Annotated in this window: 49 protein-coding genes, 1 pseudogene and 1 riboswitch; of the genes and pseudogenes, 29 read left to right on the top strand and 21 right to left on the bottom strand. The window is 62.2% G+C overall.

The genetic code is table 11. From position 1 onward, the window contains the following. The first annotated feature begins 107 nt into the window (after positions 1-107). Entirely contained in the window at positions 108-2,360 is a 2,253-nt protein-coding gene (locus ACFHWW_RS30815; RefSeq protein ID WP_379943036.1) for an OmpA family protein, read from the top strand. Between the two features lie 105 nt (positions 2,361-2,465). Here the strand turns inward: ACFHWW_RS30815 and mobB are convergent, their stop codons facing one another. The 4 genes and pseudogenes from mobB to moaA form a co-directional block, all read right to left on the bottom strand. Continuing rightward, entirely contained in the window at positions 2,466-2,990 is a 525-nt protein-coding gene (gene mobB / locus ACFHWW_RS30810) for a molybdopterin-guanine dinucleotide biosynthesis protein B (protein ID WP_018095159.1), read from the bottom strand. After that, positions 2,987-3,067, bottom strand: a pseudogene (locus ACFHWW_RS30805) (molybdenum cofactor guanylyltransferase MobA); the annotation flags it as partial. The gene mobB and the pseudogene ACFHWW_RS30805, both read right to left, overlap by 4 nt. Positions 3,068-3,115: 48 nt before the next feature. After that, positions 3,116-4,024 carry a DMT family transporter gene (locus ACFHWW_RS30800; protein ID WP_379943034.1) on the bottom strand — a complete coding sequence of 303 codons (909 nt, stop codon included), beginning with the start codon at positions 4,022-4,024 and terminating at the stop codon, positions 3,116-3,118. Positions 4,025-4,280: 256 nt separating this feature from the next. Beyond that, complete coding sequence (gene moaA, locus ACFHWW_RS30795) at positions 4,281-5,330, bottom strand: GTP 3',8-cyclase MoaA (RefSeq protein ID WP_127711920.1); 1,050 nt, start codon at positions 5,328-5,330, stop codon at positions 4,281-4,283. 158 nt (positions 5,331-5,488) lie between these two features. On the opposite strand from moaA, the gene ACFHWW_RS30790 reads away from it, so the two are divergent. Next, positions 5,489-5,863 carry a gamma-butyrobetaine hydroxylase-like domain-containing protein gene (locus ACFHWW_RS30790; protein ID WP_379943031.1) on the top strand — a complete coding sequence of 125 codons (375 nt, stop codon included), beginning with the start codon at positions 5,489-5,491 and terminating at the stop codon, positions 5,861-5,863. Positions 5,864-5,904: 41 nt separating this feature from the next. On the opposite strand, the gene ACFHWW_RS30785 is transcribed toward ACFHWW_RS30790, so the two are convergent. Beyond that, the gene (locus ACFHWW_RS30785) at positions 5,905-6,396 is read right to left on the bottom strand and encodes a MarR family winged helix-turn-helix transcriptional regulator (RefSeq protein WP_379943029.1); all 492 of its coding nucleotides are present in this window, start codon (positions 6,394-6,396) and stop codon (positions 5,905-5,907) included. Positions 6,397-6,440: 44 nt separating this feature from the next. On the opposite strand from ACFHWW_RS30785, the gene ACFHWW_RS30780 reads away from it, so the two are divergent. Further along, positions 6,441-7,358 carry an alpha/beta fold hydrolase gene (locus ACFHWW_RS30780; RefSeq protein ID WP_379943027.1) on the top strand — a complete coding sequence of 306 codons (918 nt, stop codon included), beginning with the start codon at positions 6,441-6,443 and terminating at the stop codon, positions 7,356-7,358. 95 nt (positions 7,359-7,453) lie between these two features. After that, a complete protein-coding gene (locus tag ACFHWW_RS30775; RefSeq protein WP_379943025.1) occupies positions 7,454-8,062 on the top strand; it encodes a pyridoxamine 5'-phosphate oxidase family protein in 609 nt (202 codons plus the stop codon). A gap of 46 nt (positions 8,063-8,108) precedes the next feature. Here the strand turns inward: ACFHWW_RS30775 and fumC are convergent, their stop codons facing one another. Next, positions 8,109-9,500 (bottom strand): class II fumarate hydratase, encoded by a 1,392-nt coding sequence (gene fumC, locus ACFHWW_RS30770; protein ID WP_164867045.1) that lies wholly within the window; start codon positions 9,498-9,500, stop codon positions 8,109-8,111. 497 nt (positions 9,501-9,997) lie between these two features. On the opposite strand from fumC, the gene ACFHWW_RS30765 reads away from it, so the two are divergent. Further along, positions 9,998-11,893 (top strand): murein L,D-transpeptidase, encoded by a 1,896-nt coding sequence (locus ACFHWW_RS30765; RefSeq protein ID WP_379943023.1) that lies wholly within the window; start codon positions 9,998-10,000, stop codon positions 11,891-11,893. Positions 11,894-11,926: 33 nt separating this feature from the next. Here the strand turns inward: ACFHWW_RS30765 and ACFHWW_RS30760 are convergent, their stop codons facing one another. Further along, on the bottom strand, positions 11,927-12,610 hold the full coding sequence (locus ACFHWW_RS30760) for an HAD family hydrolase (RefSeq protein WP_324761871.1): 684 nt from the start codon (positions 12,608-12,610) through the stop codon (positions 11,927-11,929). Between the two features lie 219 nt (positions 12,611-12,829). On the opposite strand from ACFHWW_RS30760, the gene rpiA reads away from it, so the two are divergent. The 5 genes from rpiA (at position 12,830) to ACFHWW_RS30735 (ending at position 17,908) form a co-directional block, all read left to right on the top strand. Then, entirely contained in the window at positions 12,830-13,525 is a 696-nt protein-coding gene (rpiA, locus tag ACFHWW_RS30755) for a ribose-5-phosphate isomerase RpiA (RefSeq protein WP_018095149.1), read from the top strand. Between the two features lie 111 nt (positions 13,526-13,636). Next, positions 13,637-14,179 (top strand): DUF2059 domain-containing protein, encoded by a 543-nt coding sequence (locus ACFHWW_RS30750; RefSeq protein ID WP_100673090.1) that lies wholly within the window; start codon positions 13,637-13,639, stop codon positions 14,177-14,179. A 200-nt stretch (positions 14,180-14,379) separates the two neighbouring features. Then, positions 14,380-15,771 carry a glutathione-disulfide reductase gene (gor, locus tag ACFHWW_RS30745; protein ID WP_379943020.1) on the top strand — a complete coding sequence of 464 codons (1,392 nt, stop codon included), beginning with the start codon at positions 14,380-14,382 and terminating at the stop codon, positions 15,769-15,771. A gap of 233 nt (positions 15,772-16,004) precedes the next feature. Then, on the top strand, positions 16,005-17,378 hold the full coding sequence (locus ACFHWW_RS30740) for a class II 3-deoxy-7-phosphoheptulonate synthase (RefSeq protein ID WP_100673237.1): 1,374 nt from the start codon (positions 16,005-16,007) through the stop codon (positions 17,376-17,378). Between the two features lie 134 nt (positions 17,379-17,512). After that, positions 17,513-17,908 (top strand): GFA family protein, encoded by a 396-nt coding sequence (locus ACFHWW_RS30735; protein ID WP_379943018.1) that lies wholly within the window; start codon positions 17,513-17,515, stop codon positions 17,906-17,908. A gap of 31 nt (positions 17,909-17,939) precedes the next feature. Here ACFHWW_RS30735 and ACFHWW_RS30730 read toward each other — a convergent pair whose 3' ends face one another. The 4 genes from ACFHWW_RS30730 to ACFHWW_RS30715 all read right to left on the bottom strand — a co-directional run bounded on the left by ACFHWW_RS30730 (position 17,940) and on the right by ACFHWW_RS30715 (position 23,347). Next, positions 17,940-18,878, bottom strand: coding sequence for a hypothetical protein (locus tag ACFHWW_RS30730; protein WP_324761867.1), 939 nt, complete (start codon positions 18,876-18,878; stop codon positions 17,940-17,942). 106 nt (positions 18,879-18,984) lie between these two features. Then, positions 18,985-20,718, bottom strand: a complete 1,734-nt coding sequence (locus tag ACFHWW_RS30725) for a pilus assembly protein TadG-related protein (protein WP_379943016.1) — start codon at positions 20,716-20,718, stop codon at positions 18,985-18,987. A 1-nt stretch (position 20,719) separates the two neighbouring features. Continuing rightward, complete coding sequence (locus tag ACFHWW_RS30720; protein ID WP_100673095.1) at positions 20,720-21,142, bottom strand: TadE family protein; 423 nt, start codon at positions 21,140-21,142, stop codon at positions 20,720-20,722. Between the two features lie 285 nt (positions 21,143-21,427). Further along, positions 21,428-23,347 carry an LTA synthase family protein gene (locus ACFHWW_RS30715; RefSeq protein ID WP_338283612.1) on the bottom strand — a complete coding sequence of 640 codons (1,920 nt, stop codon included), beginning with the start codon at positions 23,345-23,347 and terminating at the stop codon, positions 21,428-21,430. A 268-nt stretch (positions 23,348-23,615) separates the two neighbouring features. On the opposite strand from ACFHWW_RS30715, the gene ACFHWW_RS30710 reads away from it, so the two are divergent. After that, positions 23,616-25,298: an NAD+ synthase gene (locus ACFHWW_RS30710; RefSeq protein WP_100673097.1), complete on the top strand. Its 1,683-nt coding sequence runs from the start codon at positions 23,616-23,618 to the stop codon at positions 25,296-25,298. Position 25,299: 1 nt separating this feature from the next. Then, positions 25,300-26,127: a TolB family protein gene (locus tag ACFHWW_RS30705; RefSeq protein WP_338283614.1), complete on the top strand. Its 828-nt coding sequence runs from the start codon at positions 25,300-25,302 to the stop codon at positions 26,125-26,127. A 9-nt stretch (positions 26,128-26,136) separates the two neighbouring features. Here ACFHWW_RS30705 and ACFHWW_RS30700 read toward each other — a convergent pair whose 3' ends face one another. Continuing rightward, positions 26,137-27,159 (bottom strand): LacI family DNA-binding transcriptional regulator, encoded by a 1,023-nt coding sequence (locus ACFHWW_RS30700; protein ID WP_338283615.1) that lies wholly within the window; start codon positions 27,157-27,159, stop codon positions 26,137-26,139. 97 nt (positions 27,160-27,256) lie between these two features. Here ACFHWW_RS30700 and ACFHWW_RS30695 point away from each other — a divergent pair, with 97 nt between their 5' ends. From ACFHWW_RS30695 to bluB, 3 genes are all read left to right on the top strand, one after another. Continuing rightward, positions 27,257-28,450: a phytanoyl-CoA dioxygenase family protein gene (locus ACFHWW_RS30695; RefSeq protein ID WP_379943013.1), complete on the top strand. Its 1,194-nt coding sequence runs from the start codon at positions 27,257-27,259 to the stop codon at positions 28,448-28,450. A 63-nt stretch (positions 28,451-28,513) separates the two neighbouring features. Then, positions 28,514-29,335: an SDR family oxidoreductase gene (locus ACFHWW_RS30690; RefSeq protein WP_379943012.1), complete on the top strand. Its 822-nt coding sequence runs from the start codon at positions 28,514-28,516 to the stop codon at positions 29,333-29,335. Between the two features lie 40 nt (positions 29,336-29,375). Beyond that, a riboswitch (cobalamin riboswitch) is annotated at positions 29,376-29,587 on the top strand. 44 nt (positions 29,588-29,631) lie between these two features. Further along, on the top strand, positions 29,632-30,315 hold the full coding sequence (gene bluB, locus ACFHWW_RS30685) for a 5,6-dimethylbenzimidazole synthase (protein WP_338283620.1): 684 nt from the start codon (positions 29,632-29,634) through the stop codon (positions 30,313-30,315). An 803-nt stretch (positions 30,316-31,118) separates the two neighbouring features. On the opposite strand, the gene ACFHWW_RS30680 is transcribed toward bluB, so the two are convergent. The 4 genes from ACFHWW_RS30680 to ACFHWW_RS30665 all read right to left on the bottom strand — a co-directional run bounded on the left by ACFHWW_RS30680 (position 31,119) and on the right by ACFHWW_RS30665 (position 36,468). Beyond that, on the bottom strand, positions 31,119-32,246 hold the full coding sequence (locus ACFHWW_RS30680; RefSeq protein ID WP_338282889.1) for a DUF2865 domain-containing protein: 1,128 nt from the start codon (positions 32,244-32,246) through the stop codon (positions 31,119-31,121). 166 nt (positions 32,247-32,412) lie between these two features. Then, on the bottom strand, positions 32,413-33,057 hold the full coding sequence (locus ACFHWW_RS30675) for an acyl-homoserine-lactone synthase (protein ID WP_003534106.1): 645 nt from the start codon (positions 33,055-33,057) through the stop codon (positions 32,413-32,415). Between the two features lie 155 nt (positions 33,058-33,212). Continuing rightward, positions 33,213-33,950: a LuxR C-terminal-related transcriptional regulator gene (locus ACFHWW_RS30670; RefSeq protein ID WP_018095134.1), complete on the bottom strand. Its 738-nt coding sequence runs from the start codon at positions 33,948-33,950 to the stop codon at positions 33,213-33,215. A gap of 205 nt (positions 33,951-34,155) precedes the next feature. Next, complete coding sequence (locus ACFHWW_RS30665; protein ID WP_100673238.1) at positions 34,156-36,468, bottom strand: NADP-dependent malic enzyme; 2,313 nt, start codon at positions 36,466-36,468, stop codon at positions 34,156-34,158. Positions 36,469-36,712: 244 nt separating this feature from the next. Here ACFHWW_RS30665 and ACFHWW_RS30660 point away from each other — a divergent pair, with 244 nt between their 5' ends. Both ACFHWW_RS30660 and ACFHWW_RS30655 read left to right on the top strand, forming a co-directional pair. Further along, complete coding sequence (locus tag ACFHWW_RS30660) at positions 36,713-37,558, top strand: UDP-2,3-diacylglucosamine diphosphatase (protein WP_275597831.1); 846 nt, start codon at positions 36,713-36,715, stop codon at positions 37,556-37,558. 137 nt (positions 37,559-37,695) lie between these two features. Further along, on the top strand, positions 37,696-38,919 hold the full coding sequence (locus ACFHWW_RS30655; protein ID WP_379943010.1) for an MFS transporter: 1,224 nt from the start codon (positions 37,696-37,698) through the stop codon (positions 38,917-38,919). Here ACFHWW_RS30655 and dgcA read toward each other — a convergent pair. After that, on the bottom strand, positions 38,871-39,854 hold the full coding sequence (gene dgcA / locus ACFHWW_RS30650) for an N-acetyl-D-Glu racemase DgcA (RefSeq protein ID WP_379943008.1): 984 nt from the start codon (positions 39,852-39,854) through the stop codon (positions 38,871-38,873). The genes ACFHWW_RS30655 and dgcA overlap by 49 nt on opposite strands. A gap of 185 nt (positions 39,855-40,039) precedes the next feature. On the opposite strand from dgcA, the gene ACFHWW_RS30645 reads away from it, so the two are divergent. From ACFHWW_RS30645 to ACFHWW_RS30630, 4 genes are all read left to right on the top strand, one after another. Continuing rightward, positions 40,040-41,179 (top strand): MlaE family lipid ABC transporter permease subunit, encoded by a 1,140-nt coding sequence (locus ACFHWW_RS30645; protein WP_379943006.1) that lies wholly within the window; start codon positions 40,040-40,042, stop codon positions 41,177-41,179. 11 nt (positions 41,180-41,190) lie between these two features. Continuing rightward, a complete protein-coding gene (locus ACFHWW_RS30640; RefSeq protein ID WP_100673109.1) occupies positions 41,191-42,000 on the top strand; it encodes an ABC transporter ATP-binding protein in 810 nt (269 codons plus the stop codon). A 90-nt stretch (positions 42,001-42,090) separates the two neighbouring features. Then, entirely contained in the window at positions 42,091-43,461 is a 1,371-nt protein-coding gene (locus ACFHWW_RS30635; RefSeq protein ID WP_164867046.1) for an MlaD family protein, read from the top strand. An 81-nt stretch (positions 43,462-43,542) separates the two neighbouring features. After that, positions 43,543-44,157: an ABC-type transport auxiliary lipoprotein family protein gene (locus ACFHWW_RS30630; RefSeq protein ID WP_100673111.1), complete on the top strand. Its 615-nt coding sequence runs from the start codon at positions 43,543-43,545 to the stop codon at positions 44,155-44,157. A 68-nt stretch (positions 44,158-44,225) separates the two neighbouring features. Here the strand turns inward: ACFHWW_RS30630 and ACFHWW_RS30625 are convergent, their stop codons facing one another. Together ACFHWW_RS30625 and hemF are read right to left on the bottom strand one after the other, a co-directional pair. Then, positions 44,226-44,504, bottom strand: a complete 279-nt coding sequence (locus ACFHWW_RS30625) for a BON domain-containing protein (protein WP_100673112.1) — start codon at positions 44,502-44,504, stop codon at positions 44,226-44,228. A gap of 84 nt (positions 44,505-44,588) precedes the next feature. Beyond that, a complete protein-coding gene (hemF, locus tag ACFHWW_RS30620) occupies positions 44,589-45,500 on the bottom strand; it encodes an oxygen-dependent coproporphyrinogen oxidase (RefSeq protein WP_275597833.1) in 912 nt (303 codons plus the stop codon). A gap of 202 nt (positions 45,501-45,702) precedes the next feature. Here hemF and ACFHWW_RS30615 point away from each other — a divergent pair, with 202 nt between their 5' ends. After that, entirely contained in the window at positions 45,703-45,963 is a 261-nt protein-coding gene (locus tag ACFHWW_RS30615; RefSeq protein ID WP_003534130.1) for a hypothetical protein, read from the top strand. Positions 45,964-46,103: 140 nt separating this feature from the next. Next, a complete protein-coding gene (locus ACFHWW_RS30610; protein WP_379943002.1) occupies positions 46,104-47,333 on the top strand; it encodes an MFS transporter in 1,230 nt (409 codons plus the stop codon). Here the strand turns inward: ACFHWW_RS30610 and soxR are convergent. Next, positions 47,293-47,778: a redox-sensitive transcriptional activator SoxR gene (soxR, locus tag ACFHWW_RS30605; protein ID WP_100673114.1), complete on the bottom strand. Its 486-nt coding sequence runs from the start codon at positions 47,776-47,778 to the stop codon at positions 47,293-47,295. The two genes, ACFHWW_RS30610 and soxR, sit on opposite strands and share 41 nt — an antisense overlap. Positions 47,779-47,856: 78 nt before the next feature. Between soxR and ACFHWW_RS30600 the strand changes: the two genes are divergently transcribed. Then, complete coding sequence (locus tag ACFHWW_RS30600) at positions 47,857-48,429, top strand: NADPH-dependent FMN reductase (protein WP_010969495.1); 573 nt, start codon at positions 47,857-47,859, stop codon at positions 48,427-48,429. Positions 48,430-48,483: 54 nt separating this feature from the next. Here the strand turns inward: ACFHWW_RS30600 and ACFHWW_RS30595 are convergent, their stop codons facing one another. Further along, complete coding sequence (locus tag ACFHWW_RS30595) at positions 48,484-48,945, bottom strand: tRNA (cytidine(34)-2'-O)-methyltransferase (protein WP_379942999.1); 462 nt, start codon at positions 48,943-48,945, stop codon at positions 48,484-48,486. Positions 48,946-49,424: 479 nt separating this feature from the next. Here ACFHWW_RS30595 and ACFHWW_RS30590 point away from each other — a divergent pair, with 479 nt between their 5' ends. From ACFHWW_RS30590 to ACFHWW_RS30570, 5 genes are all read left to right on the top strand, one after another. Further along, complete coding sequence (locus ACFHWW_RS30590) at positions 49,425-51,278, top strand: ABC transporter ATP-binding protein (RefSeq protein WP_379942997.1); 1,854 nt, start codon at positions 49,425-49,427, stop codon at positions 51,276-51,278. Between the two features lie 117 nt (positions 51,279-51,395). Then, entirely contained in the window at positions 51,396-53,261 is a 1,866-nt protein-coding gene (locus tag ACFHWW_RS30585; protein ID WP_379943086.1) for an ABC transporter ATP-binding protein, read from the top strand. A gap of 314 nt (positions 53,262-53,575) precedes the next feature. After that, entirely contained in the window at positions 53,576-54,154 is a 579-nt protein-coding gene (petA, locus tag ACFHWW_RS30580; protein WP_275597835.1) for a ubiquinol-cytochrome c reductase iron-sulfur subunit, read from the top strand. Between the two features lie 14 nt (positions 54,155-54,168). Continuing rightward, positions 54,169-55,449, top strand: a complete 1,281-nt coding sequence (locus ACFHWW_RS30575; RefSeq protein WP_338282897.1) for a cytochrome b N-terminal domain-containing protein — start codon at positions 54,169-54,171, stop codon at positions 55,447-55,449. A 32-nt stretch (positions 55,450-55,481) separates the two neighbouring features. Next, positions 55,482-56,351, top strand: a complete 870-nt coding sequence (locus ACFHWW_RS30570) for a cytochrome c1 (RefSeq protein WP_100673119.1) — start codon at positions 55,482-55,484, stop codon at positions 56,349-56,351. Positions 56,352-56,732: the final 381 nt, after the last annotated feature.

Here is a 56,732-nt window from a genome sequence, read left to right as displayed (position 1 = left end):
CGGGACCGCGGATCATGGCCCTGTGACGAGGGCGCCATGGTGGGCGAGGCGATTGGAGTCGCGTTTGCACACCAGCGTCAGGACCTCCGAACAAGAGGAAGAAAAAAATGTCGATACGATCCAGACTTTTCGCAACAGTGGCCTTGCCCGTTCTTTCGGCCTCCCTGATGATCCAGCCGGCCTTCGCTGACAGCCTGACTGCTCCGTTCGAAGTCGCTCAGGAAGGAGAGGGCCAACAGTCGCCCGAGGATCTGCTGTTGCTGAAGCGCAAGCAGCGTCAGGCCGAGGAATCGCAGGGGCAGGCGGAGGAGCAACAGCCGCAGGCCGAGGAGCAGCAAAAGCCGCGCAGGAAGCGCCAGCAGCAGGCCGAAGAACAGCCGGCAGCCGAAGAGGGCGCCCCGCGGCAGGCCGAAGAAGAGGCTCCGCGGCGCAAGAAGCGCCAGCAGCAGGCGGAAGAGCAGCCCGCAGCCGAAGAGAGCGCTCCGCAGCAGGCCGAAGAAGAGGCTCCGCGGCGCAAGAAACGCCAGCAGCAGGCCGAAGAGCAGCCCGCGGCTGAAGAGAGCGCTCCGCAGCAGGCCGAAGAAGAGGCTCCCCGGCGCAAGAAACGCCAGCAGCAGGCCGAAGAGCAGCCCGCAGCCGAAGAGAGCGCTCCGCGGCAGGCCGAAGAAGAGGCCCCCAAGCGCAAGAAGCGCCAGCAGCAGGCCGAAGAGCAGAAGCCTGCGGCCGAGGAGGGTGCTCCCCAGCAGGCCGAAGAAGAGGCCCCTGCGCGCAAGAAGCGCCAGCAGCAGGCGGAAGAGCAGCAGCCCGCAGCCGAGGAGGGCGCGCCGCAGAAGGCCGAGGAACAGGAGCCTACGCGTAAGAGACGCCAGCAACAGGCCGAAGAGCAGCGGCAGACGGAAGAACAGAAGGCCGCCGAGCAGCCGAGCGCCGAACCTGAGAGCGGCACGACCGCCAAGCAGCCCGCGACAGAGACGCCCGCCGAGCAGACGGGCGAGGGCGAGCAGCAGTCGATTCCCGGCGCCGAACAACCCGCAACCGCTGAACAGCAGGGTGAGCAGCCCGCCGGCCAACCGGCTCCCGAAGTCGTCGATGAGCGCTCGACGGAAGAAAAGCAGAAAATCGCGGAGGACCCCGCAGCCTCTGACGAGACCGTCGTCTTGCCTGTCGAGAAAGGCGCGGCTGTCCTCGACAGCGACAAGGATGCCGACATTTCCGGCGGCAACCAGGCGCGAGAAACACGGCGGAAGCAGCGCGAGGAATTGCGTACGACCCAAGAGAGCGTAGAACCGCCGGCCGACGATGCAGCGGCGCAGGCTGCGATCCCGGCCGAAGCCAGGGAAGAAATTCCTCAGAAGATCGAGGCTGTGCTCAGCGAAGAGGGCGAGCGGGTTGAGGAGGCGCCGACCTTTGCGGTGCCGCAGACGACCAACATCATCAACAACACCGTCATCAACAACACAACGGTCAACAACACGACCGTCAACAACACCACCGAGAACAACGTCACGGAGGTGAGGGTCGTCGAAGAAAACGAGGACCGTGTCATCCTCGGGGTCGGCGATCGCATCTTCGTGCGCGGTGACGACCGGCCGCGCCTGCGCAGGAATTCGGAAGAGAGCTATTATGAAAATCTCTCGCGAGGTCGCGTCCGTGAAACGATCGTCCGCCCGGGCGGCTATCGGATCGTCACCATCTACAACGAATACGGAGACATCCTGACGCGCACGCGCGTCGATCGTGACGGCGAGGAATACGTCATGATGTACGCGCCGGAATACGAAGAAGACCGGCCCGCAATCATAGACGTAGGTTACGACCTGCCACCGATGCGCCTGACGATACCGGTGGACGAATATATCGTCGATGTTGCCGAGGATCCGGACCGGGATTACTACGAGTTCCTGTCCGAACCCCCGGTCGAGTCGGTCGAACGCGTCTACACCATCGATGAGGTGCGTCACTCCGCCCGCCTGCGCGACAAGGTTCGCCGAATTGATCTCGACACCATCACTTTCGCGACGGGAAGCGCCGAGGTATCGATGTCGCAGGCGAAAACCATGCGCAATGTCGCGGAGGCAATGAACAAGATCCTAGAGAAGGATCCGGGTGAAACCTTCTTCATCGAGGGTCACACGGATGCCGTTGGCGCCGACCAGTCCAACCTCGTCCTTTCCGACGAGCGTGCCGAGTCCGTCGCAGTGCTCCTGACCGAGGTCTACGGCATCCCGGCCGAAAACCTCGTCACCCAGGGCTATGGCGAGCGGTTCCTCAAAATCCGCACGAACGGGCCGGAGCAGGAGAACCGCCGCGTCACCATTCGCCGCGTGACGCCGCTGGTGCGTCCTGTAGCGCAGCGATAGGTCAACGAGGCGTGCGAACTGACATCGGGGCCGGGAAACCGGCCCCGACTATTTGTGGGTTCTGCAAGCCGCCTGTGCGCTTGGATTGATGCCGTCCGCTCGACCTCAGTCACGCAGTCCGATGACCTTCTCGACGAAGTCTGCGATCGCCTGCGTGTCGTCCAGGTCGAATACGGGGAGGCCGGCGTCCGCGACCGGATGATCGGCAGCGATGGCCATGATATGCGGATCGTTGGGTGCGAGCGGTTCGCGATTGGCCGATTCCTGGCGGCGCGCCTCGATTTTCGGGACAGGCTCGCGCTTGTACCCTTCGATCAGTACCAGGTCGCAGGGGGCAAGCCGGGACAAGATCTCTTCGAATGTGGGCTCCGGCGCCCCACGCAATTCATGCATGATCGCGAAGCGCGTCGACGAAACGATCGTTACCTCGTGCGCGCCGGCCTCGCGGTGGCGGTAGCTGTCCGCGCCGACCTTGTCGATGTCGAAGTCGTGATGCGCGTGCTTGATCGTGGAGACCATGTAGCCGCGGCGGGTCATTTCACTGACAAGGCGGACCATCAGGCCGGTCTTCCCGGAATTCTTCCAGCCGGCGATGCCGAAAATCTTCGGTGGGCGCAAGGGGTCGTTCATGGTTCGTGATCCTCGATATAGGGCAACCAGGCCTCCGCCCGCTGAAGCTCTTCGGGCGTGTTGATGTTGACTGCCGGAGGGAAGGTGGCATAGGAGGGGCCGCCTGGCATCGAGAACGTCCTCGGCTATTCCAGGGGGCCGCCGAGTGCGCGCTGCGCGACCGCCCGCCGGCCGCGCTTGCTCTCGCGGTAGAACGTATAAAGGCCGGAACCGATGATGATGGCGACGCCCGCCAGCAGCCAGCGGTCCGGCGTCTCTGCGAAGAAGACGACTCCGAGGGTGATCGACCAGAGAAGACTCATATAGCGAAATGGCGCAATCACGGAGATCTCGCCCTCGCGCATCGCGAGTACGATCGTCTGGTAACCGAGCATCAGAAGCACACTGGCGCCGGCGATATGGCTGAGCGACGTCGTAGACATCGGTTGCCAGCCGCCGAGCGGGACGATGAGGGCCGCACCGACCAGCGTCGTCACGAGTGAGGTCGTCACCGTGATGTACAGCGACGGCACGTCGGTGCCGATGCGGCGGGTGCAGAGGTCTCGTGTCGCAGTGAAAAAGACGCAGGCGACGACGGTGAGGGCCGCCGCGGTGAAGCCCTCGGGACCGGGGCGCAACACGATGAGGACGCCGGCGAAGCCGACGACGATCGCCGCCCACCGCCGCCAGCCGACGGGCTCGCCGAGGAACAGCGCAGCGCCGAGCGTGACCGCCAGCGGAAGTGCCTGCATGATCGCCGAAGCGTTGGCGAGCGGGATCTGGCCGAGCGCGGAGATATAGGTCACCGATGCAAGCGCCTCCATGGCGATGCGCAGCAGGATGGCCGGCCTGAAGATCGTCCGAACCGGCCGGAAGGCGCCGAACCGGTATGCGACTAAGACCACCATCAGCGTCGTCAGCAACCCGCGGATGAACATGATCTGGCCGGTATTCATCGCGCCGGTGACCGATTTTACCAGCGCATCGTTGCAGGCGAACCCGATCATCGCGAGGCACATGAAGACGATGCCGCGGAAATTGGCTGACGAGCGCATTCTCATTCCTGATAGCTGTGGCCGAACGGCGCGAGCCTCCCCGGCGTGGCGAATCCCTACTGCATGTTCCCTTAAATCCTATCCGATTAAAGGACAAAAACATCCGGAAGATCAAAGATCTGAGCGCTTCAAAACCGATGAGGTAGGAGATGTCGCGCATCGCCCGCGGCGCTCGTGCCGAGCAAGGCATTGCCGCTTGTCCCTTCGCCCCGCTTGCGGGGAGAAGGTGCCGGCAGGCGGATGAGGGGCAAAACTGTTATCCCCCGGTGACGCTCATGTGCCGGGCGACGGCGGGGCGGTTGTGTTCGCGGTCGATGATGAAGTCGTGGCCCTTCGGCTTGCGGCCGATCGCCTCGTCGATGACCTGCCCGAGATAGGCGTCGTCGTCGGTGGCGCGCAGTGCGGCGCGCAGATCGGCAGCGTCGTTCTGGCCGAGGCACATATAGAGCGTGCCGGTGCAGGTCAGCCGGACGCGATTGCAGCTTTCGCAAAAATTGTGCGTGAGCGGCGTAATCAGGCCGAGACGCCCGCCGGTCTCCGCGACCTCGACATAGCGGGCCGGGCCGCCGGTGCGGTAGGGAATGTCATGGAGCGTGAAGTCGGCCTCGAGCCGCCTGCGCATTTCCGAGAGCGGCAGGTAATGGTCGGTCCTGTCCTCGTCCACTTCGCCCATCGGCATGGTCTCGATCAGCGTCAGATCCATGCCGCGGCCATGCGCCCAGCGCATCAGATCCGGTATCTCGGCATCGTTGAAGTCCTTGAGGGCAACGGCGTTGATCTTCACCTTCAATCCGGCTGCCAACGCCGCGTCGATGCCTTCGTGCACCCTTGCCAATTCGCCCCAGCGGGTGATCTGGCGGAACTTGTCGGGATCGAGCGTGTCGAGCGAGACATTGATCCTCCGCACGCCGCAATCGACGAGTTCGGCGGCGAATTTCGAAAGCTGCGAGCCGTTGGTGGTGAGTGTCAGTTCGTCCAGCCGTCCCGCTTCGATCTCCTTGCCGAGTTCGCGAATGAGGAACATGATGTTCTTGCGCACCAGCGGCTCCCCGCCGGTGAGCCTCAGCTTGCGTACGCCCTTGGCGATGAAGGCGGAACAGAGCCGCTGGAGTTCCTCCAGCGTCAACAGGTCCTTCTTCGGCAGGAACGTCATGTGCTCCGCCATGCAATAGGTGCAGCGGAAGTCGCAGCGGTCGGTGACAGAGACGCGCAGATAGGTGACCGCGCGGCCAAATGGATCGACCATCGGGGCAGTCGTGGTGTCGAGCGGTCTGGCGTCGGTCTGGTCTATAGCGGCCGTGTTCAAGTCTTTTCTCCCTGCGCTTTCAATGTCGTGGTCAAAAAGGGTCGCGTCAAGGCGCATCCTGCCGCAAACTGTTTCAAATATCTGGAAAGCCTTCTGGGGGCGATTTCCGGCCGTTCAATTCTGCTTTACTGAACGAGGACGAACACGGAGCAATGACGATGAGCGAATTCTGGCCGACCGAACTGCGGATATCCAGGGACCGCCACCGCCTGTCCGTCACCTTCGACGACGGCGTGGCCTTCGACCTGTCCGCGGAACTCCTGCGGGTCCTCTCGCCCTCGGCAGAGGTGCAAGGGCACGGGCCGGGCCAGCGGGTGACGGTTCCGGGCAAGCGCAACGTCCAGATCATCACGGTCCAGCCGACGGGAAATTACGCGGTGCGAATCGGTTTCGACGATACGCATGACACCGGCATCTATACCTGGACCTACCTGCGGGAGCTCGGCGAGAAAGGCGAAGAGCTGTTCAAGGCCTATGAGCAGGAGCTCGCCGACAAGGGTATGTCGCGCGACAAGGCCGAAAAGCCGCGCTGACGTCTCGCAGCCTTTGGTGACCGCCGACCGGGCAGCCTCGGTCAGCTTCCCGCCGCCAATTCATCTTCCTTGAGCAGGGTGGCGATGATCCGCTCCATCGACTCGGCGACCTTGACGCAGTCCTCGATCGGCTCCCCGCCGTGCGAACTCTCGATGAGCGCGGTCTGAATTTCCATTGCTTCCTCGGTCAAGGTCCTTCCGGCTGAGGTCAGCGACAGACGCAACACGCGTTTGTCTCTTGCGTCGCCTCGCCTTTCGATGAGGCCGCGCTTTTCGAGCTGCGGCAGCAGCATGCTCATGTTCGAGCGGCCGACGAGCAGCTTGCGTGCAAGCTCCTGCTGGGTGATGCCGTCGAAGCGGTAGAGATTGACCAGGATGTCCAGGTGCGGTGGCTTCACATCCAGATGGCTCAGCCGCCGCGTCAATGTCTGCTGCATCAGCTGACAGGCGCGGGCAACGGCGATCCAACTTCGAAAACGAGGATGATCCCAGGGAAAGTGGTGGCTTTCGATCTGTGCTTGCTTTCTGTTCATCGTTGTACAATTATGTTCATGGTTGAACATTAGAAAGCTACACTATGCCATCCTTTGCGATCAAGGTCATCCGTCTATCGCTGAAGGCCGTTTCCGCGTTTTCGGCCGACAAGGCAGGCAAGTCCGCATTCTGGATCTTCTGCCGCACTCCGAGCCGGAAGCCAAAAAGCGGCAAGGAGGCGGCGCTGCTCAAAGCGGCAGTGCCGATCATGCAACGGTCGCGGAAGGTCACGTTGTCCTTTGCGGGCGGCTGGGCTGCCGCTCGCCATTTCGAATGCCGCAACGGCGGTCGTGGGCCGCGGGTACTGGTCGCGCACGGCTGGGGATCTCGCAGCGACTATCTGGCAACGCTGATCGACGGCCTGCTCTCCGCGGGAGCGGAGGTGGTGGCGCTCGACTTGCCGGGTCACGGAGCGTCGCCCGGGCGGACACTGACCATGCCGCAAGCGGTGAGGGCGATCGATGCGGCGTGGCGCCACTTCGACGGATTCGATGTCGGTATAGGCCATTCCTTCGGCGGCGCGAGCCTCGCCTGCGCGGCCGGGGCAGTGCTCTGCGACGTACCGGCGCGCGTTCCGGGGAAACTGGTCCTGATCGGTGCGCCAAGCGAAATGACATGGCTCTTCAGGGGCTTCGGCCGGATGTTGGGGCTCGCGCCGAAGGCGCAGGCAGCTTTCGAGGGCATGGTGGAGCGGCTCTCCGGGCGTCGCATCGAGGGTTTCGATGCCACCCGCATCCTGGCGGCACTCCGCAGGCCGGTTCTGGTCATCCATGCCGAGGACGACAAGGAGGTCCCCGCCGATCACGCGCGCCGCTACGGCGCGGTCGGGCCAAATGTAGAATTGCACTGGGCGAACGGTCTCGGGCATCGCCGCATCGTTTCCGCCGCTGCGGTCATCGAGAAGATCAACGAATTTCTCTGGGAGCGCAGGAAAGAGGCTCCCATGTCAAAAATCGCCTGATGGCGTCATCAGGTCGTCATGCTATTCCTCGAAACGGGCGCGCAGAGATCGCGATTTCGGCGTGACAGCCGCAGCACCGTTGCAGGAGGGATGAGATGACGATTATCGGAACGGTCGAGGAGTTGCAGGCGCTCTATGGCGGAGCGAGCGAGGCATCGATCGTCAAGGTAACGGCTGCACTGACGGCCGAGTACCGGGAAATGATCGAAGCGTCGCCCTTCGCAGCGCTCGCCACCGTCGGTCCTGAGGGACTCGACTGTTCGCCGCGGGGCGACGATCGATGCGTCGTCCGCGTCGCGGACGACAAGACCGTGCTGATGCCCGACTGGCGGGGTAACAACCGGGTGGACTCGCTTGCCAATATCGTGCGCGATCCGAGAGTGGCGCTGCTCTTCCTCGTGCCCGGATCGAATACCACCATCCGCATCAACGGCACCGCCGTCGTCAGCGTCGACCCCGCTTTGACCAGTTCCTTCGAGATCGATGGGAAGCACCCGCGCAGCGTCGTCGTGGTCACGATCGGCGAGGTCTATTTCCAATGCGCCCGGGCTCTGATCCGTTCACAGCTTTGGAATGCGGAGCGCTTCGCCGATGCCGCCTCGCTGCCGACGCCGGGCGCGCTGCTGAAGGCTGCCAAGGCCGATTTCGACAAGGAAAGCTATGACCGGGAATGGCCCGGCCGCGCCGCGAAAACCATGTGGTAGGCGGCCGCGGCGGCTACATGTCGAGCCGCGGCCGCCTGAAGTCCGATCAGGCCGGGCCGATCATGGTCTCGGGGCGGACGACGGCGTCGAACTCCTCGTCCGTGACGTAGCCGCCGCCTACGGCCTCTTCGCGAAGCGTGGTGCCGTTCTTGTGTGCGGTCTTGGCGATCTTGGCCGCGTTGTCGTAGCCGATCTTCGGCGCAAGCGCAGTCACCAGCATGAGCGAACGGTCGAGCGCCGCCTTGATGTTGTCCTCCCGCGCCTCGATCCCGACGACGCAATTATCGGTGAAGGAGATAGCCGCATCGGCGAGCAGCTGCACCGACTGCAGGAAGTTGTAGGCCATCAGCGGATTGTAGACGTTGAGCTCGAAATGGCCCTGGCTGCCGGCAAAGGTCAGCGCCGCATGATTGCCGAAGACCTGGACGCAGACCTGGGTAAGCGCTTCGCACTGAGTCGGATTGACCTTGCCCGGCATGATGGACGAGCCCGGCTCGTTTTCCGGCAGCGAAAGCTCGCCGAGGCCGGAGCGGGGGCCAGAGCCGAGAAAGCGGATGTCGTTGGCGATCTTGAAGAGCGCGGCGGCGGTGGCGTTGATTGCGCCGTGGCTGAAGACCATCGAGTCGTGTGCGGCCAGTGCTTCGAACTTGTTCGGCGCGGAAGTGAAGCCGATGCCGGTGATGCCGGCGATTTCCTCGGCGACCTTCTCGGCAAATCCGACGGGCGCGTTGAGCCCGGTGCCGACGGCGGTCCCGCCCTGGGCGAGCTCGCAAAGGCCGGGGAGCGTCATCTCGATCCGTTTGATCGAGGAGGCGACCTGCGCAGAATAGCCGGAAAACTCCTGTCCCAGAGTCAGGGGCGTTGCGTCCTGCGTGTGGGTGCGTCCGATCTTGATGATGTGATCGAAAGCCTTCACCTTCTCTTCGAGCGCCTTGTGCAAGTGCTTGAGCGCCGGCAGCAGATCGTGGATCACGCGCTCCGCGCAGGCGATGTGCATGGCGGTGGGATAGGTGTCGTTCGACGACTGGCTCATATTGACGTGATCGTTCGGATGAACCGGTTTCTTCGAGCCCATGACGCCGCCGAGCAGCTCGATCGCACGGTTGGAAACGACCTCGTTCGCATTCATGTTCGACTGGGTTCCGGAGCCCGTCTGCCACACGACGAGAGGGAAGTGCTCGTCAAGCTTGCCGTCGATCACCTCCTGCGCGGCCCTGACGATAGCGTCGCCGATCGTCGGATCGAGGCGGCCGAGCGCCATGTTGGCGCGGGCAGCCGCCTGTTTGACGATGCCGAGTGCACGCACGATTGCCAGAGGCTGCTTTTCCCAGCCGATTTTGAAATTGCCCAGCGATCGCTGGGCCTGTGCGCCCCAATAGCGGTCGCTCGCCACTTCGATGGGGCCGAACGTATCTGTTTCCGTGCGGGTCGATGTCATCGCGATACCTGCTTTCGTCATGCGGTTCATGAAGCCGAGGCGGGGAACCGGGTCCAAAGCCGATCTTTCTCCCCGCTGCCGGGCATTTCTCTGCCTCGGCCATGACGCCTTGTAAAGGGGCCGCGGGGGCTTGGAGCCCCTACAATCGTTTGAATTTCCGCCGAGCGGCAAGCCGCGATCAGGCTTCGCTCACAAGGGTTTCCGGCCGGCACGATGTGTCCTTTCCGTCACATCCGCAATCTTCCGTTGCGCATCTTCCCTGTGTCGCAGGGAACATCGGCATGGCGCCGCGGCGTTCAAAGTGGATGCAAATCAGATTTTTAGACGAAGGGTCATGGCTGAAAACGGGACGCGGCGATACGCGGGGCGCGGATTCGGGAGGCTTCGTTTCCTTTTCATTCACCATCCTTTTCTATAACTCTCGGAGCACGAGGGCGTGGCGAGAATCTGGCGGCGACTGCATTCGGCGGCGACGCAATACGGGGACGTTTATATCTATGAGAACTATCAAGTCGGCAGCGATTGTCGCGCTCATGAGCGGCTGTGCGGTTGCAACCATGGATGTGCAGCCGGCGTCTGCAATCACCTTCATGGACTTCATCCGCGGAGGCAAGAAGCGCGATGCGCAGGAGCAGGTGCAGCCTCGCCAGCAGGTTCCGGGCGTGGACATGTTCGCGCCGCAGCGGCTTGATCAGAAGGTGGCGAAGCCTCCGCGCATCACCGGCCCGCGCTATTATACCTATAAGGCGGACCCGCTGCGCCGGATCGCGACGGACCGTCTGGTCGATCCCGTCGTTACCGGTTCGGTGCTGAACGGAGCCCTGCCGCCGATGCTGCGCTCGCCGCTTTCCGATGCGCGCCAGTTTCTTCCGGAAATCAATGTGCGCGCGCCCGGCGAGGTGGCGAAAGCTGTCGAGAATTTCTACGGCACCCGGTCGGATTTCCTGTGGATCGAGAGGACGGGCGTCAACGGCCGTGCCAAGGCGGCGCTGGCCGTCCTGTCCGACGCTGCGAAGGTCGGTCTCGACCCGCTCGACTACGCCGTCGTCATTCCTCCGGAAGATTTCGACCGCGGCGACATGATCGCCCGCGAGAAGGATTTGGTGCGCTTCGAAATCGCGATGTCCGCGGCCGTGCTCACCTATGTCCAGGACACCGTGCGCGGCCGTATCGACCCGAACAGGATATCCGGCTATCACGACTTCAAGCGGAAAAACGTCGATCTTCTTGGCTTTCTGGAGAAGGTCGAGACAAGCAGTGACGTCGCGGCGCTTGTCGAAAGTCAGAATCCGAAAAGCGCACAGTTTACGGCATTGAGGCAGGAACTCGAGCGGCTTCGGACGCAGGTGGAAGCTGTGCCACGGGTGGAGATCGCACCGGGGACGTTGCTGAAGCCCGGCGAACGCAATCCGGAACTCGCGAATGTCATCGCCGGAATCAAGTTGAAAGCCTCGGAAGCGTTGAAGACGGAGCATGCGGTCGTGCTCGCGGCCTATGACGGGACGCCGGACTACACGCCCGAGTTGGTGCCGGTCGTCGAGGCCTTCCAGAAGGAACATGGCCTGAAGGCGGATGGCATTGTCGGGCAGGCGTCGATACGCGCGCTCACCGGCGGCGATACGACCGAAGGGAAGATAGACAAGGTCGAAATCGCGATGGAGCAGGCGCGCTGGTTGCCGGATGGGCTTGGCGAGCGCTATGTCTTCATCAACCAGCCGGCCTTCACCGCCTCCTATACGGAACAGGGCACCGAGCAGTTCTCCATGCGCGTGGTCGTCGGTTCCAAGGCCAACCAGACATATTTCTTCCAGGACGAAATCCAGACGGTCGAAGTAAATCCCTATTGGGGCGTGCCGCAGTCGATCATCGTCAACGAGATGCTGCCGAAGCTTAGAAACGATCCGGGCTACCTGGATCGGATGGGTTATCAGGTGGAAGTCGGCGGCCGCGTTGTTCCTTCCACCGCGGTGAACTGGTACGGATCGACGAACTCGGTCGCCGTGCGTCAGCCGCCGAGCAGCGACAATGCGCTTGGCGAACTGAAGATCCTCTTCCCCAATGCGCATGCGATCTACATGCACGACACGCCGTCGAAGAGCTTCTTCAAGCGTGATCAGCGGGCGCTCAGCCATGGCTGCGTGCGTCTTGCCGATCCCCGGCGGATGGCGGCGGCGGTTCTGGGCGTAAGTGTCGATGATGTCGGCATGGAAATATCAGGCGGCCGCAACAAGGCGCTGCCGGTGTCCGCCAAAGTCCCGGTCTATGTTTCCTACTTTACCGCCTGGCCGAACAAGGACGGGACCGTCGAGTATTTCAACGACGTCTACGAGCGCGACATGTATATGAATCGCGCATTCGAGGCGACGCGCAAGGCGCGGAGTTTGGAAGGTTGAGGAGGGTGGGCCGCGTTACACGAGCGGCCCCTTTCACTTCGGCTTGCGGGAGAGCACGGTCTCGACCAGATTCGGTGTCAATTCGTCGAAGTGCCCGATGATTTGGTCGGGCAGCAAGCTTTCTATCGGCACGTCTGAATAGCCGAAGGGCACGACGATCGACGGAACGGAGGCATTTCGGGCGACGAGAACGTCGTTGAGACTGTCGCCGACCATGACCGCCCGTTCGGCCACCCCACCGGCATTCGAGACCGTCGACAGCAGGTGATCGGCATGCGGTTTGCGGACGGTGAAGGTATCGCCGCCGGATATCGCCGCAAAGCGGCCAAGTAGCCCCAACCCCTCCAAAAGACGCTTTGCCAGCATTTCCGGCTTGTTGGTGCAGACGGCGAGTTTCAGCCCCGCATCCTGCAGGCGGTCGAGCGCTTCGATCAGTCCCGGATAGGGCAGGGATTCACCCGGCATCGATCCGTGATAAAAATCGACGAACTCTTTCATCTGCCAGGACAGTTCTTCTTCGGCAATCGTTCTGCCGCGAAGCGCGAAGGTCCGCTCGATCATGGCCCGTGCGCCGTGGCCGACCAGATGCGTGAGGTCCGCGTAGGTCACCGGCTCGATACCGGCTTGCGTCACCGCATGGTTCAAGCTGGCGACGAGATCGGGCGCTGTGTCGACGAGCGTACCGTCGAGATCGAAGACGACTAGGGGCAGGGACACCGGCAACCTCGTTCTGCAAAACCTTGTCCGACCGGGTAGGCGAAGTCGGCGTCGAATGCAATGGCGACCTAGGTCGTAGCGCTGCCGGAATCCGGCTCAGGCCGTGCATTTTGACTTTTGTTTGCCGCGGCGGGCGTGTAAGTGTCTCAGCGGAATTGGACGGTGGCGGCCGAGGGCGACGCCCCCGCCTGACGTGGATCGAGAGGGAGCGAGTGGCGCATGGACGCCCGCCAAATGAAGATCAAGGCCGCCGAAGCGGCGCTTGAACATGTCGAAAACGGCATGCGGCTTGGAATAGGCACAGGCTCGACGGCTGAAGAATTCGTCCGATTGCTGGCCGAGAAAGTGGCATCCGGCTTTCAGATCTCCGGCGTCCCGACGTCCGAGCGGACTGCGCGCCTCTGCCTCGAGCTCGGTGTGCCTCTGAAGTCGCTCGACGAACTGCCGGAACTGGACCTGACGATCGACGGGGCCGACGAGGTCGACGGAAAGCTACGCCTCATCAAGGGTGGCGGTGGCGCGTTGCTGCGCGAGAAGATCGTCGCGAGCGCCTCGGCGCGGATGATCGTCATCGCCGACGAATCGAAGGTCGTGGACGTGCTCGGCGCTTTCAAACTGCCGATCGAGATCAATTCTTTCGGCCAGGTCGCCACGAGGCTCGCGATCGAGAAGACCGCTTCGCGTCTGGGTCTGGCAGGAGACATCGTCGTGCGATCCTCCGGCGACGGAGCCTTCACGACCGATGGCGGACACCTCATTCTCGACGCATCTTTTGGCCGTATTCCTGATGCAGATGCGCTCGCGGTGGAGCTGAACGCCATTCCGGGCGTCGTCGAGCACGGGCTTTTTATAGAAATGGCGTCGATGGCGATCATTGCCGGTCCTGAGGGAGCGCGCACGCTTACGGCCTCTTGAACCGTTCCGGCCAGCGGCGCGGGGCGTATCGAGAGACAGACTTTTGCACAGGTCAGCCAGGCGGCGGCTATCGGCCGGGCGGCAGGTGCCAACACAGGAGCATGGAAAAATATGAACAAATTCGCAGGTCTTGCCCGCACTTTCGCTACTGCTGCGATCCTCGTTTCGGTTGCGGTTCCGGCGGTACGGGCGCAGGACGTGACGGAAGATCAGATCAAGGCTGCGCGTGCGACGATCGCCGCGCTCGGCGTGACCAACAGCTTCGACAACATTCTGCCGAACCTCGCCGAACGCCTGAAGAACACCCTCATTCAGGCATCGCCGAACCATCAGGAACTGATCACCGCGACCGTGGACGAGAAGGCGCTCAGCCTCGCCGGGCGGCGTTCGGATCTGGAGCGCGAAGCCGCCACCATCTACGCGAAGACCTTCACCGTCGAAGAACTGAACGCCATCGCCGACTTCTACAACTCGACCGCGGGCAAGAAGCTTCTGAACGACGGCCCGATCGCCTCGCGTGAGATGCTGAAGGCCGCCGACATCTGGGCTGCCGGCGTTTCGCGCGACCTGACCAGCGAAGCGACGAAGTCGCTCGACGAGAAGATCGGCAATGCGCCGGCGGCAAATGCCGGCACCGCGGCGCCTGCGCAATAACGACGGGTCGAACCGGCGGTCTGGCCGCCACCTGACGGCACGAATTTAACCGCAAGACAGGAGCCCGGAGCGATCCGGGCTTTTCTTTTTTTGCGCCGCAATACTATATCAGGGGCGAAAGGCGACTCCGTTTGCGCTTTCCAGCCCGACGTCTCCCGGCCGACGGCCTATTCGACATTTCACTTCCTGCAGGAGTTCCCATGAGCGCTTTCGACTATGACCTCTTCGTGATCGGCGGCGGTTCGGGCGGCGTGAGAAGCGGACGGCTGGCTGCGGCGCTCGGCAAGAAGGTGGCGATCGCCGAGGAGTTCCGTTACGGCGGGACGTGCGTCATCCGCGGCTGTGTACCGAAGAAGCTTTATGTCTATGCCTCGCAGTTTGCGGAACATTTCGAAGATGCCGCCGGCTTCGGCTGGGTCGTCGGCGAGAGCCGTTTCGATTGGGCCAAGCTCGTCGCCGCGAAGGAACAGGAAATCGCCCGGCTGGAGGGTCTTTACCGTAAGGGTCTGGCGAATGCCGGCGCCGAGATCCTGGATACGCGCGCCGAGCTCGCCGGTCCGAACACCGTGAAGCTGCTTGCTAGCGGCAAGACCGTCACCGCGGAGCGCATCGTTATCGCGGTCGGGGGGCATCCGAGTCCGCATGACGCGCTGCCGGGCCATGAACTGTGCATCACCTCCAACGAAGCCTTCGATCTTCCGGCGCTGCCGGAATCGATCCTCATTGCCGGCGGCGGCTACATCGCCGTGGAATTCGCCAATATCTTCCACGGGCTGGGCGTGAAAACGACGCTGATCTACCGCGGGAAGGAAATTCTGTCCCGCTTCGATCAGGATATGCGGCGTGGTCTGCACGCAGCCATGGAGGAGAAGGGAATCCGCATCCTCTGCGAGGACATCATTCAGTCGGTGTCGGCGGATGCGGACGGGCGGCGGGTGGCCACGACGATGAAACATGGTGAGATCGTCGCCGACCAGGTGATGCTGGCGCTCGGTCGTGTGCCGAACACGACGGGTCTCGGGCTTGAGGCCGCCGGCGTCAGGACCAATGAGCTCGGTGCAATCATCGTCGACGCCTTTTCGCGCACGAGCACGCCGGGGATCTACGCACTCGGCGATGTGACCGATCGCGTGCAGCTGACCCCGGTGGCGATCCACGAGGCCATGTGCTTCATCGAGACGGAATACAAGAACAATCCGACCTCGCCGGACCACGACCTGATCGCGACTGCCGTCTTCTCGCAACCCGAGATCGGCACGGTCGGGATCACGGAAGAGGAAGCGGCCCGGAAATTCCAAGAGATCGAGGTCTATCGCGCCGAGTTCCGGCCGATGAAAGCGACGCTCTCCGGCCGTAAGGAGAAGACGATCATGAAGCTCGTCGTCAATGCCTCTGACCGCAAGGTCGTCGGGGCGCATATTCTCGGCCATGATGCGGGCGAGATGGCACAGTTGTTGGGGATTTCGCTGAAGGCCCGCTGCACGAAGGACGATTTCGACCGGACGATGGCGGTTCACCCAACGGCGGCGGAGGAGCTCGTCACGATGTATCAGCCGAGCTATCGCGTGAGGAACGGAGAGAGGGTCGGCTGAGCCTTGTCCGCCGGCGTCGTGGCAGTCCACGTTTTCTGGTAGGATGGCTTTCCAAGCCCCCTGTTAACGTTTATAAGCCCGCATCCGCGAAAGTAGTCCGCCCCGGGCGTTGTGGCAGATCGCAGGTATCGGCGGGGCTGCCGACGCGGACGCATGCAAATCCGGATGCCGGGCGGCGTGACGGCCGCAGGGCGCGACGCGGGCCGATCCGCGTCAGACAACAGGTGATGGAAATGGCACAGACTTGGACTCCGAACAGCTGGCGGCAAAAACCCATTCAGCAGGTGCCGGACTATCCGGACCTCGCAGCGCTCGATAGCGTGGAGGCGCGTCTTGCCAAATATCCGCCGCTTGTCTTCGCCGGAGAGGCGCGCCGTCTCAAGAGCGCACTTGCCAATGTCGCCGAGGGCCGCGGCTTCCTGTTGCAAGGGGGCGACTGCGCCGAGAGCTTCGCCGAGCATGGCGCCGATACGATCCGCGATTTCTTCCGCGCCTTCCTGCAGATGGCCGTCGTCCTGACCTTCGGTGCGCAGCAGCCGGTCGTCAAGGTGGGCCGCATTGCCGGCCAGTTCGCCAAGCCGCGCTCGTCGGGCGTTGAAAAACAGGGCGATGTGACGCTGCCGAGCTACCGCGGCGACATCATCAACGGCATAGAGTTCACGGAGGAGGCACGCGTGCCCAATCCGGAACGGCAGGTCATGGCCTATCGCCAGTCCGCGGCCACGCTGAACCTGCTGCGCGCCTTCGCCATGGGCGGTTACGCCAATCTCGAGAACGTCCATCAGTGGATGCTCGGTTTCGTCAAGGACAGCCCTCAGGCAGAGCGTTACCGCAAGCTCGCCGACCGGATCTCCGAGACGATGGATTTCATGAAGGCGATCGGTATCACCGCTGAAAACCATCCGAGCCTGCGTGAAACGGATTTCTTCACCAGCCACGAAGCTCTGCTGCTCGGTTACGAGCAGGCGCTCACGCGCGTCGATTCGACCTCGGGCGACTGGTACGCGACGTCCGGCCACATGATCTGGATCGGCGATCGTACGCGCCAGCCCGATCATGCGCATATCGAATATTGCCGCGGCATCAAGAATCCGCTTGGCCTGAAGTGCGGCCCGTCGCTGACGGCGGACGGCCTTCTCGAATTGATCGACATCCTCAATCCCGCCAACGAGGCGGGACGTCTCACGCTGATCTGCCGCTTCGGCCACGACAAGGTCGCCGAGCATCTGCCGCGCCTCATCCGAGCCGTCGAGCGGGAGGGCAAGAAGGTGGTGTGGTCCTGCGATCCGATGCATGGCAACACGATCACGCTCAACAATTACAAGACCCGACCGTTCGAGCGGATTCTGTCCGAAGTCGAGAGCTTCTTCCAGATTCACCGCGCCGAAGGCTCGCATCCGGGCGGCATCCATATCGAGATGACCGGCAACGACGTCACGGAGTGCACCGGCGGCGCGCGTGCGCTTTCCGGCGACGACCTTGCCGATCGCTACCACACCCATTGCGATCCGCGCCTCAATGCCGACCAGGCACTTGAGCTGGCCTTCCTGCTCGCCGAGCGGATGAAGGGCGGCCGCGACGAGAAGAAGATGGTCGTCAACGGCTGATCGCTTCGATAAAGCCATCGGTTCAATATTTCTGAACCTGCGGCGCATTCTCTGAATTTGACTTTGGCCGGGCCAGCTTGAAAGCTTGCCCGGCTTTTATGTGTTGAAGTGCACAGGTTCGAAGGGGGCAGACGATGGAAATAAACGAGGGCGGTTGCCTTTGCGGCGCTGTGCGTTTCAAGACGCGCGGAAAGCTTCGCGAACTGATCTTCTGCCATTGCTCTCAATGCCGAAAGCAAACCGGGCTCTACTACGCGGCCACGAATGTGCTCGACAGTGAAATGGAAGTGGAAGGCGTCGAGAACGTGACCTGGTACCGTTCCAGCGATGAGGCGCGACGCGGTTTCTGCCGGCGTTGCGGATCGGCCCTGTTCTGGAAGGCGGATGGACTGGACTACACGTCCATTCTCGCCGGAACGTTTGACGGGGCGGTGGCGCTCGAGCCCGGCTATCACATCTTTTGCGCGGACAAGGGGAGCTATTACGATATCGGCGACGACCTGCCGCGCTTTCCAGGATCGCGGCCGTAGCGTCATAAGGCGTGCAGCGAATGCTCGGCAGTCAAGCAGGCCAATCGGAGGCTTGATCATAGGCGCTGGCCAAAGCCTCGATCTTGACCGCCTGCCAGGAGACATATTCCTCGATCAGCCTTGCGCTCAGCCAGAACCGTCCGCGTCGTCCATCCTCGGATTTGCCAAGGAACCCGGCTGCGTCGGCGCTGGCGAATATCCGGCGGACATGGGTATTCGATATCAGGTAGTGCTCGGCGAGTTTCGCCAGGCTGACATCGACCCATACCTTGCCGTCCATCGGCACGAATTCGCAGACGCGCGTCATGAGATCGTCGAGGATCACGCCGCCCGATTCGGACCAGACAAAGATGGCGACACCCTTCGGCGGCGTCGTCCATCTGCCGTCGGAGAGGAGGCGCCGTGCCGCGAGCGGCTGGGCGCGTTCGAAAATCGATTTGTCCGCCTCGACGCGTGAGACTCTGGTTCCGCCGTCGAGGAGATCGATCGTGCTCATCTGACTCTTGAACCAGAGTCGCATCGCGGTCTCGCTGACCTCGGTCGGCTCGAGAGGGCGCGCTCTCTTGGTACGTCCGCCGGATGCCGGCTGAAGCAGCTTGTAAGCGACCAGTTCCGCCAGGAATGCGGCCGCCGTGTTGCGGCTGGCGCCTCCGGTATCCCGCATGAATTTGAGCAACCGCGCGGCAGTGATGCCTGATTCCGGGTTGTTGGCATCCCGTTCGAGATGCAGGGAATAGGCCGCTTGGGTCAGCATCCACTTCTGGTGTGACGCTACCAGCCGCGCAACGCGCGGGAAGAGGTCATTGACGGCGATCAGCGTTCGCGCGCCTGCCTGCAATATTTGCGGGAAATTTGGATTTTGCACCAAGTCGCTAACCGTCAAGCCGGTTGGTACCTGCTGCTCAGAGCTGCCCTTCTCCGCGACCCGCTGCATCTGCTGCGCGCGCCCCCACTCCTGCGCTGGGGGCACTGCAATGGTCCCTTCGCCCCGCATTTACCATTCACGCGTAATGAACAATGCGCAAGGCCTGCGATTTGTTTCACACGAAATTGAAATCGGCACGTGTGCGAGCGCTTTACTGAACAAGAACGGGCCGTTGGCATTTGACGCCGGTGACGCGCACGTCGGCCTCGCCGATGCGCACGCCGACGAGGAGCAGTAGATTGTAGAGCAATTGATCGACGGGTGCGGTCACCGCGCCGAGTGTTTGCGCCAGGGCCTGCTGCAATAAAGTCGGACTTCCGATCGAGAGGAGACCGCCCACATTGATCTGGGCGTCGAGATTGCCGAGCAGGGTCTTGGTCGTGGAAGAGAGGATATCCCTGGTCGAAACGCTCTTCATCGTCCGCGAGGCAACCTCGGTGGGGCTGAACGCCAGGCGAGAGGGTTGCAGGTTCTTGGACTCGACATGGGCGATGCCGTCGATCTTGATGAGACCGTCGAGGAGCCGCGCCCGGGTCACCCGGGCGTCGGACGAAAAGCTCGACAGGACGGTGGGATCGACATCGCCGAGGGCGATCTCCGCCACGCCGGGAACCGCATCTATGATCACCGCCGCATTCTCCGGCGTTCCGCCGTAGCAACGGATATCCGAGAGCTTTGCTTCCGCATGGGCGAGTTCGACATAGATCGGCAGCCGAATGCGGGTCCCGGCGCGAGCCGCGAGACCGTCGATGACGACTTCGACGGCGAGGCGCGTCTGTGCCGTTCTTACTGCCGCGCCCGGTGAACCAAGGCGATGGCTCGGCGTTTCCAGGGGCGGTTCACCGATCGCGAGCCTGACCTTTACCGAGGCAATACCTGGCAGGCCCGCAACGGCGTCGAGCGCGATCTGATGTTCGCCGTTGGCAATCACCGCAGCGGCAGAGACGATTTGCAATGCACTGACTTTCATCGACCAGTCCGAGCCCGCATCTATGCTGAGGCTCTTTTTCGGGTCGATGTTGAGGATCTGCGCCAGAGTGAATGTCTGCCTGTTCCCGGCTGTTGCGAGTTCGACGGACTTGAGCGCTGAAGTCACCGTTCCGGAAAGCCCCTGCACGAGCCGCAGCGATCCGAGCAGTTGCGGCATCGTCAGCTCCGTCGCCAGCACGTCTTCATAGGAAGCGGCCGTGAGACTGAGGCGGGTGGCGATGATCTTGAGGAATGGCTGGATATCGATGTCGGCGTCAATCAATGCCTCGTAATCCATGACCTTCAGCGCCACATTGGTGCCGAGCATCTGGCCGAGGATCGCGTTCAAGAGGCCACCATTGAGGCTGGCAAGGCGGGAGCCGACGGAGAAGGCAGCGATTTTCGAACTCGCCGCGGTGCCGATGACGCTCATATCGGGCGAGTCACTGAACAGCGCCGCAAGATAGATGTCGCCCTTCTTCTCAAGCGTAATTTGGACGGCGTCGGCGGGCAGGGCCCCCCTGATGAACCGTTGGCCGGCATCGATCGTCGGGTCGGGGACATAGCGCCCGCGCACGATCGTAGCCACCCCCTTTGCGGCGGTCTCGACATCGTTGGGCAGGAGCTTGCCGTCCACAGTCAGCAGCCCCGAGGGAGTCGAGACGGCGAAGCCGAGACCGTTGCTCCGGAAGTGGGCGAGCACGGCCTCTTCGGCTGAACTTACATTGGCGGCGGCCGCGATCGAGGCGAGGTCCGCAACAGACTGCAGCTCGCGCCGCTGAAGGGTGAGATAGCCGTAATCGATGCCGAGCCCCATCGACGCGACCACCAGCGGCATGACGAGGGCCGCCGAGACGCCGATATTGCCGGTGCGGGACTTCAGGCATCGCCGGAAGACGGATGTCGCTCCCTGCATCTCAGATGCCTCCCACGCGTATCGTCGCGTAACGCTCGATCTGCTCACCCGGCAGGGCAAAGGTGAAGAGCTTCCAGATGGGGAGGTCGCTTGCGTCATAGGAGATGGTGACGGTGAACTGGTTGGTATTGTTGGCGTCATCGCGCACGGTGACGTTCATGCGGGAGGAGTCGATGAAGGTCTGGCTCATCGTCGTGCGCCGGATGTAATCGGTCGCAAGGCGCTCCCGCTCCTCTTCGGAAAGGCCCGCAATCGCCGTCCGTGCCGCATCCGCGGCTATCTGCTGGATCGAATGTGCGGCGCTCAGATAGATCCCGTAGGCTATCAGCGTCAGCACGCACATGAAGAAAAGCGGCGCAATGACTGCGAATTCAATGGCGGCAGCACCCTTCCGACTGCCGAGCAGGCGGTTGAAAACGGACATGCGGCACCTCCGAAGTATTCTGAGTATTTGTTTCCCATTGTCTCTGCAGCTTCAGGCTGCGCCACAATCGTTAATTATTCTATACGCCTGCAAGTATTTGTTTTTGCTTGTGGAAAATTGAAATTTAGGAAATATTTATTCGCGTTTTAATTGAATTCGGTGGCGTCTGCCACATTTTCCCGAGGGGGCACGGTTCGCCCGGAATCAAGAAGCGCTTCACTGCTTGTCGAAAGCAGTGAAACGCTTCGTGGAGCCGGGGGGATTGGCCGTCCTAGCCGAGTCCGTTCACAAACCAGCGCTGTAAAGCTCGGCGTGGGACTTGAAGAAGCGCTCGGTGCTGTAGCGCTTGCCGAACATCATGTCGTGCTGCAGGAAGCGGTAGTCACGCAGCGATGCGGGAATCTTCGGCTGGCGCAGCCAGTCGGCGACCTCCTTGCCGTTCTTGCGGATCAGCATGTAACGGTCGAGGACACGGTAGTGGTCGTAGACCTTGCCGAGGAACCCCGTGTAGTAGGGATGCTCGTAGCCCGCCTGTTTCAGGATCTGGTAGGAAAGGAAGGCCGGGCTGATCGTGCCGATGTTCTTCTTCGGCCCCGTCTTGTTCGACCAGACGACGAGCGGCGTCTCATGCTCGGCCTTCATCTGATCCTTCGGTCCCTTGCGCTCGGCCGTAATGCCCTTCATGTAACCGGTGCTGGAATAGACGGTGTTCAGCGGTGGGAGGTGGTCGCCGAAGAGAACGATGATCGTCTCCCGGTCGCGCTCTTTCGCCCAGTCCATCAGCATCTTGAGGCTGTCGTCGGCTTCCTTCACGCCTTGCGCATAGGTGGCGAGCACCTGGCGGTCGGCCTCGGGAAGATCGCCCTCGACTTTGATCGTGTTCTTCGCATAGCGGTTGGCCTCATAGGGACCATGGCCCTGCAGGGTCACCGCGAAAAAGAAGAAAGGATCCTCCACCTCGTCCGCCTGGCGGATGATTTCCTCCGTCAAAGACTCGTCCGACGCGAAGATGCCGCGCTTCTGCATGGCCGGCATGTTCTCTTCCGACCGGAACATGTCGAAACCGAAGGCCTTGTAGACGGCTGTGCGGTTCCAGAACCATCCCTGGAAAGGATGAATGGCGCGCGAAACATAGCCTTCGCCGCGGAAGAAGGTGGCGAGCGAGGGAATCGGATTGCGGATATATTGCTGGTAGGGGATGCTGCCATAGGGCAGGAACGCGTTGGAAAAACCGGTCAGCGCTTCGAATTCGACATTGGCGGTCATGCCGCCGAATTCCGGAGAAAAGACGTTGCCGCCCTGCAGTTCACGGATCGTCGGCATGGGATCGGGCGTGAGCTTCACCTTGGGAAGCCGCGTAGGATCCCAAAAAGACTCGCTCATCAGCACGATCACATCCGGTTTGCCGCGATGGGTCGTGCCGGCGGGAAGCGACTTTACCGGAATCCGGTCGATCGCGTCCGCCATATAGCCGGCCGGCGCGTTTACGTTGGCCATCGGGAGGTTGATGGCAAAAGCAAGCGCGAAGCCGTTGTGGCGGTAGTTCTCGGTCTGGTCCCACATGATGGGGATGACACGAAGCCGGTCACGGATCCACGAGAACTGGTTGTAGTCCATGATGTTCCAGAATGCGACCAGCAGCGGCAGGGCGAATGCGATCCGCATCAACCGCTCCCGACGTGTCAGCTTGGGAAAATTCCGCCAGGCGAACCGCAGCAGGAGCGCGCCAACGACGATGGCCGCGATCAAACCGGCGACGACGCCGACTGCGGTCCACGGCCTGTCCTTCACGAGTACCGGCATCAATTCCATGATCTGCCGGCCGAAAAGGAAATCGGTCGGATAGAGCGGATCGGACAGGAAGACCTGCTTCTGCTGACTGATGAATGCCGGCACAACGGCGAGCGGCGCGACGAGCAGCGCGGCCTTGTGCTCGCGGCCGAACACGGCATCGACGCCGAGCATGGCGAGGAAGAACACGGCGACCGTGGTCCAGGCCGGGCGCATGGGATCGGTGAAATAGGCGACGGTTTCGGGCAAGGACCAGCGCACGATCAATTCGACGGTGAAGACGAGCGCCGTCGCAATGAGAAGCGTGAAGAGCGCACTGCGGGCGCCCGACAGGGTTCTCGTATATCTTGCGGAAGAGCCTTGCCCGTCGGCGTAGACTTGAGAGCTGCTCACGGCGGAATCGATACGGGCCAACGGGCGTCTCCAGTTTCACAAATATTTCACTCTACCGTCATACGACTGTCATCTTGAACAGGGGATGAATGGCGGAAACGGCGCCGCCGCTGCCAGGTTCCTGTGGCGGCTAAAGAATTTCTGCGCTGCGCTTAACGGTCCGAAAACACGAAGCTTTTCGGATTTTTTCAGCCGGATCTCGATTGAGTGCGGGTTTTTTTCTCCCGGATGCGGTAAGAACAGCGCGAACGACACATGCATTCGCTGACGAGAGACGACGGGCCCGCTCATGACTGCACAGAAAGCCGCTCCCTCAACGCTACGGATCGCCGTGGCACAGCTCAATCCCACGGTCGGAGACATTGCCGGCAACGTCGCGAAAGCACGCGAGGCGCGAACGGCGGCGGCGCGCGAAGGCGCCGATCTCCTGCTTCTGACCGAGCTCTTCATCTCCGGCTATCCGCCGGAAGACCTCGTCTTGAAGCCCGCTTTCCTGAAGGCCTGCGAGCAGGCGGTGGAGAAGCTTGCGGCGGAGACGGCAGATGGCGGGCCGGGCGTGGTTATCGGCTTTCCGCGGCAGGCCGCCGGCCTCCGGCACAATTCCGTTGCAGTTCTCGACGCTGGGACGATCATCGCCATCCGCGACAAGGTCGACTTGCCGAACTACGGCGAATTCGACGAAAAGCGCGTCTTCGACGCGGGTGAGATGCCGGGCCCGGTGAACTTTCGCGGCGTGCGGATCGGCATACCGGTGTGCGAGGACATATGGGGCGATCTCGGCGTCTGCGAGACCCTCGCGGAGAGTGGCGCCGAAATTCTCCTGTCACCGAACGGTTCGCCCTACTACCGAGGCAAGGTCGACGTGCGCCATCAGGTGGTGCTGCGGCAGGTGATCGAGACCGGTCTGCCGATGATCTATGCCAACCAGCTCGGCGGCCAGGACGAGCTGGTTTTCGACGGCGCGAGTTTCGCCTTCAACGCGGACAAGTCGCTGGCATTCCAGATGAGCCAATTCGAAGAGGCGGTGGCCGTCTCCGAATGGAAAAGGGGCGCGGGCGGCTGGACCTCGACCAACGGGCTCAAGTCGCGCATACCGGAAGGCGAAGAGGCGGATTACCGCGCCTGCATGCTGGGCTTTCGCGATTACGTCAACAAGAACGGCTTCAGGAACGTCGTTCTCGGCCTGTCCGGCGGCATCGATTCGGCGATCTGCACGGCGCTTGCGGTGGATGCGTTGGGCGAGGAGCGGGTTCGCACGGTCATGCTGCCCTACCGCTACACCTCGCGCGAGTCGTTGCAGGATGCCGAGGCATGCGCCAAGGCGCTCGGCTGCCGCTACGACATCGTTGCGATCGAAGAGCCGGTCGAGGGCTTCCTCAGCGCGCTCTCCGACATGTTCGAGGGAACCGAGGCGGGCATTACCGAGGAAAACCTTCAGAGCCGTACGCGCGGGACGATCCTGATGGCGATATCCAACAAATTCGGCTCCATGGTGGTGACGACGGGCAACAAATCCGAAATGTCGGTCGGTTACGCTACGCTTTACGGCGACATGAACGGCGGCTTCAATCCGATCAAGGATCTCTACAAGATGCAGGTTTACGCGCTGGCACGCTGGCGAAACGGCACCGTTCCGCCGGGAGCGCTGGGCCCGTCTGGCGAAGTCATTCCGCAGAACATCATCGACAAGGCGCCGTCGGCCGAACTCCGCCCCGACCAGACGGATCAGGATTCGCTGCCGCCTTATCCGGTGCTGGACGACATTCTCGAATGCCTGGTCGAGAAGGAAATGAGCACGGAGGAGATCGTCGCGCGCGGGCATGAAGAGGCAACCGTTCACCGGATCGAGCACCTGCTCTACATCGCTGAATACAAGCGCCGCCAGTCGGCGCCGGGCGTGAAGATCACCAGGAAGAATTTCGGCCGCGACCGGCGTTATCCGATCACCAACCGCTTCCGCGACAGGGGGTAGCATGCGCAGTTCGGTGGAGATCTTCGACATCGCGACCGGCGAGACGCGCGTCGTCTGGCAGACGGAGCGGCTGGTCGAGGCACCGAACTGGTCACCCGACGGAAAATTCCTCATCATCAACGGCGACGGCAGGCTTTATCGGCTTGGCTTCGACGGTTCCGAGCCCACGGAGATCGATACCGGCTTTGCCCGGCGCTGCAACAACGATCACGGGATTTCGCCCGACGGCAGCACGCTCGTGATCAGCGACAAGACGGAATTCGGCAGTTCGGCAATCTATCTCCTGCCGGCAGAAGGCGGCACGCCGCGGCTCGTCACACGCAACCTGCCGTCCTACTGGCACGGTTGGTCGCCCGACGGGCGCATGCTGGCCTATTGCGGAATCCGCGATCAGGTCTTCGACATCTACACGATCCCGGTCGAAGGCGGGGAGGAACGCCGCCTGACGCAGGGGCAGGGCCGCAATGACGGGCCGGACTGGTCTGCGGACGGGGAGTGGATCTATTTCAATTCAAGCCGTACCGGCCGCATGCAGATCTGGCGGGTGAGGCCGGACGGCGCGGATCTACAGCGTATCACCGACAGCCCTTACGGCGACTGGTTTCCGCATCCGTCGCCGGACGGCAGGCACCTGCTCGTGCTCTCCTATGACGGCGATGTCTTCGATCACCCGCGCGATCTCGACGTGCGTCTCCGCCTGATGGATGCGGACGGCGGCAATGCGCGCGTACTGTTCGAACTCTTCGGCGGGCAGGGGACGGTGAACGTCCCGAACTGGTCGCCCTCGGGCACCGCCTTTGCCTTCGTACGTTATCAGCCGGAGGAATAGCCTGCGGGGTCAGACACGCGGCAGGTTGTAAGGGGTGATTACTTCGACGGCGGAAAGATGCCGCTTTTCGGAGGCGCGCAGCGCGCCCCGGCGCTCCATGACCGCGTGGAAAGCCATGCGGACGTCCGTTTTCAGGTCGTGGTGAAGAACGAACTGGACAAGGCCCTGACGCAGGAGGTCCAGATTGTCCTCGTCGAGGTCGTGAGCGACGAAAAGAAGGCAGCCGCGCTGCAACTGTCTGAAGGCGTCGAGCACGGCGGGATTGCCTCCGCCGATCGAATAAACAGCATTGATCTCCGGATGGCTGCCGATTGCCTTGAGGGCAAGTGCGCCTGTCTCCTCGTTCCTGCCGTGGCCCTCGCTGATCTCGATCACGCCGATATGCGGATATTTTTCCCGCAGCACGCGGCGAAAGCCGATCTCGCGTTCCTCTTCGCCGCGAAAGCGGCTGCTCGATATGGTGACCAGCACCGTCGCAGGACGGTCCGCGAAGCGCTCGCCGATCAGGTAGGCTGCGGTTTCCCCGGCGGCGCGGTTGTCAGCCCCCGCATAGGCCGTCCGCGATGAATGCGGCAGATCGGTAACGAGCGTGACGACCGCAACTCCCGCTTCTTCGAGCCGCGCTACGGCGCCGGCAATCTCCGGCACGTCGGGCGCCTTGAGGACTACTCCGTCGGTTCCGCGAAGCCGAATACGGTCGAGCAACTGGCTGATGTCCTGCGGCCGCATGGTCTCGGCGAAATGGAAGCGGGACCGGAAAACGGTAGGCATGAAGGTCGCGGCTTCGCTTTCGAATGCCTTGCGAACCGCTTCGGTAAAGCGTTCCGGTGCCTCCATCACCACGTCGACGGCAAATTTGCGTCCCTGTACCTCAAGGCCGGCCTGCTGCCTCTCGAGTTCACGAATGGCTGCATTGACGCGCATTACCGTTTGCTGGCGCACGCCCCTCCGGCCGTTGAGGACGCGATCGACAGTCGCCGTACTGAGTCCCGCCTGGAAGGCGATGTCCTTGACGAGAAACGGATGTGCCACCGATCCCTCCTGATGGCTTTTTGATGGATTCCTGCTCTATATCAGAAGCGGGCAAGCCGTATAGTCGGATCATCGTCGTCCTTGAGGAGGAGAACTGATGAAGACGGACAATCCCGCGAGAGCGCGTCTGGAACGCGTCTGGCTCAGTGAGGCGGCCTGCGATATCGAGGAATTTCGCGCCGCGGTCGAGCACCGTGTCGGCCTGGCGGACTATCCGCACGCGGCAGACTGCCAGAAGAACGTCCTGATCTATGACAGCGCCCGTCTTATCGGTGATTGCGGCACGCAGGACGGCAGGCGGTCGGTGCTTGCGGAGATCTGCGAAGTGCTTGCGACGGGGCCGGGGGTCGCGGTCTTCAAGCGCGCCTTCACCGATACGCATGTGGTCGATGAAGCGAGCCGCATCTTCGATGAGATCATCGAGGAGCAGCACCGCACCAACAGCGGCGGCGGCGATCATTTCGCCAAGCCCGGCGCCAACGACCGGATCTGGAATTCTCTGGAAAAGCACTGCCTGAAGAACCCTGAGAATTTCGCCGCCTACTACGCCAACGCCATCATCGCGCTTGTCAGTGAGGCATGGCTTGGTCCGAGCTACCAGATGACGGCGCAGGTCAATCGCGTCAATCCGGGCGGCGCGTCTCAATCGCCGCATCGCGACTACCATCTGGGCTTCCAGACCTCGGCCGTCATAGAGCAGTATCCGGCGCATGTGCACAGGCTCTCGCCGGTCCTGACGCTCCAGGGCGCGGTCGCTCATTGCGACATGCCGGTCGAAAGCGGGCCAACCTTGTTCCTGCCCTATAGCCAGACGTATCTGCCTGGATATCTCGCTTTGAGACGGCCGGAGTTCCGCGCCTATTTCGAAGAGAATCATGTGCAATTGCCGCTGGAGAAGGGCGATGTCGTGTTCTTCAACCCGGCACTTTTCCACGCCGCGGGCAGCAACCGGTCTGCGGGAATCAAGCGTGTGGCCAATCTTCTGCAGGTATCCTCCGCCTTCGGCAGGGCGATGGAAACGGTGGATCGCGATCACATGTGCGCCGTGCTCTTTCCGGCTCTGAAAGTCCTTGCGGCCGGCGGCAAGCTCAAGCAGGACGAAATTGCCCATGCGGTTGCCGCGTGCGCCGAAGGCTATTCATTCCCGACCAATCTCGATCGTGATCCGCCGGTTGGCGGTCTGGCGCCCAGGACGCAGGCGCAGCTGATGCACGAAGCGCTTGCCGGTGAATGGAGTGCCGAGGCGTTTGCCGAGGCGTTGGCCGATCAGGCGGCGAGAAAGCTAAGCTAAACCACCTGGCTCAATGTACGGTCACGAAGCCATATTCACCAACATATCAAAGGGAGGAACAGGATGAGCACGGACCACGCCCGTTTGGACGGGAAGATCGCCATCGTGACCGGTGGCACGCAGGGGCTCGGTGCCGCTATCGCCGCACTCTTTGCCGAGCGTGGCGCCGCCGGCGTCGTCATTTGCGGGCGCAACGCGGCGAAGGGCGAGGCGAATGCTGCCGAGATCGCCGCGGCGACCGGTTCGAAGGTCGTCTACGTACCGGCGGATCTCGAGCGGGTGGAGGATGCCCGTGCGGTCGTCGCTGCTTGCGACCGCACTTTCGGCCGTGTCGACGCGCTGGTCAACGCCGCGGCGATCACGGATCGCGGCACGATCCTCGACACCAGCCCGGAACTCTTCGACCGGATGTTCGCGGTCAATGTGCGGGCGCCATTCTTCCTGATGCAGGAGGTGATAAAGGTGATGCGGCGGGAGAAGACGGAGGGCACGATCGTCAATATCGGTTCCATGTCGGCGAAGGCGGGCCAGCCCTTCATCACAGCCTATTGTGCGTCGAAGGGGGCGCTGGAGACGCTGACCAGGAACACCGCCTATGCCGTCCTGCGCAACCGGATACGGGTCAACGGCCTCAACATCGGCTGGATGGCCTCGGAAGGCGAAGACCGGATCCAGCGCGAATATCACGATGCGCCTGCGAACTGGCTGGAAAAGGCGGCGGCGAGCCAGCCCTTCGGCAGGCTCGTAGACCCGGCCGAGGTCGCGCGTGCCTGCGCCTATCTCTCATCGGCAGAATCCGGCCTCATGACGGGTTCCGTCATCTGCTTCGATCAGTCGATCTGGGGTGCCTATGACGCCTCGCCTCACCCGGAGGCACCGCTCTGAAGCTCCCCTCTTGCTCGCCTTGCGTTTCGAGGGGAGCTGTGGCCATATGCCGCCGTCAGGTGCCCGCGAAATGCGGGAGAATCGGGAAGCCGGTGCAGTTCCGGCACGTGCCCAACGCTGTGACGGGGACGTTCTCGCCAGGTTGGTCTGAATCTTTTCAGACCTTTGCCACTGAATCTTCACGTGATTCGGGAAGGCGGCGCGAACGGATGATCCGAAGTCAGAAGACCGGCCTGGCGAGATAGACCGGCCCCGCGCGGACGGCGGGAGGTTTCCGCATTGTTGGGGATCGAACGATGCTGCCTGACCAGAACGGCTGCCTTGCGGCGGCCGGAGCTTTTTCGCCGGACGAGCGCGCCGCCGTCTATCGTGCCATAGAGACCCGCCGCGACGTGCGCGACGAATTCCTGCCCGAACCACTGCCTGAGGATCTGGTCGCGCGACTGCTCGCTGCGGCGCACCAGGCGCCGTCCGTCGGCTTCATGCAACCTTGGAACTTCGTGCTCGTTCGTCGGGACGAGACGCGGGAGAAAGTCTGGCAGGCATTCCGGCGCGCCAATGACGAGGCCGCAGAAATGTTTTCCGGCGAAAGGCAGGCGAAGTATCGCTCGCTGAAGCTCGAAGGCATTCGCAAGGCGCCGCTCAGCATTTGCGTGACCTGCGACCGGACGCGCGGCGGAGCGGTCGTCCTGGGCCGCACCCATAATCCGCAGATGGATCTGTACTCGACCGTTTGCGCCGTCCAGAACCTCTGGCTTGCCGCACGCGCCGAGGGAGTGGGCGTCGGCTGGGTCAGCATTTTCCATGAGAGGGAGATCAAGGCGATTCTCGGAATTCCGGAGCATATCGAAATCGTTGCCTGGCTTTGCCTGGGTTTCGTCGACAAGCTGTACCAAGAGCCGGAACTCGCCGCGAAGGGCTGGCGGCAGCGCTTGCCGCTCGAAGATCTCGTTTTCGAGGAAGGCTGGGGTGTCCGTTAGATCACGATGTTAGGGTTGATCTCAGGCCTGTTGATATTCTAGATACCCGACGCGGCTTGTTCGATACCCTCATTCCTATGCTTGTCACAGGAATCCAGCCAGACCAAGTCCTTGGGCTGAAAGAACGCTTCCCGCGCCGCAGACGCGGCGCTGCTGGATCCCTGTGACGAGCACAGGGATGAGGTGAGGAGAGAGTGCGGTCCCTCGGCGCGCTTCATAAACCGTGAAGATAGCGAGGCGACACGACAGGTCCCGGGTCACGCCCGTATACAGCGCCCCGCTCCGCTTCGATGTAGTGGCCGCACATCCCGGTCCCTCATTCCTGAGCTTGTCACAGGAATCCAGCCAGACCAAGTCCTTGGGCTGAAAGAACGCTTCCCGCGCCGCCGACGCGGCGCTGCTGGATCCCTGTGACAAGCACAGAGATGAGGGTCGAGAGGGTGCGACCCCTCGGCGCGTTTCATAAACCGTGAAGATAGCGAGCGCGGAAGCTCCCGCCCGTATACAGCGTCCCGCTTCGCTTCGATGTAGTAGCCGCACATCCCCGGTCCCTCATTCCTGTGCTTGTCACAGGAATCCAGCCAGACCAAGTCCTTGGGCTGCAAGAACGCTTCCCGCGCCGCAGACGCGGCGCTCACCTCATCCCTGTGACGAGCACAAGGGATGAGGTGAGGAGAGATTGCAGTCCTCCGAAAAGTTTCCCACAGCGCCGCGCGTCTTACCGGACGCGCAAAGGTCGCTGCTTAACGGGCTCTGGATCAAGAATATGCGTGATTCCAGCAGAATGCTCGCAACGGCGCCTGTCAATTGTCCTGCAGCGGCTGGTATCGCGGCCCAAGCGGATGCTTGAGGTCGATCGCGCTCTCTTCCTGCGGAAGGAAAGTCGGACCGACGATGCGGACCTTGTTTTTGGTCGGGTCGTAGGGCCGCTCTTCTATCGGCTTGGGCGGCGCCTTTCTCTCGCTGCCGATGGTAATGACCGATGGGCTGACGGCGGTGAGCTTTCCGGCAGAGCCTGTCTTTTGCCTGTTGGCATCCGTTGCGGAATCCGGAATTCCGCAGCCACAGATGCCCGGTGAGCCGACACCGCGCGCCCGGTAGGCAAAGGCCGTTGGGAGGTCGGTGTAGGGTCGGCCGGTCGTTGCCGAAACCATCCGGTCCGCTTCTTCCGTTGCGAGCACATGGTAGTAGAGCTCCGTCTCCGCACCCGGGCAGCGCGCGCGGCAGAGATCGGCGTCGCGACCGAAGTCCGCCGGCGTGGCATGCGAGGAGATGGGAAAGAAGGCGCCATCGCATGTTCGCACGCACATGGTTCTGAGGCTGCCGGCGAAATCGGGCTCCATGAGCGGAAGCTCTGATCCGGGGGCGTCGAGTAGTAGCGGATAGGCATCGCTGTCCGGCGGCAGGTCCCTCAGGATGTTCCGGTGAACCTCCGTTTCCCGGGCGGCGGCGTTCGCAAACTCGCCTCCGGCGCTTCCGGTATCCCAGGCCTCGCGCACCCCCGAGCAGCCGTTGAGTTCCATTGCGGCGAGGATGCGCCGCCGAACGTCGTCGTCGCCACCGCCGATCAGATGCCTGCGCTGCGCCTTGAGTTGCCGCAGATTTTCCTCCATCCGCGCGATCGTGCCGTCGAGTTCGGCGCAAGCCGCCTCGTCATCGCCGCCGATAATGACGACGCTGTCGCTGCTGCATTCCATTCGGCGGCGATCGTTCTTGGCGCGTCGCAACTCGATGTTCTGGCGGGAGACCGCACCTGTGAAATCGCGCAGGCTGGCATTCGTCGTGAAACCTGTGGGAAGGCCGGCGAGGCGGGCGCTCAGCCGTTCGCAAACGCCGGATGCCGCAGCCGGACCGGTTGTCGCCAACGCGAGCGGTACGAGAACCGCCGCGATGCGCCGGATCTTGGATGCCACCTTCGGGGACGCGGACACGTGCTTCTTCCTGCCTTGCAGCGGACCGTTGCCGATGTGCCGCCTTACCGCCTCATCATAGGACCTTGTCGAGATGGTGCAACGGGAAGAGGGCATCTGCGTTAATTTGCGATGCCCTTGAATGGATAGCTGTGGGCCGTGCGCCTGCACGGCCCGGAATATCGGGTCAGGCGGCGCGTGCCGTTTCGAGCGACATCGGGCGATCGAGGACGGTACCTTCGATGGAGGCCACCGCCTTCATCGTTTCGAGCAGGTTCCTGCTCACCTCCCAGGCAATGGCGACCGCATGGACGGAGCCGATCCTGTGCGGGTCGGCTATGCGCTCCCCCGGGCAACCCATGCGGCGGAACATTCGCTCCAGGAAAACGTCGGTGACCGTGACGATATGGCTGATGCCCGAGGCAAGGCTCATTTCGCCCACACCGCACATCAGTTCGGCCGCGGCGATGGTGACCTGGTTCGATGCGCGATCCTGGGAAATTTCGGGGTCGATGCAGAAGCGGCTCGATTCCCACACCGACGCACTGCGGATTTCCGGATTGTCCCCGAGCAGGATCGGGAACGTATCGTCCAGCATATTCGGTCCGAGCGTCGGAAGGAGCCTGAGGGAGCCACGAATCTTGCCAGTGTCCGGCGAGTACGACATGACATAGAGCGGATTGGCCTTGTCGTAGTGGTCGATTTCCCAGTCCCCTTCAGTCTTGACGTCCCACTTCAAAAAGTCGTGGAATACGCGCTTACGCAGCCGGAACATCTCGTCGATGGCCTGGGGATGCTGGCTGCGACCGTTTCCGTTCACTATCCTGATCATTTTTCGCTCCATGCGTGATTACGCGATGTAGCGATGCTGTCAGGCTCGGATGACATATGTAACTGTCTATAGTGACAGTTTATTTTCTTGTTTTTTCCCAATAGATTTGTGGGGGAAACTGCGAGTGGCCGGTCCTGTCCCGGGCCGGCAACCCGTCAGATGGTGGGGATCAGAGCGTGTCGAACAGCGTGCGCTACGGCTTGCGTGTTGGACACTACATTGAGTTTGCGGCGGGCATTGGTCATGAAGAAACGCACGGTTCGCTCGGATATCCCGAGAATAGTTGCAATCTCCCAGTAACTCTTGCCGGCCGCCGACCAGGTGAGCACTTCGGTTTCCCGCCCGGTCAGGCGGAGATCGCGCTCGTCGAGCGCCCCGGCCATGGCCGAATGTTCGAGCATGGAGGCGTGGAACAGGTTGGCAGCGAGCTGGAAATCGCGCAGATGGCAACGGCGATAGGCGGACCACTCGACCGGCGACATATTGGCACCGATTGCGAGGAGCGCCATGCGGCCTGCAGGCGAGGGGAGCGGCAAGGCCACGCCTTCGGTGGAAAGCCCGATCTCCTCGGCCGCCTCGAAGAGGGGCTCGCATTCCGGAAAGCGGCGCCGCGCTGTCGCCCATTCCACGGGCCTGACACCGCCTAGCGCAAGCTTGAGGATCGGGTCGATCCTGTAAAGCTCCCTGGCGGCGTAGATTTCAGCGGCGTAGGCGCCGAAAGTGTGATGCAGGCGGCAGATTCTCAGACCATCCGGAAGCGACTCCGCCTCCAGATACAGGAGATGCGAGATGTTGAAGGTTCTTCGCATCAAGGCGAAGAAGCGCTCGGGGTCGGCGCAACCTCCATATTCCACGATATCCAGCAAATTGAGGACAGCTTGTTGATTAGTCATGCCGTAACACCGAAACTTGCCCCTATAATAAACATGGTTTACGGCGGCCGGTTTTGTCTAGTGCAATATTTCATAAACGGTGCAGTAATCCGGTCTATACAATCATAAGTTGAGTTTGAGCCTGATATCGCTAGCGCGGCCGCGCCGGCTCCCCTGGAAACAGCGCTTTCGGCCCTCCATCGCCAATGAGGAGGCGCGCCATCCCTCAGACGGGATGGCTCGATTCGACGACGGCCAGCGCCGCCATATTGACGACGCCGCGCGAGGTAACGGACGGCGACAGGATATGCGCCGGCAGCGCCGAGCCCAGAAGGATCGGGCCGACATGCAGGCTGTCCGTCATGGTTTTGACCACGCCGAGCGTGATGTTGGCGGCATCGAGATTGGGGAAGACGAGCAGATTCGCTTCGCCGTTCAGCGTGCTGTCCGGCATCACGCGTTGGCGCAGGACCTCGGAGATGGCGGAATCGCCATGCATTTCTCCGTCCACCTCCAGATCGGGGGCTAGCTCGCGCACGAGCTGCAGTGCGGTGCGCATCTTGAAAGCGCTCTCGGAATCGCGCGAGCCGAAGTTCGAATGGGAGACGAGGGCGGCACGCGGCGTGATGCCGAAGCGGCGGATTTCGTTTGCAGCCATTACCGTCGTCTGAGCGATCTCCTCCGCGCTCGGGCTGAAGCTCACATAGGTATCGGTAAAGAAGGTCGCGCCGCGTTGTGAGATCAGGAGGCTGAGCGCCGAGAAGTCGAGTACGCCCGGACGCTTGCCGATGATCTGCGATACATCGCGCAAATGCTTGCTGTAGCGTCCCTCGACCCCGCAGATCAGCGCGTCCGCCTCGCCGCGTTTGACGGCGAGCGCACCGATGACCGTCGTATTCGTGCGCACGATCGTGCGGGCCGCCTCGGGAATGACGCCGAGCCGCCCGACGAGGGCGAAATAATCATCGACATAGTCGCGATAGCGCGGGTCGCCCTCGGGATTGACGACCTCGAAATCGACGTCGGGGCGGATTCTGAGGCCGTAGCGCCGCAGTCGGGTCTCGATGATTTGCGGGCGGCCGATCAGGATCGGCTTGGCTGTGCCTTCCTCCAGCAGAACCTGGGCGGCCCGCAGCACCCGCTCATCTTCGCCCTCGGCGAAGATGACGCGGTTCTTCGTCGCATTCTTCGCCGCAGCAAAGACCGGTTTCATAATGAAGCCGGAGCGGAAGACGAAACGGTTGAGCTTGTCGAGATAGGCGTCGAAGTCCTGGATCGGACGCGTGGCGACGCCGCTTTCGGCTGCAGCCTTTGCCACGGCCGGCGCAATCCGCAGGATCAGCCGCTGATCGAAAGGCGAAGGGATCAGGTAATCGGGGCCGAAGACGGGCGTTTCGCCGGAATAGGCGCGCGCGGCGACATCCGACGGCTCCTCGCGGGCAAGGCCTGCTATAGCGCGCACGGCCGCCATCTTCATCTCTTCGTTGATGGTGCGTGCGCCGCAATCGAGCGCGCCACGGAAGATATGCGGGAAACAGAGGACATTGTTGACCTGGTTCGGAAAATCCGAGCGTCCGGTGCAGATCATGGCATCGGGGCGCGCGGCGCGGGCCACTTCGGGCATGATCTCCGGCGTAGGATTGGCCAGCGCCATGATCAGTGGCTTTTCGGCCATCCGGGCCAACAGTTCAGGCTTGAGAACGCCGGCGGCCGAGAGCCCCAGAAACACGTCGGCTCCGCCGATGCTGTCGGCGAGCACACGATTGTCGCTCTCCTGCGCATAGACGGCTTTCCACTCGTCCATCAGGGCCTCGCGCCCCTTGTAGACGAGACCTTCGATGTCGTGGACCCAGATGTTTTCCCGCTTGGCGCCCAGCGTGACGAGGAGGTTGAGACAGGCGAGCGCCGCCGCCCCGGCACCCGAGGCTACGATCTTGGCCTCGGCAATGTCCTTGCCGGCAAGTTCCAGGCCGTTCAGGACGGCGGCAGCGACGATGATCGCGGTCCCGTGCTGGTCGTCGTGGAAGACCGGTATTTCCATTTTCTCGCGCAGACGCCGCTCCACCTCGAAACATTCGGGAGCTTTGATGTCCTCGAGATTGATGCCGCCGAAGGTCGGCTCCAGCGCCGAGATGACGTCGACCATCCGATCGACCGTCGGTGCGTCGATCTCGATGTCGAAGACGTCGATCCCCGCGAACTTCTTGAAGAGAACGGCCTTCCCTTCCATCACGGGTTTGGAGGCGAGGGGACCGATATTGCCAAGGCCGAGAACGGCTGTGCCGTTGGATACCACGGCGACGAGATTGGCGCGGGCGGTGAAATCGGCGGCGGTCTCGGGATTGTCCTTGATCGCGAGGCAAGGTGCGGCGACCCCCGGCGAATAGGCGAGCGCCAGGTCGCGCTGATTCCCGAGTGGCTTGGTCGGCTGAATCTCGAGCTTGCCGGGGCGAGGATAGCGATGGAAGAAGAGTGCCTGCTGATCGATGTCTCCGCTGGCGGGAACGGCCTGGGATTTCGCTTTATCGCCCGTGTTCATGCCTTTGCATTCCTTGAATTCTTGCGTGGGACCCGAGAGCGCGGTTCAGGAAATCGCGTTCACGTCCGGTGCTGATCGATGTCGTGCCTTTTGGCATGAATCGCCCGGCAGGTACAGTTTCGACGCGGTTCTTTCCAGCCATGGTTACGCGGCGCTTGCTGCGTGCTCCGTGTCCCATGTCATCTTCCTGAAACACGAGTCTGATTTTGACGGTCGTGAAACGGCTAACCAGGATGAGGCTGGCATGGCGGCGGCATCGGCATACCAACAGAATTCCGTTCTGAAACTGCGGACGCTTTTCATTTCCGATGTTCATCTGGGCTCGAAAGCGGCCAAGACGGACTTTCTTCTGGATTTCCTGCGGCACCATGAGGCGGAGACGATCATTCTGGTCGGCGATATCGTGGACGGCTGGCGTCTCAAACGCAGCTGGTACTGGCCGCAATCGTGCAACGACGTGGTCCAGAAGCTTCTGCGCAAGGCACGAAAAGGCACGCGCATCATCTACATCCCCGGTAATCACGACGAGTTCCTCCGGGAGTTTCCGGGCGTTCATTTCGGCGGTATCGAAGTGGCGCAGCGCTATCTTCACAAGGGCGCGGACGGGCGGACCTATCTCGTGCTGCACGGCGACGAGTTCGACGTGGTCGTGCGCAACGCACGCGTTCTCGCCTATCTCGGCGACTGGGCCTACGACATGGCAATCGCCATCAATATTGGCCTTGCGGCCATACGTCGTCGTCTCGACATGCCTTACTGGTCGTTTTCCTCCTGGGCCAAGCTGCAGGTCAAACACGCGGTGAACTTCATTGGCGAGTTCCAGAAAGTCGTGACCGAGGAAGCCCGTCGTCACGACGCGCAAGGGGTGATCTGCGGCCACATCCATCATGCGGTCATCGAAGACATCGACGGCATCAGGTACATCAACACGGGCGACTGGGTGGAGAGCTGCACGGCAATCGCCGAGCATCACGACGGCACGATGGAGCTCATCACCTGGCACCAGATGCGCGGCGACAGCGCCGCTGGGCAGCGAGCCGGCGAGGCCGAGACAATGCCCGTCAGGCGGCTTGCACCGCAGGCCGCCTGAGTGATTTGCGGGGCAAGGAAAAGCCGCGGAAGGGTCTGACTATCGTTCCGGTGGACAAGCGTCCGCGGTGACGACGAGCCGATGGCAAACACACGCGCGGTTGTGTTAATGGTGGCCCACAGCCATCAGGTCCCTCCATGATTCCGTCATCTGCTCCCGCATTCGTCGCGGGGCCCCCGCCGCGCCATTTCGCACTCCGCATCGCGCTTCTCTTCTCAGCGCCGCTGATCGTCAACGGTTTCGCGATGCCGTACTTTCCGGTCTGGCTGAGCAGCCTGTCGCTCAGCGACTTCGAAATCGGCATAGTGCTTGCAGTTCCGATGTTCGTCCGGGTGATCACCGCACCGCTGGCGGGCGTTCTCGCAGACCGAATCGGGGAGCGGGCGATCGTCCTGATCTGGTCGGGCATCCTGTCCTTCGCCGGGGCAATCGTTCTTTTCTATGCGCAGAGCTTCTGGCCGGTGCTCGTCATCTACACGCTGCAATCGGCGGTTTATTCGCCCTATGTGCCGATCGTTGAGGCGATAGCACTTTCGGGCGTGCGGCGCTGGGGATTCGACTATGCGCAGATGCGTGTCTGGGGATCGGTCGCCTTTATCGGGGCGACGATGCTGGGTGGCTGGCTGATCGGAGTCGTCGGCGGGCAGATGGTCCTGCCCGCAATGGCGGCAGGCTTCGCGCTCACCATACTGTTGGCGGTGGCCGCGCCGCGTGTCGGCCGTCCGCGCAGGCCATCACCGATTACCGCAATCACCGAGCCGCCGCCGCAATCGCTGCGCCAGGCGGACCTGCAACTGCTTTTGGTCGGCGTGACGCTGGTCAACAGCAGCCATGCGATGCTCTTCGCCTTCTCTGCCATCTACTGGCAGCATATAGGCTACAGCGGCACGCAGATCGGCATTCTCTGGAGTGCCGGCGTCGCAGCGGAAGTGCTGATGTTCTTCCTTGCCAGGGCGATCGTCCGCCGGTTCAGCGTCTGGACGATGATTTTCTCCGGCTGCCTGCTCGCGGTCGTGCGCTGGCTGATTTTTCCGATGGATCTCGGCTTCTCGGGCTATTTCGTTCTGCAGTGCTTCCACGCCTTCACCTATGCGATCATGCATACGGGCATGCAGCACAAGCTGGTCGAGCGTGTCGCGGAGGAGCAGGAGGCGTCGGCGCAGGGGCTTTACTTTTTCTACACCGGCATCTTCACGGCGATCTTCACCTTTCTGTCGGGCTATTTCTACGCCTGGTTCGGCGTCGACGGCTTCTACTCCATGTCGGTGGTCGCGCTTTCCGGCTGCCTTTTCACTTTCCTCGGCTGGTATCTTCAGCCCCAGAGGCTGGCTTCCGGCGGAAAGACGAGCGAGACCTCGTAGCGAAGGCCCGGCGTGCGGTCTTTCGAAAGCAGCAGCGGTCCGTCGAGATCCACGAAATCCGCGCCCTGCGCGACAAGCACCGCCGGCGCCATGGCGAGCGAACTGCCGACCATGCAGCCGACCATGATCTTCAGACCGAGGGCTTCGGCTGCAGCGCGCATGCGCAGGGCCTCGGTCAGCCCTCCGGTCTTGTCGAGCTTGATGTTGACCGCATCGTAGCGGCCGACGAGCCTTTCGAGGTCCTCCGTGGCATGCACGCTTTCGTCGGCGCAGACGGGTACGGGGCGGGGCAGGGAGGCGAGTATCTCGTCGCGGCCGGCCGGCAGCGGCTGTTCGATGAGGCTGATGCCGTTCTCGGCGCAGGCGGTGAAATGGGCCGTAAGGTTGGCTGCCGTCCATCCCTCATTGGCGTCGAGAATGATGCGGCTCGCCGGCGCGCCGGTCCTGACGGCGCGAATGCGCGCCGTGTCGTCTGCCGTTCCGACTTTCACCTTGAGAAGCGCGCGATGGGCGTGTTTCGCGGCCTGGGCCCTCATCTCCTCCGGTTCGCCGAGCGATAAGGTGTAGGCGGTGGTCAAAGGCGTCGGCCCGGCTATTCCGGCGAGCGCGGCAGCGGAGCTTCCACTGCGCTTTGCCTCGAGATCCCACAGGGCGCAGTCGACCGCGTTTCGAGCGGCGCCGGCCTTCATCGCCTTCTGCAGGTCGGTGCGTGTCATACCCTCTTCGATGAGCGGTCGTACGGTCTCGATGGCGCTCAGCACCGACTCGACCGATTCGCCGTAGCGGGCATAGGGAACGCACTCGCCCCAACCCGATAGCTCGCCGTCGGTAACGCGACAGGTGACGACGCTTGCCGTGGTTTTCGAGCCGCGCGAAATGGTGAAAGCCCCGGCGATCGGGAAATGTTCGACGGTGGCTGTAAGAGAAATCGGCATAGGGACCCCTTGACTTCATACGCTCCGGACCGCGGACGGCGGACTTTCGCGAAGCTTCCGGCCCATTGTGTCATTTCTGTCGCACCAAGGGCACTGTACGACTTTGAATTCCCGCATGATTTTGTCATCAAATCGATTCTGGTTTAAGAGACTATGCGGAGAACGAACTGAAAGACCGATATCACGTGACGCGTGCCCAAACAGAGACCGCTGCCGACGTCGTCGTCGATGAGGGCGCCGCCGGAAACGGTCGGCGCTATGTGTTCAGCGGCGACTGGCGGCACGAGACCGCGGAGGAGATGGCCGCCAAGCTGAAGCGGCTTGAAAGGCCCTCCGATGGGCAGAGCGAGTTTGACTTCTCCGGCATCACCGCGATGGACACGGCCGGTGCATGGATCATTCGCCGCTTCATGCACGAGGCAGCCGACGACGTTCGGTTCACGGGCGGCGAGCGTTATGCCGAACTGGTCCGCGCACTGCCGAAGCAACTGCGCAGCCCGGAAGAGAGTGGTACCAGAATGCCGCTTTTTCAGCGGCTGTTTACGCCCGTGGGTGAGCTGACGGTCTCCATCTGGACCGACACGGTAGCGGCCATGTACATCCTGGGGTCTGCGGTACGCGGCGCGCAGATGAAGCTCGGGCGTCACGCGGGCGTTTCGCCTGCTGCGATCGTCCATCAGATCGACCGCATGGGCGTCATGGCGACGCCCATTATCACCCTGATGTCGTTCCTGATCGGCGCCATCATCGCGCAACAGGGAGCGTTCCAGCTCCGTTCTTTCGGAGCGGAAATTTTCGTCGTCGATCTCGTCGGCATCCTGCAATTGCGCGAGATCGGCGTGTTGCTGACCGCGATCATGATCGCCGGTCGGTCGGGCAGCGCGATTACCGCCGAGATCGGCTCCATGAAGATGCGCGAAGAGGTCGACGCGCTCAAGGTCATGGGCTTGAGTCCGGTCGGCGTTCTCGTCTTTCCGCGTCTCGTGGCGCTGACGATTGTCTTGCCGCTCCTGACGATCATTGCGAACTTCGCCGCCCTTGCCGGCGCCGCCATGGTGGCATGGGCCTATTCCGACATCACGATCCCGACCTTTTTGGCGCGGCTGCAGGAAGCTGTCGATTTCTCCTCGGTCGCGGCCGGTATGATCAAGGCCCCCTTCATGGCCTTGATCATCGGCGTCGTTGCCGCAGTCGAGGGACTGAAGGTCGGCGGCAGCGCCGAGTCGCTCGGGCGGCGTGTGACCTCCTCCGTCGTCAAATCGATATTCGTCGTGATTCTGATCGACGGATTGTTCGCCATGTTCTACGCGGCAATCGATTTCTGAGGTAGGCGAACATGGTTCAAGCGGTCATCGAAAAGCAAGCGGATGCGGGGGAGAAGCGAGAGGCGGTTCTCTCCGTGCGCGATCTGACCGTCGGCTTCGGAGACCATGTGGTTCTCGACAATCTCAATCTCGAAGTGCTGCGTGGTGAAATCCTCGGCTTCGTCGGCGCCTCGGGTACCGGGAAGTCCGTACTGATGCGCACGGTCCTTCGGCTTCTGCCCAAGCGTTCCGGCACGATCGAAATTCTAGGCGCCGACTACGACAAAATGGGCGAGGCCGAGCGCATCGCACTCGATATGCGCCTCGGAGTGCTGTTCCAGCACGGCGCGCTTTTCTCGGCCCTGACGGTGCGTGAGAACATCCAGGTGCCGATGCGCGAATATCTGGATCTGCCGCAGGACCTGATGGACGAACTCGCGCGCCTGAAAATCGAACTGGTCGGCCTCGCACCGGAGGCCGCGGAGAAATACCCCTCGGAGCTTTCCGGCGGCATGATCAAGCGCGCGGCGCTTGCGCGCGCGCTTGCGCTCGATCCCGATCTCGTCTTTCTCGATGAGCCGACATCCGGACTCGATCCGATCGGGGCCGCGGAGTTCGACGAGTTGATCGCCAAGCTGCGGGACACGCTTGGATTGACCGTGTATATGGTGACGCACGATCTGGACAGCCTGTTTTCGGTCTGTGACCGGATCGCGGTGCTCGGCAACAAGCGCGTTCTCGTCGAAGGCACCATCGAGGATATGCTCGCCTGTGACGAGCCCTGGGTGAAGTCTTATTTCCGGGGCAAGCGCGCAAGGGCGATCGTGCGCGAGCAGGATTGAGACGGGAATGCGGGAGGCGGGGGAGCTACAGCAAGCCTGCTCGCAGAATACATGAACAGGCGGCAAGGACCGCAAAGGTAGGTAATGCCGATGGAAACTAAAGCGAATTATGCCATTGTCGGCTTCTTCACCGTCCTGGTCATCGCCGCGGCCTTCGGCTTCGTCTATTGGATGTCGCAATATGGCCGAACCGGCCAGATGGTCGAACTCGTCGTCAACATTCCCGGATCGGCCAACGGTCTGTCGGTGGGCTCACCGGTGCGCTTCAACGGCATCAACGTCGGCAGCGTGCGCAATCTTGCGATCGATGCCAATGATCCTCGCTATTCGATTGCGATCACCGAAGTCTCGGCCGATGCGCCGGTCATGAAATCCACAACGGCGACGCTCGAGGTGCAGGGGCTGACGGGAGCGGCCTATATCGAGCTCAGCGGCGGTCGCAAGGGGGACGAGAATATCCTCAAGACCGCGCTGGAAAACGGCACCCAGGCGCACATCCTTGCCGATCAGTCGAGCGTCACCAGCCTGCTGGCGACCGCGGACCAGATCCTCGACCGCGCGAATTCGGCGATCACGGATATCCAGAGCTTCGTCACCGACGTGCGTGGCCCGCTGACGGCCACCATCGGCAACGCGGAGCGCTTTTCCAAGGCGTTGGCGGACAATTCCGGTGCGATCGACCAGTTCCTGAAAAGCGTCGAACAACTGTCCGGCTCCGTCAATGCTGCATCGAAGAAGCTCGATGATACGCTTGCGAGCGCGGACAGGCTGATCAAGTCGGTCGACCCGAAGAAGATAGACAACATCGTCAGCAATGCCGAGCAGGTGAGCAACAATCTGAAGGATGCTTCAGGCGGGGTATCGGAAGCGATCGCCGGATTCCGGCGCACGGTGGAAACCTACGATCAGTTCGGCAAGAGCGCGCAACAGACGTTGAAGCGGGTCGATACACTGGTGGCTGCCGTCGACGCGCAGAAGGTCGGGCTGGTCGTCAACGATATCACGGCCGCGAGTGCGGACGCCCGCAAGATCGCCGCGCAGGTTTCGGACTTTGCCGAAAAGATTTCCGCCCGGCAGGGGGACATCGATCAGACGATCACCGATTTCACGCAAATGTCCAACAAGCTGAATGCGGCATCGAACCGGGTCGACAGCATCCTGGTGAAGATCGACGGCTTCCTCGGCGACGCGGACGCTCCGTCGCTTTCTGCGCAGGCACGCGAAACGCTCGAGTCCTTTCGGCGGGTGGCGGAGAACCTGAATGCGCAACTGGGCCCTATAGCCGAAAATCTCAAGCGTTTCTCCAATTCGGGACTGCGGGACGTCGAGGCGCTCGTCGGCGACACGCGTCGCACGGTTCAAAGCCTGCAGAATACGATTTCCGAGTTCGATAAAAATCCGCAGCGGCTTCTGTTCGGCGGCGAAACGGTTAAGCAATATGATGGCCGCACGCGTCGGTGATTCGTTTATCGACGGTCGCGGGCAGGTTGCGTTGAGGGCGGGAAGCTGAACGGCGCCGCGTTGCTAGGGGATATTTGGCGTATGGGTTTTCCGGGTCTGGTAGGTTTTCGTGGCGCGAGAGGGGCCCGGTCTGCGGTGGTTCTTGCATTGGCGGCGATGCTGGCGGGGTGCGGCTCGCGCCAGGCGGCCAACGACACGTTCAGTCTGGCGTCCGTTCCTGCGGTGGAGCGTCCGGGAGCTACGAACCGCCAGCTTCTCGTGCCTGAACCGACGGCGCTGAAGACGCTGGGCAGCGACCAGATCGTCGTTCGTCTTTCGAGGTCGGAACTGCAATACCTCGCCAGGGCCCAATGGGGAGACAGTCTGCCGCGTATGGTGCAGGACAGGCTCGTCCAGACATTCGATAACACCGGCAGGATTCGCGTCGGTAAACCCGGCCAAGGGCTCGCCATCGATTATCAATTGATAACCGAGCTCAGAGCCTTCGAAATATCCACCGATGGACCGGCAACGGCGGTCGTCGAGATATTCGCCAAGCTACTGGACGACCGGAACGGTACCGTCCGCAAACAGCAGGCCTTCCGCGCCGTCGTGCCCGTGCGTGGCGCCGGCAATCCCGCCTTCGTCACCGCACTCGACGCCGCTTTCGCCAGGGTCGCGGCCGACATCGTCGGCTGGACGCTCAGCTCCATCTGAGGGAAGCCGTCTCTCTGATGATTATTTCTGATCTGAGATCAGCCGCATTTGTGCAGGTGAGGGGCCGCTCACCCGCGCCCCGCCTTCGCGCGTTCGATGCGATTGACGACTTCGGCGACGCCTTCGACCGATAGGGCCGCCTCCTCGGCGCGGGCGATCTCCTCTTCGGTCGCCACCGTACCGGCGAGCAGGATCGTACTGCCCGAGCCCGTCACCGTGACCTCTATGGCGTCGAGGCCCGGCGCGACCGCAAGACAATGAGCGACCCGGCGCTCGAGTTCGGCGGGATCTTCGGCAGGCAGCCTCTCGGGGTCATCGCCGAAGAATGTCCTTTTCTTGAAGACCATGCGTCGCTCCTTCTCTCCTGGAGAGGGAAACGCCGACGCGGCGCATTTGTTCGCCGCCTCAACGATGGTCGAATAAGCTGCGATTCACGGCCAGCGTACGAGTGGGGGCAGGGAGGAGAGGATCGACTCCACGTTGCCACCCGTCCTGAGACCGAAGATCGTGCCGCGGTCGTAAAGCAGGTTGAACTCGACGTACCGGCCGCGGCGCACGAGCTGCTCGTTTCTATCCTGTTCGGTCCAGGGCTTGTGGAAATTCGTCCGGACGATTCTCGGATAGACGAGTGCGAAGGCTTTGCCGACATCGCGCGTGAACGCGAAATCCGCGTCCCAACCGCCGAGCTCCTCCGCAGAGCGCAGCCAGTCGTAGAAGATCCCGCCGGTGCCGCGCGGTTCGTTCCGGTGTTTCAGGTAGAAATACTCGTCGCACCACTGCTTGAATTTTGCATGATCGGCGACGGGGTGCCTATTGCAGGCGATCTCCATGGCACGATGAAAAAGGACGGTATCCGGATCGGTCATGATGCGCCGGCGGTCCAGGACCGGCGTGAGGTCCGCACCGCCGCCGAACCAATTGCTGGTGGTCACGACCATGCGCGTGTTCATGTGCACGGCAGGGACATTGGGGTTGACCGGGTGGGCGATCAGCGAAATGCCGGATGCCCAGAAGCGCGGATCTTCGCTCGCGCCGGGAATTTGGTCGCGGAACTCCGGCGAGAACTCGCCGAAGACGGTGGAGGTGTGAACCCCCACTTTCTCGAAGACGCGCCCTTCCATCATGGACATGCGACCGCCGCCACCGGCACCTTCCTCGCGCAGCCAGTCCTTGGCGAGGAAACGGCCTGCCGGACGATCCGACAGCGGACCTGTCAAATCGTCCTCGATCGCCTCGAAGGCGGCGCAGATCGTGTCGCGGAGGCTTTCGAACCAAGCCTTCGCCGCTGCTTTCTTGTCTTCGATGTCGGCCGGCAGGCCCTGTGGCAGTTGCGGTCTTTCCATGGGAATGCACTTCCGTTCGCGGATTTCCCTGCTGAAAACCGCCGATTCGATGTCGCCGCCACAGTCCATATTTTCAGCGGCTTGGCAACGGTGCCACGGCGACAGCGACAGTCTACCGCAATCAGGGCCTCATCGCAGGATCGGGACAAATGACTGGCAATAATGCGGCGCTCATCCTATCTTTTCGCCAGAGGTATGGCCCATGGCGAAGATACCCCCAGGACCGCCGCTGGACGGCTTGCGGCGCCAGATCGCCCGGCATCGCCGGGAGCACCCCACACGAAGAGACGGGCTTTTCGTGCGCGAGACGTTTCGGCTCGAGCGCGATGCCGCGCGGGCCAAGGCGCGGGAGTGGTTCGATACCTGGCCAAAGGCTGCCTATTGGACCGAAGTCGAGAGCTGGCGCCAGCTCGAAGGCGGCGAGATCGAGTTCACGATGCGCCGTCTCCCGAGCGCAGACTGATTGCCCCCGATCCCACCGTTCATACCGACAGGCAAGATGCATCTTTGTCCATCGATAATAGCGTGGCCAAGATCATGGCGGCGCGATAAACCAGTTTGTGTCTCCCTCTCGCCATTGCGCGTATTCCCGAACCTGCCCCGATGCCCGTTCTCAGTTCCATCATCGTGCTCTCCATCACCCAGATCATCGCTTGGGGAGCGATGTTCATGTTCGTCTCGGTGACGGCGGACGGAATGGCGGACGATCTTCTCCTGAGGCCTTCGGCCATCTATCTCGGCCCGACCGTCATGCTGGTCGCGATGGCCTTCTGCTCACCGCTGCTTGCGCCGGTCTACGCGCGCCACGGGGCGCGGCTCGTGCTCGCTTTCGGTTCGGCAGCCGCGGCTCCGGGGCTGTGGTTGCTGGCCGGCGCCGGAGGTCCGGTTTCCTATTTTGCGGCCTGGGGCATTCTTGGTCTGGCCGGGGCGGCAGCACTCACGACTTCGGCTCAGGTGTTCCTCACGGAGATCGCGGGCGAGGGCGCGCGTCGTGCCATAGGGGCGCAGATGCTCGCCATGGCGCTCGCACCCACGATCGCCTGGCCGGTCACGACTTTCTGCGAGGCGGCTCTCGGTTGGCGCGGCACATTCGTTCTTTATGGCGCGGTGATGCTCCTTGCCTGCGCGCCCTTGCATTTTTTCGCTTTGCCCAGGCGCGAGCCGCCAAAATCCGATCCCCGGGTCGCCAAATCGAATCGATCTGCGTCGCCGGCTGTTCGTCGCCAGTGGCGCGTCGTTGCCCTGATCACGGCGGCGGTCGCGCTCAACGGCTTTGTTACCTGGGGTTTTCAGCTTGTGGTGATCGATCTTTTCCGCAGCTTTGCCGTGCCGGGCTATCTGGCGGTCGGCTTCGGGTCGGCCATCGGGTTCATCCAGCTCTCGGCGCGGCTTTTCGATTTCCTCGGCGGCAATCGCTGGGACGGGTTGACGACGGGCTTGGTTGCCGCGGCGATCATGCCGCCGGCACTGCTGGCGCTCGCGCTTGGGCAAGGGGCGGAATGGTCGATCGTTCTCTTCCTCGTGCTCTATGGCCTTTCAAGCGGCGCCATGTCCGTCAGCAGGGCGACGATGCCGCTCGTCTTCTTTTCTTCTACGGAATATGGGGCGGTGGTGGCGCGCCTCGGCCTGCCGCTCAACCTGGCGTTCGCCGCCGCCCCGCCGTTCTTTTCGTTCCTGCTTGGCGAGGCGGGCAACAGGTGGACGCTGGCATTTGCGCTTCTCTGCTCCCTCGGTGCGTTGGCCAGCATGGCTCTGCTCTCCCGTATGAGGCCTGGACAGTCGGGTCAGCCGACTAACTGGCCTCATGCTCCGCCCCATCGGCGGGATCGATGAGGCGCGGCCCCGTTCCTTCGGAGGCAAGAACGTCCCATGGATTGCGCAAGGGACAGTCGCGCATCGACAGGCAACCGCAGCCAATGCAGCCTGTGAGCTGATCGCGTAGCGCCGTCAGCTTGGCGATCCGCTCGTCGAGCTGCTGCCGCCAGGTCTTCGAGAGCCGTCCCCAGTCGTCCACCGTCAGCGGCCGGTCGTCGGGGAGCACCGATAGGGCCGACTGGATCTCGGCAAGCGGGATACCCGTACGCTGGGCAACCTTGATCACGGCCACCCGCCTCAGGACGGAACGCGGGTAGCGCCGCTGATTGCCCCGGCTGCGATTGCTGCGGATGAGGCCCTTGGTCTCGTAGAAATGAAGCGTCGACACCGCGAGGCCGCTGCGTTCGGCTACTTCGCCGACCGTCAGCTCGCGCTTGACATCATTGGGTTTGTCTTTTTTCACGGCTGCTATTGACCTCAACTATAGTTGAGGTTCTATAGCATGAGCTCCCTGCAACCGACAACATGGAGCCGACATAGCATGACTGAAAAGATGACCCTTGCCCTGATCTACGGCAGCGCACGGCAGGGCCGTTTCTGCGACACGGTCGCGAGCTGGCTCATTCGTGAGCTCGAGACGTCCGACGTGTTCAGCCTGACGATCATCGATCCCGTCAGAATGAAAAGCGCTCGCGGCGACAAATCCGCCGGTCCAGCCGAGTGGATGGAGCGGAAGGTCGCCGAAGCGGACGCATTCATCGTCATCACTCCGGAGTACAACCACGGCTACCCGGCGGCCTTGAAGGAGATGATCGATGCGGTCTATGAGCCCTGGCACGCAAAGCCGGTAGCCTTCGTTTCCTATGGCGGCGCATCGGGCGGCATACGGGCCGTCGAACAATTGCGGCAGGTCTTCGGCGAATTGCACGCCGTCACCCTTCGCGACGGCATCTCCTTCGCCAAGGCCTGGTCGAAGTTCGATGCGGCGGGAAATCTCTACAAACCGGAAGAGATGCGTGCGCCGCTATTCCTGATGATCGACCGGCTGACCTGGTGGGCGCGCACCCTGAAATACGCACGCAAGGCAACGCCCTACAACGAGATCGCCGCATGACCGCCGTCAGGACACCGGACCGGGGGGCCGCTGAGGGCCGCCGCTCGTTTCGGCTCAGAAGGCGCCGGTCTGCCGCAGCGCTTCTCCGGCGATCATGGCGGTTGCCATGGCGATGTTGAGCGAACGCTGGCCGGGCGCCATCGGTATGAGGATGCGCGCTTCGGCCCGTTCGTGGACGTGATCGGGAACCCCGGCGCTTTCCCTGCCGAAGAGAAGGACGTCGTCCGGCCGGAAGCTGAAGCGCGTATAGGGGGCGGCCGCCTTGGTGGAGGCGAGCACGAGGCGTCTGCCGGTGCTCGACCGCCATGTTTCGAAACGCTCCCAGTTGACGTGCCGAGTCATGGTCACCGCCGCGATATAGTCCATTCCCGCACGCTTGAGATTGCGGTCCGAAAGATCGAAACCGGCAGGCTCGATGATGTCGACCGAAAGACCGAGGCAGGCGGCGAGCCGCAGGATCGTTCCGGTATTGCCTGGGATGTCAGGCTGGTAAAGGGCGATGCGGAGGTCGTTCATGCGCTTGTCGATAGAAGGGATTGGAGCGTGGGAGTGATTGATGACGGTTCCTATGCCACCGATCGGCCTCGCGATCCATGGTCGGGTGTACTCCGAGACGATTCATTCGGGGCCGCTTCTTTTGCCGCCGCTAATTTGTGCCGTATTGGCAACAGACCAACGGCCGGCGAAAAATTGGTCAAGAAAATGCCTGCGACAATCTGGCATGGCAGCACGAATAAGGTTAAAGCTCTGTCCTCTTCAACGCGAACCGAAGGAGGCATGCATGACTGTTCTGATGTTGACGCGCCTCCCACGAGTAACACGGCCTTTCCTGGCCTGACCGGTTCCGCGCCTCTGCTTTTTTCGATCGAGCGATGCGCGCTCCGGTTCATCCGGGGTCATGCTCCGCTCGCGGGCGTCATTTCCGGGTTGTATTTTTCAAGATAGAGAATGCGGGGCGACCCGCTTTCCTTCAAGCTATCTGAAGGGGCTAGACAATGTTCGGCTGGTTTGAATCCCGCCTCGATCCTTATCCGACGGAGGAGCCGAAGCTTCCGCCAAAGGGTCTCTTTGCCTTTTGCTGGCACTATACCAGGCCCGCGGCTCCGTGGCTCTTGATCATGTCGATCTGCACCATGCTGATCGCGATCGGCGAAGTGGCCTTGTTCCAGTTCCTGGGCAATGTGGTCGATTGGCTGTCCACCGCTGACCGCGAAACCTTTCTTGCGACCGAAGGCGGCAGGCTCGCCTGGATGGCAGCCCTCATTCTTATCGGTCTGCCGGGGCTGGTCGCCCTCGACTCCTTCGTGATGCATCAGGTGTTGCTCGGCAATTATCCGATGATCGCGCGGTGGCAGATGCATCGCTATCTGCTCAGGCAGAGCATGACGTTCTTCGCCAACGAGTTTGCCGGGCGCGTGGCGACGAAGGTCATGCAGACGTCGCTCGCGGTCCGCGAAACGGTGATGAAGATCCTCGACGTCTTCGTCTATGTGGTGAGTTATTTCGCGACGATGCTGATCGTCGTGGCGGCCGCGGATTGGCGCCTCGTGATGCCGCTCGGGCTGTGGCTCGTCATCTATATCGTGATCGTCACCTATTTCGTTCCGCGGCTGCAGAAGATCTCCAAGGAACAGGCCGACGCGCGCTCGATGATGACCGGACGCATCGTCGACAGCTACACCAATATCGGGACCGTCAAGCTTTTCTCCCATGCCGGGCGGGAGGAGACATACGCCCGCGCGGGCATGGACGAATTCCTGAGCACCGTGTACCGGCAGATGCGGAAGGTTACGCTCTTCCACATATTCGTCTACGCAAACAACTGTGTCGCCCTTTTTTCCGTCGGCGCTCTCGGAATCTATCTGTGGCTGACGAGCGGAATCTCGATCGGCGCGATCGCGGTTGCGATCGGTCTTGCCATGCGCGTCAACGGCATGTCGCAATGGATCATGTGGGAAGTGTCGGCGCTGTTCGAGAATATCGGCACTGTCTATGACGGCATGGGCATGATGACCAAGGAGCACGACATCGTCGACAAGCCGGCTGCCGTGGCGCTCAAGGCGGACCAGGGTGCGATCAGCTTCGAAGACATCCGCTTCCATTACGGCAAGGCCAAGGGCGTCATAGACCGGCTTTCACTCGATATCCGGCCCGGGGAGAAGATCGGGCTGGTCGGCCGCTCCGGCGCCGGCAAGACGACCTTGATGAACCTGCTTCTGCGCTTCTACGATCTGGAATCCGGCGCGATCCGGATCGACGGCGTGGACATCTCGACCGTCACCCAGGACAGCCTGCGTTCCCAGATCGGCGTCGTGACGCAGGACACGTCGCTGCTGCATCGCTCCATTCGCGACAACATCGCCTATGGGCATCCGCAGGCAAGCGACGACGACATCATCGCCGCCGCGAAGAAAGCGAATGCCTGGGACTTCATCCAGACGCTCGAAGACAATCTGGGCAGGCGAGGGCTCGACGCGCAGGTCGGGGAACGCGGGGTCAAGCTTTCGGGCGGCCAGCGGCAAAGGATTGCGATCGCCCGTGTTTTCCTGAAGGACGCACCGATCCTCATCCTCGACGAAGCGACGTCTGCGCTCGACTCGGAGGTGGAGGCGGCTATTCAGGAAAATCTCTTCGCACTGATGTCCGGCAAGACGGTGATCGCCATCGCGCATCGCCTATCCACGCTGACGGAGATGGATCGCCTGGTCATCCTCGAAGCCGGCCGGATCGTCGAGACCGGCTCTCACGGCGAACTCGTCGCCAGGCGCGGCATTTATGCCGATCTCTGGTCGCGCCAGTCCGGCGGCTTCATCGCCGACGAGGTCGAAAAGGAGGAGGCGGCGGAGTAATCCGCCGCCTCCGGGCCACTGCCGGCTCCGCGTTCAGCGGGCCGGCGTTACGCAATCGTAATGGGCGCGGAAGCGAAAACGGATTGCCCGGATTTCAGAACCGCCTATATCGGAACGATGCTGCGCGCCATCGTCAAGATTTTCGAAAACTGGATCGACCCCTTTGCGCCGCGCGAGCGGCTGCAGCCGCCGCGGTCGCTCTTGGGTTACGCCTGGTTTTACGCCAGCCAGGCGAAAGGTCCTTTCCTCGCCATGGCCGTGCTCGGCGGTCTGGTGGCGATGCTGGAAGCCGGCCTGTTCTATTTCGTCGGTCGGCTTGTCGATGTGCTCGACACGATCCGACCGGAGGACGGCTGGCATGGGTTGATCTCGACCAACGGACCGGAACTGCTCTTCATGCTGCTGACGGTCCTGGTCTTCCGCTTCCTTGCGGTGACGCTTGCCGCGCTGGTGGAGGAGCAGTCGATCATCACCGGCTTCCTGAACCTGGTGCGCTGGCAATCCTATGTCCATGTCGCGCGCCAGTCGCTCTCCTTCTTTCAGAACGACTTTTCCGGGCGTATCGTCACCAAGGTCTGGAGCGGCGCACAGGCGACGAGCGACCTGATCGTTTCGCTGTTGCAGGTGGTCTGGTTCATCGTGATCTACACGGCCTCGACCATGGCGCTGATCGCCCAGTTGGACTGGCGGTTGGCGGCGATGGTCGCCTTCTGGATCGTGATCTTCCTGGTGCTCGCGCGCTATTTCGTCCCGCGTGTGCGCAAGCATGCCCGCGACACGGCGGAGATGGCGTCGATGCTGAACGGCCGCATGGTCGATGCCTATGCGAACATCCAGACGCTGAAGCTGTTCGGCAGTGACGAAGAGAACGACCGTTATATTCGGGGTGGGTTCCACCGTTTCCAGGGAGCAGTCATCCCTTTCACGCGCCTGCTGACGGGGGTGAGGGCATCGCTCGCGCTTTTGTCCGGCATGATGATCGCGGCGATCGCGGTCTACGCCGTTCACTTGTGGTTGGCGGGCGCGGTCAGTTCCGGCGCCGTCGCGTTCACCCTGGCGCTGGTCCTGCGCCTCAACATGCTGCTCGGGCGGATGATGTCGCAATTCAATGCGATCATGCGCAATATCGGCACGATTCAGAATTCGGCGGAGCTGGTATCGCAGCCGATCGGGCTGACCGACCGGCCGGGCGCACCGGAACTGCGGGTCAGCCGTCCGGAAATCCGCTTCGAACATGTGACGTTTCACTACGGCAGGGGCGGAGGGGTCATTGACGACTTTTCGCTCACCATCCGTCCGGGCGAGAAAGTCGGCATTGTCGGCCGTTCGGGTGCCGGCAAGTCGACCCTCGTCAATCTGCTGTTGCGATTCTACGATCTCGAAGGAGGGCGGATCCTCATCGACGGACAGGACGTCGCTGCCGTCCGGCAGGAATCGCTGCGCAGCCAGATCGGCATGGTCAGCCAGGACACGTCGCTTTTGCACCGGTCGATCCGCGACAATATCCTCTTCGGGCGACCGGGGGCGGGCGAGGAGCAATTGGTCGAGGCGGCGCGCAGGGCGGAAGCCCATGACTTCATTGTCGATCTGCAGGATCAGCGCGGCCGCAGAGGGTTCGATGCACATGTGGGCGAGCGCGGCGTCAAGCTTTCCGGCGGCCAGCGCCAACGTATCGCAATTGCCCGGGTCATGCTCAAGGATGCGCCGATTCTCGTGCTGGACGAGGCGACCTCGGCGCTCGATTCGGAAGTGGAAGCGGCGATTCAGTCCAATCTGGAACGGCTGATGCAGGGCAAGACGGTGCTGGCCATCGCGCATCGGCTATCGACGATCGCCGCGCTCGACCGGCTCGTCGTCATGGACAGGGGCCGTATCGTCGAGGACGGCACCCATGCCGAACTCATCGCCAACGGTGGTCTCTACGCCGATCTCTGGTCGCGCCAGTCGGGCGGTTTCATCGCGCGCGAAGAGGCCGCGGAATAGGGCGCTCCGCGGCGCGGCTATAACGCGTCAAGTCCTTGTGCCAATTGGTCGCGCCTTTCCCCGCGACAATCTGCCCGCGGCCCCTTGTCAAGGCTGGACATAATCTGCGATCAGGCATAGAACGCGCCGGATTGATGGGAAATCTGCGTGCAGAATTTTTCCCGGATTCTGACATCCGATCCGTGGCTTGCCTCAAGGGGCCGGATGGGGTGTCAGCGTTTGACGGGGCGTGGTTCCAGGCTCGGGACGGGGCAGGAAGCGCGCCGGGGGCGGATGCGGTTTCCGCAACATTTGCGTGAGAGGATGTTTTAGCCGTGAGCGAACACGAGACTTCAAGCGAGACCATGGGCGAGCCCACTCGCCGCGATTTCCTATACCTGGCTACCGGTATGGCCGGCGTTGTCGGGGCCGGTGCGGCGGCATGGCCGTTCATCGACCAAATGCGTCCGGACGCATCCACGCTGGCGCTTGCTTCGATCGAAGTCGACGTTTCGAGCTTGCAGCCGGGCATGTCGCTGACGGCGAAGTGGCGCGGCAGGCCGGTCTTCATCCGCAACCGCACCGATAAGGAAGTGGAAGAGGCCAAGGCCGTAGCACTCGAAGAATTGAAGGATCCGGTGGCGCGCAACGCCAACCTTCCGTCCGATGCCGAGGCAAACGATCTCGATCGTTCCGCCGGCGAGGGCAAGGAAAACTGGATCATCATGGTGGGGGTCTGCACCCACCTCGGTTGCGTTCCGCTCGGTCAGGCGGGCGATTTCGGCGGCTGGTTCTGTCCCTGCCACGGCTCGCACTACGACACGGCCGGCCGTATCCGCAAAGGCCCGGCACCGGAAAACCTCGCCGTGCCGACCTTCTCGTTCGTTTCCGACACAGTCATCAAGATCGGTTGAGGGGACTACTGATAATGAGTGCTGATCATTCAACCTACACGCCAACGACAGGCATCGAGAAGTGGGTTGACTCCCGTCTTCCGCTGCCTCGGCTCGTTCACGACTCGTTCGTCTCCTATCCGGTTCCGCGCAACCTGAACTACGCTTACACCTTTGGTGCTATGCTTTCGGTGATGCTGATCGTGCAGATCCTCACCGGCGTCGTCCTGGCCATGCACTATGCCGCAGAAACGAGCGTCGCCTTCAATTCGGTCGAGAAGATCATGCGCGACGTCAATCACGGCTGGCTGCTGCGTTACCTGCACGCCAACGGCGCGTCGTTCTTCTTCATCGCGGTCTACCTGCATATCGCCCGTGGCCTCTATTACGGTTCCTACAAGGCGCCGCGAGAGATCCTCTGGATCCTCGGCGTGGTCATCTATCTCCTGATGATGGCGACCGGCTTCATGGGCTACGTGCTGCCCTGGGGGCAGATGTCCTTCTGGGGGGCAACCGTCATCACCGGCTTCTTCTCGGCCTTCCCGCTGGTGGGCGAGTGGATCCAGCAGTTCCTGCTCGGCGGCTTCGCCGTCGACCAGCCGACGCTCAACCGCTTTTTCTCGCTGCATTACCTTCTGCCGTTCATGATCGCAGGCGTCGTCGTCCTGCACATCTGGGCGCTGCATGTCACCGGCCAGACCAACCCGACCGGGGTGGAGGTCAAGTCCAAGTCCGACACCGTGCCCTTCACGCCCTATGCGACGCTGAAGGATGCGCTCGGTGTATCGGTTTTCCTGATCGTCTATGCCTGGTTCGTCTTCTACATGCCGAACTTCCTCGGACACCCGGACAACTATATTCCGGCGGACGCGCTGAAGACTCCTGCTCATATCGTTCCGGAATGGTACTACCTGCCGTTCTACGCGATGCTGCGGGCAATCACCTTCAACGTCGGCCCGATCGACTCCAAGCTTGGCGGCGTTCTGGTGATGTTCGGCTCGATCCTCATCCTGTTCTTCCTGCCCTGGCTCGACACGTCGAAGGTCCGCTCGGCTGTCTACCGCCCCTGGTACAAGCTGTGCTTCTGGATCTTCGTTGCTAACTGCATCATGCTCGGCTGGCTGGGTTCGCGCCCGGCGGAAGGCCTCTATGTCGTGATGTCGCAGCTCGGCACGTTGTATTACTTCGCCTTCTTCCTCGTCATCATGCCGATCCTCGGTCTGATCGAGACGCCGAAGCGCATTCCTAACTCCATCACCGAAGCGGTGCTGGAAAAACAGAATGCCAAGGCGCAGTTGAAGCCCGCACGCGCCTGACCGGAACAGCGATCGATAAGGAATCCACAACAATGAAAAAGCTTGTTACAGGCATTCTGTCACTTGCTGTCGTCGCCGGTCTCGGGTTTGGAGCGGCTGTCGCGCAGGACGAAGCAGGCGGCGAGGAGCACGCCGGGGGCACGCCCCACTACCCGATCCACAAGCCGGAACAGCAGGACTGGACTTTTGCCGGGCTGTTCGGCCACTACGACAAGGGGCAGCTGCAGCGTGGCCTGAAGGTCTACACCGAGGTCTGTTCGGCCTGCCACTCGATGGAGCTCGTCTCCTTCCGCACGCTCGAGGATCTCGGTTACTCCGAAGCGCAGGTGAAGGCCTTCGCTGCGAATTACGAAGTCGAGGACGGTCCGAACGCGGATGGCGAGATGTTCACGCGCAAGGCCGTTCCGTCCGACCACTTCCCGTCACCCTTCCCGAACAAGGAAGCGGCGGCTGCTTCGAACAACGGCGCGGCACCGCCGGATTTTTCGCTGATCGCGAAGGCACGCGGCATCGAACGCGGTTTCCCGCAATTCGTCTTCGACATGTTCTGGCCCTACCAGGAAGGCGGTCCGGATTACATCCATGCGCTTCTGACCGGCTATCAGGATCCGCCGGCGGGCGTGGAAGTGGCCGAAGGCACGCATTACAACCCGTATTTCGCCAGCGCCGCGGCACTCGCGATGGCACCGCCGATCTCAGACGACCAGGTCACCTATGACGACGGCGCCCCCCAGACCGTCGACCAATATGCCAAGGACGTCTCGGCGTTCCTGATGTGGGCCGCCGAGCCGCATCTGGAAGATCGCAAGCGCACCGGCTTCATGGTCATGGTGTTCCTGCTCATCTTCACGGGCCTCATCTACCTGACGAAGAAGTCGGTCTACGCGAACAAGGAACATTGATCCGGTTTGCCTGCTGGCCAGCAGGCCTGACCGACAGGAAGCCTCGGTGTTTTTTACCGGGGCTTTTTTTGTGGCATGCGGGCAGAACGCAGAATTTGAAGCGAAGGCCTGCCGCAGGTATTCTCCCCCATAAGGGGGGAGACGACACGCGGCTTGACCTTCACCTATCCCAAACAATGCCGTTGGCAGACCGCGTCGCTTGAAGCGAGTGCCAGCCGGTTTCTCTCCGTGGCAACGGCTCCCCCCGGAGGACTCTTCCCGCGCCGCAGACGCGGCGCTGCTGGATCCCTGTGACGAGCACTGTTGGGGTGGACGGCTCCCAACGGCATCGCAATGTGCCAGAGTGAGTCGTTAAGATATCAATCGAGGGAGACCGTCCGT

The sequence above is a fragment of the Sinorhizobium sp. P24N7 genome, assembly GCF_042436655.1.
GTDB classification, from domain to species: Bacteria; Pseudomonadota; Alphaproteobacteria; order Rhizobiales; family Rhizobiaceae; genus Sinorhizobium; species Sinorhizobium meliloti_A.
Note: the sequence above shows the minus strand (reverse complement) of the source record. Positions and strands in the feature narration are given on the sequence as shown.

Excerpts from the sequence above, each read along its gene's own strand:
- ACFHWW_RS30725 (WP_379943016.1), bottom strand. The coding sequence starts at position 20,718 with ATGCAGGGAGCGACATCCGTCTTCCGGCGATGCCTGAAGTCCCGCACC.
- ACFHWW_RS30640 (WP_100673109.1), top strand. The coding sequence starts at position 41,191 with ATGGTTCAAGCGGTCATCGAAAAGCAAGCGGATGCGGGGGAGAAGCGA.
- dgcA (WP_379943008.1), bottom strand. The coding sequence starts at position 39,854 with ATGCCGATTTCTCTTACAGCCACCGTCGAACATTTCCCGATCGCCGGG.
- gor (WP_379943020.1), top strand. The coding sequence starts at position 14,380 with ATGAGCGCTTTCGACTATGACCTCTTCGTGATCGGCGGCGGTTCGGGC.
- ACFHWW_RS30675 (WP_003534106.1), bottom strand. The coding sequence starts at position 33,057 with ATGATCAGGATAGTGAACGGAAACGGTCGCAGCCAGCATCCCCAGGCC.
- ACFHWW_RS30665 (WP_100673238.1), bottom strand. The coding sequence starts at position 36,468 with ATGAACACGGGCGATAAAGCGAAATCCCAGGCCGTTCCCGCCAGCGGA.
- ACFHWW_RS30625 (WP_100673112.1), bottom strand. The coding sequence starts at position 44,504 with ATGGTCTTCAAGAAAAGGACATTCTTCGGCGATGACCCCGAGAGGCTG.
- ACFHWW_RS30815 (WP_379943036.1), top strand. The coding sequence starts at position 108 with ATGTCGATACGATCCAGACTTTTCGCAACAGTGGCCTTGCCCGTTCTT.
- ACFHWW_RS30705 (WP_338283614.1), top strand. The coding sequence starts at position 25,300 with ATGCGCAGTTCGGTGGAGATCTTCGACATCGCGACCGGCGAGACGCGC.
- ACFHWW_RS30600 (WP_010969495.1), top strand. The coding sequence starts at position 47,857 with ATGACTGAAAAGATGACCCTTGCCCTGATCTACGGCAGCGCACGGCAG.
- ACFHWW_RS30655 (WP_379943010.1), top strand. The coding sequence starts at position 37,696 with ATGATTCCGTCATCTGCTCCCGCATTCGTCGCGGGGCCCCCGCCGCGC.
- ACFHWW_RS30615 (WP_003534130.1), top strand. The coding sequence starts at position 45,703 with ATGGCGAAGATACCCCCAGGACCGCCGCTGGACGGCTTGCGGCGCCAG.
- hemF (WP_275597833.1), bottom strand. The coding sequence starts at position 45,500 with ATGGAAAGACCGCAACTGCCACAGGGCCTGCCGGCCGACATCGAAGAC.
- ACFHWW_RS30785 (WP_379943029.1), bottom strand. The coding sequence starts at position 6,396 with ATGAACAGAAAGCAAGCACAGATCGAAAGCCACCACTTTCCCTGGGAT.
- ACFHWW_RS30780 (WP_379943027.1), top strand. The coding sequence starts at position 6,441 with ATGCCATCCTTTGCGATCAAGGTCATCCGTCTATCGCTGAAGGCCGTT.
- ACFHWW_RS30610 (WP_379943002.1), top strand. The coding sequence starts at position 46,104 with ATGCCCGTTCTCAGTTCCATCATCGTGCTCTCCATCACCCAGATCATC.
- ACFHWW_RS30775 (WP_379943025.1), top strand. The coding sequence starts at position 7,454 with ATGACGATTATCGGAACGGTCGAGGAGTTGCAGGCGCTCTATGGCGGA.
- fumC (WP_164867045.1), bottom strand. The coding sequence starts at position 9,500 with ATGACATCGACCCGCACGGAAACAGATACGTTCGGCCCCATCGAAGTG.
- ACFHWW_RS30585 (WP_379943086.1), top strand. The coding sequence starts at position 51,396 with ATGCTGCGCGCCATCGTCAAGATTTTCGAAAACTGGATCGACCCCTTT.
- ACFHWW_RS30670 (WP_018095134.1), bottom strand. The coding sequence starts at position 33,950 with ATGACTAATCAACAAGCTGTCCTCAATTTGCTGGATATCGTGGAATAT.
- ACFHWW_RS30575 (WP_338282897.1), top strand. The coding sequence starts at position 54,169 with ATGAGTGCTGATCATTCAACCTACACGCCAACGACAGGCATCGAGAAG.
- ACFHWW_RS30790 (WP_379943031.1), top strand. The coding sequence starts at position 5,489 with ATGAGCGAATTCTGGCCGACCGAACTGCGGATATCCAGGGACCGCCAC.
- ACFHWW_RS30595 (WP_379942999.1), bottom strand. The coding sequence starts at position 48,945 with ATGAACGACCTCCGCATCGCCCTTTACCAGCCTGACATCCCAGGCAAT.
- ACFHWW_RS30660 (WP_275597831.1), top strand. The coding sequence starts at position 36,713 with ATGGCGGCGGCATCGGCATACCAACAGAATTCCGTTCTGAAACTGCGG.
- ACFHWW_RS30750 (WP_100673090.1), top strand. The coding sequence starts at position 13,637 with ATGAACAAATTCGCAGGTCTTGCCCGCACTTTCGCTACTGCTGCGATC.
- ACFHWW_RS30635 (WP_164867046.1), top strand. The coding sequence starts at position 42,091 with ATGGAAACTAAAGCGAATTATGCCATTGTCGGCTTCTTCACCGTCCTG.
- ACFHWW_RS30740 (WP_100673237.1), top strand. The coding sequence starts at position 16,005 with ATGGCACAGACTTGGACTCCGAACAGCTGGCGGCAAAAACCCATTCAG.
- ACFHWW_RS30570 (WP_100673119.1), top strand. The coding sequence starts at position 55,482 with ATGAAAAAGCTTGTTACAGGCATTCTGTCACTTGCTGTCGTCGCCGGT.
- bluB (WP_338283620.1), top strand. The coding sequence starts at position 29,632 with ATGCTGCCTGACCAGAACGGCTGCCTTGCGGCGGCCGGAGCTTTTTCG.
- rpiA (WP_018095149.1), top strand. The coding sequence starts at position 12,830 with ATGGACGCCCGCCAAATGAAGATCAAGGCCGCCGAAGCGGCGCTTGAA.
- ACFHWW_RS30590 (WP_379942997.1), top strand. The coding sequence starts at position 49,425 with ATGTTCGGCTGGTTTGAATCCCGCCTCGATCCTTATCCGACGGAGGAG.
- mobB (WP_018095159.1), bottom strand. The coding sequence starts at position 2,990 with ATGAACGACCCCTTGCGCCCACCGAAGATTTTCGGCATCGCCGGCTGG.
- ACFHWW_RS30800 (WP_379943034.1), bottom strand. The coding sequence starts at position 4,024 with ATGCGCTCGTCAGCCAATTTCCGCGGCATCGTCTTCATGTGCCTCGCG.
- ACFHWW_RS30735 (WP_379943018.1), top strand. The coding sequence starts at position 17,513 with ATGGAAATAAACGAGGGCGGTTGCCTTTGCGGCGCTGTGCGTTTCAAG.
- ACFHWW_RS30690 (WP_379943012.1), top strand. The coding sequence starts at position 28,514 with ATGAGCACGGACCACGCCCGTTTGGACGGGAAGATCGCCATCGTGACC.
- ACFHWW_RS30765 (WP_379943023.1), top strand. The coding sequence starts at position 9,998 with ATGAGAACTATCAAGTCGGCAGCGATTGTCGCGCTCATGAGCGGCTGT.
- ACFHWW_RS30720 (WP_100673095.1), bottom strand. The coding sequence starts at position 21,142 with ATGTCCGTTTTCAACCGCCTGCTCGGCAGTCGGAAGGGTGCTGCCGCC.
- ACFHWW_RS30710 (WP_100673097.1), top strand. The coding sequence starts at position 23,616 with ATGACTGCACAGAAAGCCGCTCCCTCAACGCTACGGATCGCCGTGGCA.
- ACFHWW_RS30630 (WP_100673111.1), top strand. The coding sequence starts at position 43,543 with ATGGGTTTTCCGGGTCTGGTAGGTTTTCGTGGCGCGAGAGGGGCCCGG.
- ACFHWW_RS30695 (WP_379943013.1), top strand. The coding sequence starts at position 27,257 with ATGAAGACGGACAATCCCGCGAGAGCGCGTCTGGAACGCGTCTGGCTC.